Source organism: Serratia sp. T13T92 (assembly GCF_047530105.1).
GTDB classification, from domain to species: domain Bacteria; phylum Pseudomonadota; class Gammaproteobacteria; order Enterobacterales; family Enterobacteriaceae; genus Chania; species Chania fonticola.
Genome location: NZ_JBLJAK010000041.1, coordinates 1 through 42771, shown reverse-complemented (window position 1 = coordinate 42771; position 42771 = coordinate 1). Strand labels below are relative to the sequence as shown.

The 42771-nt window shown below is 55.9% G+C and carries 37 protein-coding genes and 1 pseudogene; 11 read left to right on the top strand and 27 right to left on the bottom strand.

Translation table 11 applies throughout. The features are described 5' to 3' along the window. Positions 1-462: 462 nt before the first annotated feature. The 4 genes from hemG to pepQ are packed head-to-tail and all read right to left on the bottom strand — an operon-like array spanning position 463 to position 4452. Complete coding sequence (gene hemG / locus ACMV5I_RS24205; RefSeq protein WP_021181453.1) at positions 463-996, bottom strand: menaquinone-dependent protoporphyrinogen IX dehydrogenase; 534 nt, start codon at positions 994-996, stop codon at positions 463-465. 23 nt (positions 997-1019) lie between these two features. Continuing rightward, positions 1020-2471 (bottom strand): Trk system potassium transporter TrkH, encoded by a 1452-nt coding sequence (gene trkH, locus ACMV5I_RS24200; RefSeq protein ID WP_021181454.1) that lies wholly within the window; start codon positions 2469-2471, stop codon positions 1020-1022. A 35-nt stretch (positions 2472-2506) separates the two neighbouring features. After that, on the bottom strand, positions 2507-3121 hold the full coding sequence (locus tag ACMV5I_RS24195; RefSeq protein WP_261262798.1) for an IMPACT family protein: 615 nt from the start codon (positions 3119-3121) through the stop codon (positions 2507-2509). Beyond that, positions 3121-4452 (bottom strand): Xaa-Pro dipeptidase, encoded by a 1332-nt coding sequence (gene pepQ, locus ACMV5I_RS24190; RefSeq protein WP_024531099.1) that lies wholly within the window; start codon positions 4450-4452, stop codon positions 3121-3123. The genes ACMV5I_RS24195 and pepQ overlap by 1 nt, the downstream gene beginning before the upstream one ends. Positions 4453-4772: 320 nt before the next feature. On the opposite strand from pepQ, the gene fadB reads away from it, so the two are divergent. Then, positions 4773-6965, top strand: a complete 2193-nt coding sequence (gene fadB, locus ACMV5I_RS24185; protein WP_414825473.1) for a fatty acid oxidation complex subunit alpha FadB — start codon at positions 4773-4775, stop codon at positions 6963-6965. A 10-nt stretch (positions 6966-6975) separates the two neighbouring features. After that, on the top strand, positions 6976-8139 hold the full coding sequence (fadA, locus tag ACMV5I_RS24180; RefSeq protein WP_414825472.1) for an acetyl-CoA C-acyltransferase FadA: 1164 nt from the start codon (positions 6976-6978) through the stop codon (positions 8137-8139). Between the two features lie 356 nt (positions 8140-8495). Here the strand turns inward: fadA and fre are convergent, their stop codons facing one another. The 3 genes from fre to pepE all read right to left on the bottom strand — a co-directional run bounded on the left by fre (position 8496) and on the right by pepE (position 11663). Continuing rightward, positions 8496-9197, bottom strand: a complete 702-nt coding sequence (gene fre, locus ACMV5I_RS24175; protein WP_024485471.1) for an NAD(P)H-flavin reductase — start codon at positions 9195-9197, stop codon at positions 8496-8498. Between the two features lie 29 nt (positions 9198-9226). Further along, positions 9227-10723 (bottom strand): 4-hydroxy-3-polyprenylbenzoate decarboxylase, encoded by a 1497-nt coding sequence (ubiD, locus tag ACMV5I_RS24170; RefSeq protein ID WP_121608050.1) that lies wholly within the window; start codon positions 10721-10723, stop codon positions 9227-9229. A 214-nt stretch (positions 10724-10937) separates the two neighbouring features. Then, positions 10938-11663, bottom strand: coding sequence for a dipeptidase PepE (gene pepE, locus ACMV5I_RS24165; RefSeq protein WP_024485470.1), 726 nt, complete (start codon positions 11661-11663; stop codon positions 10938-10940). Between the two features lie 232 nt (positions 11664-11895). Here pepE and rfaH point away from each other — a divergent pair, with 232 nt between their 5' ends. Continuing rightward, entirely contained in the window at positions 11896-12384 is a 489-nt protein-coding gene (gene rfaH, locus ACMV5I_RS24160; protein WP_414825471.1) for a transcription/translation regulatory transformer protein RfaH, read from the top strand. A gap of 42 nt (positions 12385-12426) precedes the next feature. Here the strand turns inward: rfaH and hemB are convergent, their stop codons facing one another. From hemB to udp, 14 genes are all read right to left on the bottom strand, one after another. After that, positions 12427-13449: a porphobilinogen synthase gene (hemB, locus tag ACMV5I_RS24155; RefSeq protein ID WP_024485468.1), complete on the bottom strand. Its 1023-nt coding sequence runs from the start codon at positions 13447-13449 to the stop codon at positions 12427-12429. 14 nt (positions 13450-13463) lie between these two features. Further along, positions 13464-14246: a 3'-5' ssDNA/RNA exonuclease TatD gene (gene tatD / locus ACMV5I_RS24150; RefSeq protein WP_121608052.1), complete on the bottom strand. Its 783-nt coding sequence runs from the start codon at positions 14244-14246 to the stop codon at positions 13464-13466. A gap of 52 nt (positions 14247-14298) precedes the next feature. Next, a complete protein-coding gene (tatC, locus tag ACMV5I_RS24145; protein WP_414825470.1) occupies positions 14299-15069 on the bottom strand; it encodes a Sec-independent protein translocase subunit TatC in 771 nt (256 codons plus the stop codon). A gap of 3 nt (positions 15070-15072) precedes the next feature. Beyond that, positions 15073-15645 carry a Sec-independent protein translocase protein TatB gene (gene tatB, locus ACMV5I_RS24140; protein ID WP_065685044.1) on the bottom strand — a complete coding sequence of 191 codons (573 nt, stop codon included), beginning with the start codon at positions 15643-15645 and terminating at the stop codon, positions 15073-15075. A 3-nt stretch (positions 15646-15648) separates the two neighbouring features. Continuing rightward, positions 15649-15915, bottom strand: a complete 267-nt coding sequence (tatA, locus tag ACMV5I_RS24135; RefSeq protein ID WP_024485464.1) for a Sec-independent protein translocase subunit TatA — start codon at positions 15913-15915, stop codon at positions 15649-15651. Positions 15916-16055: 140 nt separating this feature from the next. Further along, positions 16056-17687, bottom strand: coding sequence for a ubiquinone biosynthesis regulatory protein kinase UbiB (gene ubiB, locus ACMV5I_RS24130; RefSeq protein ID WP_024485463.1), 1632 nt, complete (start codon positions 17685-17687; stop codon positions 16056-16058). Continuing rightward, entirely contained in the window at positions 17684-18292 is a 609-nt protein-coding gene (gene ubiJ, locus ACMV5I_RS24125) for a ubiquinone biosynthesis protein UbiJ (protein WP_024485462.1), read from the bottom strand. The genes ubiB and ubiJ overlap by 4 nt, the downstream gene beginning before the upstream one ends. Positions 18293-18305: 13 nt before the next feature. Next, a complete protein-coding gene (gene ubiE, locus ACMV5I_RS24120) occupies positions 18306-19061 on the bottom strand; it encodes a bifunctional demethylmenaquinone methyltransferase/2-methoxy-6-polyprenyl-1,4-benzoquinol methylase UbiE (RefSeq protein WP_021181470.1) in 756 nt (251 codons plus the stop codon). Positions 19062-19139: 78 nt separating this feature from the next. Beyond that, the gene (gene rmuC / locus ACMV5I_RS24115) at positions 19140-20687 is read right to left on the bottom strand and encodes a DNA recombination protein RmuC (RefSeq protein WP_024485461.1); all 1548 of its coding nucleotides are present in this window, start codon (positions 20685-20687) and stop codon (positions 19140-19142) included. Positions 20688-20833: 146 nt separating this feature from the next. Continuing rightward, positions 20834-22147, bottom strand: a complete 1314-nt coding sequence (locus ACMV5I_RS24110) for an OprD family outer membrane porin (protein ID WP_414825469.1) — start codon at positions 22145-22147, stop codon at positions 20834-20836. 108 nt (positions 22148-22255) lie between these two features. Next, positions 22256-23038: a histidine phosphatase family protein gene (locus ACMV5I_RS24105; RefSeq protein WP_238393734.1), complete on the bottom strand. Its 783-nt coding sequence runs from the start codon at positions 23036-23038 to the stop codon at positions 22256-22258. A 291-nt stretch (positions 23039-23329) separates the two neighbouring features. Further along, a complete protein-coding gene (locus tag ACMV5I_RS24100; protein ID WP_024485458.1) occupies positions 23330-23860 on the bottom strand; it encodes a DedA family protein in 531 nt (176 codons plus the stop codon). An 86-nt stretch (positions 23861-23946) separates the two neighbouring features. Next, complete coding sequence (locus ACMV5I_RS24095) at positions 23947-24729, bottom strand: tyrosine-protein phosphatase (protein ID WP_202671684.1); 783 nt, start codon at positions 24727-24729, stop codon at positions 23947-23949. A gap of 159 nt (positions 24730-24888) precedes the next feature. After that, the gene (udp, locus tag ACMV5I_RS24090) at positions 24889-25650 is read right to left on the bottom strand and encodes a uridine phosphorylase (RefSeq protein ID WP_024485456.1); all 762 of its coding nucleotides are present in this window, start codon (positions 25648-25650) and stop codon (positions 24889-24891) included. Between the two features lie 302 nt (positions 25651-25952). Here udp and ACMV5I_RS24085 point away from each other — a divergent pair, with 302 nt between their 5' ends. Further along, the gene (locus ACMV5I_RS24085; RefSeq protein ID WP_024485455.1) at positions 25953-26780 is read left to right on the top strand and encodes a dienelactone hydrolase family protein; all 828 of its coding nucleotides are present in this window, start codon (positions 25953-25955) and stop codon (positions 26778-26780) included. A gap of 301 nt (positions 26781-27081) precedes the next feature. Here ACMV5I_RS24085 and fsa read toward each other — a convergent pair whose 3' ends face one another. After that, the gene (fsa, locus tag ACMV5I_RS24080) at positions 27082-27747 is read right to left on the bottom strand and encodes a fructose-6-phosphate aldolase (RefSeq protein ID WP_414825468.1); all 666 of its coding nucleotides are present in this window, start codon (positions 27745-27747) and stop codon (positions 27082-27084) included. A gap of 51 nt (positions 27748-27798) precedes the next feature. After that, complete coding sequence (ptsP, locus tag ACMV5I_RS24075) at positions 27799-30300, bottom strand: phosphoenolpyruvate--protein phosphotransferase (protein ID WP_414825467.1); 2502 nt, start codon at positions 30298-30300, stop codon at positions 27799-27801. 361 nt (positions 30301-30661) lie between these two features. Here ptsP and ACMV5I_RS24070 point away from each other — a divergent pair. The 5 genes and pseudogenes from ACMV5I_RS24070 (at position 30662) to ACMV5I_RS24050 (ending at position 35731) form a co-directional block, all read left to right on the top strand. After that, positions 30662-31742, top strand: a pseudogene (locus ACMV5I_RS24070) (PTS fructose transporter subunit EIIC). Between the two features lie 74 nt (positions 31743-31816). After that, positions 31817-32137, top strand: a complete 321-nt coding sequence (locus tag ACMV5I_RS24065; RefSeq protein WP_202671682.1) for a PTS fructose-like transporter subunit IIB — start codon at positions 31817-31819, stop codon at positions 32135-32137. A gap of 68 nt (positions 32138-32205) precedes the next feature. Further along, on the top strand, positions 32206-34503 hold the full coding sequence (locus tag ACMV5I_RS24060; protein ID WP_414825466.1) for a formate C-acetyltransferase: 2298 nt from the start codon (positions 32206-32208) through the stop codon (positions 34501-34503). Next, positions 34469-35365 carry a [formate-C-acetyltransferase]-activating enzyme gene (locus ACMV5I_RS24055; RefSeq protein WP_121608062.1) on the top strand — a complete coding sequence of 299 codons (897 nt, stop codon included), beginning with the start codon at positions 34469-34471 and terminating at the stop codon, positions 35363-35365. The genes ACMV5I_RS24060 and ACMV5I_RS24055 overlap by 35 nt, the downstream gene beginning before the upstream one ends. Before the next feature lie 21 nt (positions 35366-35386). Then, positions 35387-35731, top strand: coding sequence for a PTS fructose-like transporter subunit IIB (locus ACMV5I_RS24050; RefSeq protein ID WP_021807973.1), 345 nt, complete (start codon positions 35387-35389; stop codon positions 35729-35731). A gap of 196 nt (positions 35732-35927) precedes the next feature. Here ACMV5I_RS24050 and ACMV5I_RS24045 read toward each other — a convergent pair whose 3' ends face one another. Together ACMV5I_RS24045 and metE are read right to left on the bottom strand one after the other, a co-directional pair. Continuing rightward, entirely contained in the window at positions 35928-36815 is an 888-nt protein-coding gene (locus ACMV5I_RS24045) for an AraC family transcriptional regulator (RefSeq protein WP_202728074.1), read from the bottom strand. A 120-nt stretch (positions 36816-36935) separates the two neighbouring features. Beyond that, the gene (metE, locus tag ACMV5I_RS24040) at positions 36936-39212 is read right to left on the bottom strand and encodes a 5-methyltetrahydropteroyltriglutamate--homocysteine S-methyltransferase (RefSeq protein WP_414825465.1); all 2277 of its coding nucleotides are present in this window, start codon (positions 39210-39212) and stop codon (positions 36936-36938) included. 105 nt (positions 39213-39317) lie between these two features. Between metE and metR the strand changes: the two genes are divergently transcribed. Continuing rightward, positions 39318-40268: an HTH-type transcriptional regulator MetR gene (metR, locus tag ACMV5I_RS24035; protein WP_115160202.1), complete on the top strand. Its 951-nt coding sequence runs from the start codon at positions 39318-39320 to the stop codon at positions 40266-40268. Here the strand turns inward: metR and ACMV5I_RS24030 are convergent. Then, positions 40265-41128 carry a carboxylate/amino acid/amine transporter gene (locus tag ACMV5I_RS24030; protein WP_414825464.1) on the bottom strand — a complete coding sequence of 288 codons (864 nt, stop codon included), beginning with the start codon at positions 41126-41128 and terminating at the stop codon, positions 40265-40267. The two genes, metR and ACMV5I_RS24030, sit on opposite strands and share 4 nt — an antisense overlap. A gap of 157 nt (positions 41129-41285) precedes the next feature. On the opposite strand from ACMV5I_RS24030, the gene ACMV5I_RS24025 reads away from it, so the two are divergent. Next, positions 41286-41639: a hypothetical protein gene (locus ACMV5I_RS24025; RefSeq protein ID WP_414825463.1), complete on the top strand. Its 354-nt coding sequence runs from the start codon at positions 41286-41288 to the stop codon at positions 41637-41639. Here the strand turns inward: ACMV5I_RS24025 and ACMV5I_RS24020 are convergent. Beyond that, positions 41620-42576, bottom strand: coding sequence for an AEC family transporter (locus ACMV5I_RS24020; RefSeq protein ID WP_414825462.1), 957 nt, complete (start codon positions 42574-42576; stop codon positions 41620-41622). The two genes, ACMV5I_RS24025 and ACMV5I_RS24020, sit on opposite strands and share 20 nt — an antisense overlap. Between the last annotated feature and the right edge of the window lie 195 nt (positions 42577-42771).

The window sequence follows — 42771 nt, the reverse complement described above, 5'->3', positions numbered from 1 at the left end:
GATCAAACTCTTCAATTAAAAGCTTGATTTGCTTCAACTCGTGAAGCGATGCTCGAAAATTAACTTTCGTAATAATTCATTCGCATGAATTACTGCTTGGTCACTCTTCAAGACTTGATATTTTTTTGCTACCGAAGTAGCTGGATATCGTCTTGTGAGTGCCCACACAGATTGTCTGATAAATTGTTAAAGAGCGTTCGTTACCGGGATGTTTCTCGGTAACGCGGGAGGTGCATATTACGCTTTCCCGCTGAAGAGTCAACCTTTTTCTCTTACGAGACGCGGTGTTTTCACCGGGTTGCTTCTTCCTGGCTGGGCGACTTGTTCTCGTTAGAGGAGTCGTTGTTCCCGGTCAGTGGAGGCGCATTATAGGGAGTTCTCAGAAGGGCGCAACCCCTAAATTCAAAAAACTTTTCAAGCGCGGCTTTTTTCGGCAAAACGCTGCACAAGTCAGCATTTCTATCACTTTTCGTACTGGATGCGGCTGAATTCCTGGGAAAAACGGTCCACCTGCTGCCAATCTGTATATTCCACTTCTTTACTGGTATCCGTCTCTCCCCCGGTCATTTTCATAATAAAGCGGATCATGACGCGATCGAACCAGCGATAACGCGGATAACGTAGCGCACCGGCGAACACGGCGCACTGCTTCGGCTGCCAAGGTGATGACAGTAAGAACTTACGGGTGTAGGCATTGGTTTGCGGCGAACGCTTTTCCGGTTTGCGTGCCGTCAGGTTAACCGCGAAGAACGCACTAGGCATCTGATTCAGTTGATCAGCGTGGCGCTTCACAAATCGGTGTAATGCCGTATTGAAATGCCCGTAGCGTATCGAAGCCCCTATAAGTACCTGTTGGTACTGCCCAAGCTCGATATGCTCTGCCTGCTGCAGATCGATAACGTCGCAGTTCAGGGTATCCTGCAACTGGTTAGCTATATAAGCAGCAATAGAGTGTGTTTGTCCGTCACGGCTCGAATAGAGAATCAGTGCCTTCATGGCGTTACTCCTCGTAGATACATTTACTCACGCCAGAAAGTCGGTGTGAAGAGAACCAGCAGCGTAAACACTTCCAAACGGCCAAACAGCATGGTCAAGACCAGTACCCACTTTGCCGGTGGCGGCATGGTGGTAAAGTTATCGGCAACGACGCCGAGGCCCGGCCCCAGGTTATTAAGCGTAGCCGTTACCGCGGCAAAGGCCGAGAACTCGTCGACACCGGTGGCGATAATGGCCAGCATGCTGACGATAAATACCAATGCATAGGCGGAGAAGAATCCCCACACTGCTTCAAGAATACGCTCCGGCAACGCGCGGTTGCCTAACTTGATGGTGTAAACCGCATTTGGATGCACCAACCGCTTCAACTCACGCGATCCTTGCAGATACAGCAGCAGGATGCGGATCACTTTCAAGCCACCGCCGGTTGAGCCCGCGCAGCCACCGATAAAGGCTGAACAGAGCAGGAGCATTGGCAAGAACAGTGGCCATTTGGCGATGCTGTCGGTGGTAAACCCTGCAGTGGTTGCCATCGACACGACCTGGAAGAAAGCCTGATTAAGCGTTTCCATGCCGCTTCTATATATACCGTGCCACCACAGCACCACGGTACACACCGCCACCAGCGTGAACTGCACGGCGATAAACATGCGAAATTCCGGATCGCGCCAGTACACTTTCAAGCTGCGCCCGCTGAGCAAGGCAAAGTGCAAGCCGTAGTTACAACCGGAGATCAATAGGAACACAGCGATGATGGTGTTGATGGCCGGGCTGGCAAAGTAACCCACACTGGCATCATGCGTGGAAAAGCCCCCGATGGCGATAGTTGCAAAGCTATGGCCGATAGCATCGAATACCGACATTCCGGCGCCCCATAACGCCAGCGCGCAGGCAATAGTCAGCAGTACGTAAATCAGCCACAAGGTCTTGGCCGTTTCGGCAATACGCGGGCGCATTTTATTGTCTTTCAATGGGCCGGGCATTTCCGCACGGTATAGCTGCATGCCCCCGACGCCGAGGATAGGCAGTATGGCGACGGCCAGCACGATGATCCCCATCCCCCCCATCCATTGCAGCATCTGGCGATAGAATAAGATGGCTTTAGGCAAGGAGTCTAACCCGACCAGGGTGGTAGCTCCGGTAGTGGTTAAACCCGAGAAGGATTCGAAAAAGGCGTCTGTCAGGGAGAGATTGGGCCGTTCGGAAAACAGGAAAGGTAATGCCCCCACGCTGCCCAGTACGGTCCAGAACAACACCACAATCAGGAAGCCTTCACGTGGCTTTAATTCATGCTTCTGCTTGCGGTTTGGCCACCACAGCATCAAGCCAATGGTCACGGCTACAAAGAAGGTCTGGCTGAATGCCCGCCCCGCTCCGTCGCGGTATATCAATGCCACCAGGCCAGGAATAAACATTGTCCCGGAAAACAGGATAACCAGCAGGCCCACAATACGGGTTATGGCGCGAAAATGCATTTCAGCACGATCCTTAACAATTCAGTTGGTGGGAATTATTGCGATATAGGGACTAATTGCAAACTTCCGCGGCTGAGATCGCGTAATTTATTCCCGAATGCCTCGGTACCCGTGGCCGGTAGCGCCAAATGTAACACCACGGCAGCACCGTAATCCCCATGCACAATCCGCCCTTCACTAAGCTGTAGCAAATTCTCTACCATTGCCAGCTGAGCATAGTCGCACTGCAAAGTATATTCGAGCTGCGGCACTTTATAGCTGACAACCAACTGCTTAAGCGCCTGTTGTACGCCGCTGCCGTATGCCCGCACCAGGCCACCGGTACCCAGCTTGATCCCACCATAGTAGCGAACTACCACCGCGGTTATTTCACCGATCCCACTGCCCATGAGCTGGCTCAGGATGGGCTTGCCCGCCGTGCCGGAGGGTTCACCGTCATCGGAGAACCCCAGCTGCTGCGAATCATTCGGTGCCCCGGCAACAAAAGCCCAGCAATGGTGCCGGGCCGTTGGATGCTCGTCACGCACCTGCTGGATAAAGGCTTTGGCCGCCTCGGCCCCGCAGGTAGGTGCCAGCAGGGTGATGAAACGGCTTTTCTTTATCTCTTCACTGACGCTGATGACAGCGTCAGGAATGGGGTAAGGCTGCATCAGGCCAGGTTCAGATCGCGCGTCATATTCTCAATACGCTTTTCGTGGATCACGATATTGTCCTCAATGCGGATACCGCCGTAAGGTTTCAACGCGTCGATACGATCCCAGGCAAAGTGTTTACTGAACTCGCCACTACGCCAAGGTGCCAATAGGGACTCAATGAAATACAGGCCCGGCTCAATGGTTAGCACCATGCCTGGTTGCATGACACGAGTGCAGCGCAGGAAGGGATATTTTGCGGGTGCTGCCAGATGAGTACCATTTTCATCCTGCATAAACCCGGCGGCATCATGCACCTGCAAACCAAGCGGGTGGCCTAAGCCGTGCGGCAGGAACGGACAGGTGATGCCTTGTTCGACCATCGCTTCTTCGCTGATGCCCGTTACCAGCTTATGATTTTTCAACAGCTTGGCGATACGTTGATGCATCTGTACGTGGTAATCCGTATAGCGAACCCCGGCTTTCATGGTATCTATCAGCGCAAGCTGTTCACTGTTGAGATCTTTCACCAGATGGGCAAACGCATTGTCGCTCTGAGCCGCATAGGTGCGAGTCAGGTCGGCGGCGTAGCCGTTGTATTCCGCCCCTGCATCGATCAGGAAGCTGCGGGATTCGGCCGGAGGTTGATGATCCAGCTTGGTGTAATGCAGTACCGCCGCATGCTCATTCAGGGCCACGATATTATCGTAAGGCACGTCCGTATCACGATGGCCAGTGGCGGTCAGGTAGGCCAGGTTGATATCGAACTCGCTCATACCGGACTGGAAGGCTTCATGAGCGGCACGGTGCCCCATCACGGCCGTTTTCTGCGCTTCGCGCATGCAGGCCAGCTCATAGCCGGTTTTGATCGAGCGACGGAAATCGAGGAAATTCAATACCGCTTGCGGGTTGATGTGTTCGGCCGCAATGCCAAGAGAGAGGGCCCGTTGTTGTGCATAGCCGATATAGCCTACACGCTCGCGCTGTTGCGGCAGTTGGCTGGCGATATCATCGGCATTGGTCAGCGGCAACAGTTCAATGGATTTGGTCCAGAAGCTGTTGGGTAGCGGTTCAACGCTATGCCAGTAATCCACCGGGGAATAGAACCACAGCTTTGGTTTGTTAACGCCGTCCACCCACAACCAGCAGTTCGGCACCGACGTTACCGGCACCCACGCCTTGAAGTTGGCGTTCACTTTAAACGGGTAGCTATGGTCGTCCAGAAAGACCCGTTGCAGCTCGCCTGAGTGGATCAGCAATGCATCCAGATTGTTGCGCTCTAATACTTCACGAGCTCGTTGTTGCAGTGTTGCCAGGTGGTCGTTATACAAAGAAGCCAGCGTTTCCATCACAGTACCCTTATGCCCTCAGAACGGAATGTGCCATCTTAACACACAGATCCCACGCTCCAACCCCATCTCCTCTTGCATGAGGTGTGCTTCGCAAACCGCTGCAAACAGATTACATCCCCGGGTGATATGGCCGCTACCCGCCAAAGTTTCTCTCCCAGGGGGGAAAAATAACTTGATTTAGTATCAAGCAATTAGCCATTCCCCCTGTGATCCGGTTTGCAAATATGCAATCTATTATTTGCAATTTATTAACATAAAAACCACACTCCTCATCATCTGGTCATACCAGATCATCTGCGCTGATTCAGGAGATAGACATGCTCTACCAAGGCGAAACATTACAAGTACACTGGCTCGACAACGGCATCGCCGAGTTGGTGTTCAACGCACCAGGCCCGATCAACAAGCTGGATACCAGCACCGTTGCCAGCCTGGGTGCCGCACTCGAGGTGCTGGAACAGCAAACCGAGTTGAAAGGGCTGCTGCTGCGCTCTGCCAAATCCGCATTCATCGTGGGTGCCGACATCACCGAGTTCCTCTCGCTGTTTGCCGCACCGGCCGAAAAGCTGCATGAATGGCTGGTGTTTGCCAATACCATCTTTAACCGGCTGGAAGATTTGCCGGTGCCAACCCTCTCTGCCATTAACGGTTACGCGTTAGGCGGCGGCTGCGAATGCATCCTGGCGACCGATTTCCGTATCGCCTCTCCAGACGCACGCATCGGCCTGCCGGAAACCAAACTGGGTATCATGCCAGGATTCGGGGGTTCCGTACGTCTGCCACGCCTGCTGGGTAACGACAGCGCGCTGGAAATCATTGCCGCCGGGAAAGATATCGGCGCGAAAGACGCACTGAAAGTCGGCCTGGTCGATGCCGTAGTCGCACCGGAGAAACTGGTGGAAGCCGCGCTGAAAGTGCTGCAACAGGCGATCGACGGCCAACTCGACTGGCGTGCCTACCGTCAGCCGAAGCTGGAGCCACTGAAGCTGAGCCCAATCGAAGCGGCAATGAGCTTCACCACTGCCAAAGGCATGGTGATGCAAACCGCAGGTATTCATTACCCTGCGCCGATGACTGCGGTAAAAACCATCGAAGCCGCCGCCAAGCTTGGCCGTGACGAAGCGTTGAAACTGGAAACCGCCAGCTTTGTGCCTTTGGCCCGCTCTAACGAAGCGCGCGCCCTGGTGGGCATTTTCCTCAACGATCAGTTCGTGAAAAGCCAGGCGAAAAAACTGGCCAAGAACGTTGAAGCACCGAAACAGGCTGCCGTGCTGGGTGCCGGGATCATGGGGGGCGGCATCGCCTACCAATCCGCGCTGAAAGGCGTGCCGGTGATCATGAAGGACATCAGCGACAAATCCCTGACCCTCGGCATGAATGAAGCGGCCAAGCTGCTGAATAAACAGCTGGAGCGCGGCAAACTGGATGGCCTGAAGATGGCACAGGTGCTGTCAACCATCCAGCCAACGCTGGACTATGCCGGTATCGAACGCGCCCAACTGATTGTTGAGGCCGTAGTTGAAAACCCTAAGGTAAAAGCGGCGGTGTTGTCTGAAGTGGAAGCCCTGATCGGCGAAGATACCGTATTGGCCTCCAATACCTCAACCATCCCGATCAATCACCTGGCAAAATCGTTGAAGCGCCCGCAAAACTTCTGCGGTATGCATTTCTTCAATCCGGTGCACCGCATGCCGTTGGTTGAGATAATCCGTGGTGAACACACCAGCGACAGCACTATCGCCGCCGTGGTGGCCTACGCCACCCGCATGGGCAAAACGCCGATCGTGGTCAATGATTGCCCTGGGTTCTTCGTTAACCGCGTGCTGTTCCCGTATTTTGCCGGGTTCAGTCAGCTGCTGCGCGACGGCGCAGACTTCCGTCAGATCGACAAAGTGATGGAGAAACAGTTTGGCTGGCCGATGGGCCCGGCGTATCTGTTGGATGTGGTCGGTATTGATACCGCGCACCATGCCCAGGCGGTGATGGCCAACGGTTTCCCTGAACGCATGAGTAAAAATTACCGCGATGCGATCGACGTGATGTTCGATAACCAACGCTTCGGCCAGAAAAACCAGCTGGGCTTCTACCGCTACAGCCAGGATAGCAAAGGGAAGCCGCGTAAAGATAACGACGAGCAAACCGACACTCTGCTGGCAACCGTGAGCGCATCGGCACAGACCTTCAGCAGTGAAGAGATCATCGCCCGCATGATGATCCCGATGATCAACGAAGTGGTACGCTGCCTGGAAGAAGGCATTGTGGCCAGCCCGGCAGAAGCAGATATGGCATTGGTTTACGGCATCGGCTTCCCGCCGTTCCACGGTGGCGCATTCCGCTATCTGGATACGCTCGGCACCGCCAATTACGTCGAAATGGCCCAGCGTTACGCTAACCTGGGGGCGCTGTATCAAGTGCCAGCCGGTCTGCGTGCCAAGGCGGAACGTAATGAAAGCTACTACCCGGTGGCGACAGCGGCGCTGTCTGATATCTCCACTGGCCAACCGGCATGAGGTTATAAAGATGGAAAACGTAGTTATTGTTGATGCCGTACGTACGCCAATGGGCCGCTCAAAAGGCGGCGCTTTCCGCCAGGTTCGCGCGGAAGATCTTTCCGCTCATCTGATGCGTGCCGTGCTGAGCCGTAACCCGGCGCTGAATGCCGCTGAAATTGATGATATTTATTGGGGCTGCGTGCAGCAGACGCTGGAACAAGGCTTCAACATCGCCCGTAACGCCGCGCTGCTGGCCGAGATCCCACATCGTGTGCCAGCGGTAACGGTGAACCGCCTGTGTGGTTCTTCGATGCAGGCCTTGCACGACGCAGCCCGCGCAATCATGGTAGGTGACGCGCAGGTCAGCCTGATTGGCGGTGTGGAACATATGGGCCACGTCCCGATGAACCACGGCGTAGACTTCCATCCAGGCCTGAGCCGCACCGTGGCAAAAGCGGCCGGGATGATGGGCCTGACTGCAGAAATGCTGGCCAAAATGCATAATATCAGCCGCGAAATGCAGGATGAATTTGCAGCCCGCTCCCACCAACGTGCCCATGCCGCTACGTTGGCCGGCTATTTCAAGAACGAAATTATCCCCACCACTGGCCATGACGCCGACGGCGTACTGACTCGTTACGATTATGATGAAGTGATCCGCCCGGAAACCACCGTTGCCAGCCTGGCGGCATTGCGCCCGGCGTTTGACCCGGTCAACGGCACCGTCACCGCAGGTACCTCTTCCGCACTGTCTGACGGCGCTTCCGCCATGTTGATCATGAGCGAGTCCCGCGCCAAGTCGCTCGGCCTGAAGGCTCGTGCCCGTATTCGCTCAATGGCGGTCGTGGGATGCGATCCTTCGATCATGGGCTATGGTCCGGTGCCTGCCAGCAAACTCGCGCTTAAACGCGCCGGTCTGAGAGTGCAGGATATCGATCTGTTTGAATTGAATGAGGCCTTTGCCGCCCAGTCGCTGCCCTGCATTAAAGATCTGGGACTGCTGGAAAGCATGGACGATAAGATCAACCTAAACGGCGGTGCGATTGCCCTGGGCCACCCATTAGGCTGCTCCGGCTCTCGTATCTCCACCACCCTGCTGAATAATATGGAACGCCGTGACGTGCAGTTTGGTCTGGCCACCATGTGTATCGGCCTGGGTCAGGGGATTGCCACGGTATTTGAACGCGTTTAGCTGTGTCTGATTGGATGCCCCAAAAGGGCATCCCAAAGGTTTTGTTGCCGTACTTCCCGCCTGTCAGGGGCGGGTTTTTTTATGCCTGGAATTCGGCACCAATAAAAACGGGGCAGCACCTGGCCACCCCGCTTGTACTAATCGACATTTTATACCCTATGGATTTCAAGCTGCGGCTAGGCGACAAGCTTACTCATCCCCAGGAGCTTACTTTTGGGTAAGTGACTGGGGTGACAAATCTGTCAGGAACAGATTTGAACGCTGTATCCAGCGGCCCCGTAAGGAGTGAGGCCCATGGACGGGTCGAATAACTAAGCGCAGGTAACAACGCTGCAGCTTGAAAGACGACGGGTATATCAGATGAACGCGAAAGCATCGCCAAACATATGCGCTTCCAGCGCGCCACGCTCAGCACAGAAACGCTCACGGGCAATTTTCGCCATCTCGAAACGCCCTGCGATATAAATATCATGCTCCGCCAGCGAGCCAAAATCTTGTAACACGGCGCTCAGCACCGTGCCGCTGCGGCCACGCCAGTCCTCTTCCGGCTGTTCAACTACCGGGATGACCTTCAGATTTGGGTATTGCAGTGAAATCGCCTCCAGTTCGCTGAGATCATAAAGATGCTTCAGCTCACGGCCACCCCAGTAGATTGAGATATCGCGATTGGGTTGCTGTTCCAGCGCCGTCAGCAAAATCGAGCGCGCGTAAGAGAACCCGGTACCACCGGCAATCAACACCAGCGGGCGCTCGCCCTCTTCACGCAGCCAGGCTTCACCATGCGGAATATCCACGGTGATGGCCTGCTCTTTCAGCACCCGATCCATCACCGCCATGGCATACAGGTTCAGTTCAGAAGCGCCAATATGCAGCTCGATATAATCTTGCTGTGCTGGCGTCGAAGCCACAGAGAACGGGCGTTTATCACGCTCATCCATCACTACCATCAGGTATTGCCCTGCTTTGAACGAAAACGGTGCCTCTGGCACCAAACGTACCCGATAAACGGTATCGGTAATGGCCTCTACGGAGGTCACTTTACAGCTCAGGATTGTCATGCGTTCCTCTGTCGGGTCATCACTGGCGCTTAAAGCGTCGGTTCTCTGTCACTTAATATGGCGAGCTCATCCCAGATGTCATCGATGCGCGCACGCACCTTCTCATCCATCTTGATCGGACGGCCCCACTCTCGTTGGGTTTCTCCCGGCCATTTATTGGTGGCATCCAGGCCCATCTTCGATCCCAGCCCGGAAATCGGCGAGGCGAAGTCCAGATAATCAATCGGCGTATTCTCCACTAAAACGGTATCCCTTGCCGGATCCATTCGGGTGGTGATCGCCCAAATCACGTCATTCCAGTCACGCGCATTCACGTCGTCATCGCAAACGATGACAAACTTGGTATACATAAATTGGCGTAGGAAAGACCAGACCCCCATCATTACGCGTTTGGCGTGCCCTGCGTACTGTTTTTTGATGGTCACCACCGCCAGGCGATAGGAACACCCTTCCGGCGGCAGGTAGAAATCGACGATTTCCGGGAACTGTTTTTGCAGGATCGGCACGAACACTTCGTTCAGTGCCACTCCCATCACCGCTGGTTCATCCGGCGGGCGACCGGTATAGGTCGAGTGATAAATCGCGTTGCGCCGTTGGGTAATATGGGTCACGGTAAAGACGGGGAAGTGGTCGATCTCGTTATAGTAACCGGTGTGATCGCCATACGGGCCTTCCGGCGCCAGTTCCCCTTGCTCGATATAGCCTTCCAGCACAATTTCCGCGCTGGCGGGAACTTCGAGATCGCAGGACAGACATTTGACCACTTCGGTCTTGTTGCCGCGCAACAGCCCGGCAAAGGCATATTCAGACAGATTATCCGGCACCGGCGTCACCGCGCCCAAAATGGTGGCAGGATCGGCCCCCAGCGCAACGGCAACCGGGAAACGTTCACCAGGATGTTCCTGACACCACTCCTGATAATCCAGTGCGCCGCCACGATGCGAGAGCCAGCGCATAATCAGCTTGTTCTTGCCCAACACCTGCTGGCGATAGATCCCCAGATTCTGTCGTTCTTTATGCGGGCCACGGGTAACCGTCAGCCCCCAGGTGACCAGCGGTGCGGCATCTTCCGGCCAGCAGTGCATCACCGGAATACGGCCAAGATCGACATCTTCCCCTTGCCACACCTGTTCCTGGCACGGGGCAGAGCCCAGCACCTTGGTCGGCATATTCAGCACTTGCTTGAATTTGGGGACCTTGTCGAACAGATCGCGAAAGCCCTTCGGTGGCTCCGGCTCTTTGAGGAACGCCAACAGCTTGCCCACTTCGCGCAGCGCACTGACGTCTTCCTGCCCCATCCCCATCGCCACCCGCTTGGGCGTGCCGAACAGGTTACAGAGCACCGGCATATCGTAGCCTTTCGGGTTTTCGAACAGCAATGCCGGGCCGCCTGCTCGCAGCGTACGATCGGCAATTTCTGTCATTTCCAGATAGGGATCAATCGGCTGGCTGATGCGTTTTAGTTCCCCTCTCTTTTCCAGCAACGAGAGGAAATCGCGTAGGTCACGGTATTTCATGCAAGCCATTACACCATTGATTTATAGAAGATTTAAACGACGAACCCGGAAAATATCAAGGTGGTTCGACGTTTAATTAACTGGCTGATTTTAAGGCGTTTCACAGCAAAGAGATAGATTAACAAATTCTAGCCAATCTGCCCACATTAGCGCTACTGGTTTGGGTTGTCATCACAATGCTGAATCTCTAGGGGCGCCGCATGCTGCGCCCCCCTTCGGTTTATCAATGGCAGATGAACGGCACCAACGAGCGCAGCGCCAAAGTATCATGATATTCCTGTATCTCTACTCCGTGGCGGAACACTTTAAAACCCTGCTCCCTGGCGCTGAAGTAGCGCAGATCGTTGCCGCAGACGTGTAGCAGGCTGCCTTCACGCAGTGCGACAACCGACTCGCTTGGGTTCACCGCACAGAACTCTGCCAGGCGCTCATCACGGGTTTCCCCCATGTGGCCGCTGATATGGGCATCGATGTAATGTGGGTTGATCTGTACCGGGAACAGCCCCAGCGCAGGCAACACGACGCTGTTGCGCACCGGCATATCGTTGGTGGTACGGATGCTCGGCGTCGCCACGTTGCAGCCAGCGCTCCAACCCACATAAGGTACTTCGCGCTCACGCACCGCACGTTGGATTGGCACTATCAGGCCATTTTCATGCAGCATCTGGTTCAGCATCCAGGTATTGCCGCCGCTGACCAAAATACACTCGGCCTGTGCGATCGCCTCTGCCGGAGACTCGGCATGGTGGATGCTGGTAACCTTGATACCCAACGTCTGCGACAATTCCCCCGCACGCTGGTCATAATCACCGCGGATCATGGCATAAGGAATAAATACGGCTGACGTGATGTTACGGCGTTCAATCATGGCCAACAGCTGGCTCTTGGCATAACCGAGCAGCTCAGCTTCGCCGGAAAGCTTGCCGTTACTTAGCAAAAATAGCTCCATGTCTCTCCCTCAGTGCAAAAATGATTAAAGACGTCACATTGAGCATCAGGCCTCTGTGACAGTCGCAAATTTTGAACCTATGGTTATACCTGAACTGGGTAATCAAGTGTGTGACTTTACGCGGGCTACGGGGGATTGCAGTCACTAATGGCAACAGATGGATACTTGCGTCACTAGGTATCCGCGGTGGCTTTTGGTATGCTTAGCGGCTGACAGAAAGGCATGTGAAACTATGGAATCTTGGTATTTACTTTATTGTAAGCGCGGCCAGCTCTTACGGGCCCAGGAACACCTGGTGAGGCAAGCCGTCAACTGCCTGAGCCCAATTATTACGTTGGAGAAAATCGTGCGTGGCAAGCGTACCGCCGTTAGCGAACCGCTATTTCCCAACTACCTGTTTGTTGAATTCGATCCGGAACGTATTCACACCACTACGATCAGTGCAACCCGTGGTGTCAGCCACTTTGTGCGATTTGGAGCCTTACCGACCCAGATACCTTTACAGGTTATCGAAGAACTCCAGACACATAGCGAAGAACTCTATGTGGATCCAGAGACCCCGCAGCCGGGCGATACGGTGTTGATCACCGATGGCGTGTTCGAGGGCCTACATGCGATCTACACCGAACCTGACGGTGAAGCCCGCTCAATGCTGCTGCTGAATCTGATCAACAAGCAGATTAATCAGAGCATCGATAACCGGCAGTTCCAAAAACTTTAATGCAAACAGGCACCCAAAGGTGCCTGTTTTGTCTGCTACCGATTAACGGCGCATCGCATCATCATGCAGCCACTGGGCAACACGCTTGGCGAAGTAGGTCAGCACACCATCAGCCCCGGCACGCTTAAAGCACAGCAAGGATTCCATCACCGCCGGTTGCTCCTGCAGCCAGCCGTTCTGGATCGCCGCCATATGCATCGCATATTCGCCCGATACCTGATAGGCGAAGGTCGGCACCCCGAAGGTATCTTTGACACGACGCACCACGTCCAGATACGGCATCCCCGGCTTCACCATCACCATATCCGCGCCTTCCTGCAGATCCTGAGCAATCTCTTGCAGGGCTTCGTCGCCGTTGGCCGGATCCATCTGATAGGTTTTCTTGTTGCCGCCTTTCAGGTTACCGGTGGAGCCGAGCGCATCACGGAACGGGCCGTAATAGCATGAGGCATATTTGGCGGAATACGCCATGATCTGGGTATTCACCAGGCCTTGCAGCTCGAGTTGATCGCGGATAGCGCCGATGCGGCCATCCATCATATCGCTGGGAGCCACGATTTCGGCACCGGCTTCTGCATGAGATAGCGCCTGGCGAACCAGAATTTCTTTGCTGATGTCGTTGATCACGTAACCATGCTCGTCGATCACGCCGTCCTGCCCATGGGTCGTATACGGGTCGAGCGCTACATCGGTCAGGATCCCCAGCTCCGGCACGGCATCTTTCAACGCACGCACGGTACGCTGCACCAAACCATCCGGGTTGTAGGCTTCCTCGGCATGTAGCGACTTCAGGCCAGACTCAATCACCGGGAACAGAGAGATCACCGGTACGCCGAGCTTGGCAATGGCTTCTGCCTCTTTGATCAGCAGATCGATGCTCATGCGCGATACGCCAGGCATCGAGGAAACGGCTTCCTGGCGGTTGCTGCCTTCCATAACAAAGACCGGGTAGATCAGGTCATTGACCGTTACCTGATTCTCGGCGACCAAACGGCGGCTGAAGTCATGACGGCGCACACGGCGCATACGGCGACCAGGGAAGGTGCCCGGAAATGCATAGCTCATAATTTTCTCCTAACTCAGACCAGCCGGAATAACCGGCGGGCATTCTCATCAGTTTTCTGGCCCAGCCACGCGGGATCTTCTTCGCGCCAGGTCGCAACCTGCCGAATGATATGGGGCAGAAAACAGGGTTCGTTGCGGCGAGATGCAGGTTTCGGGTGTAAATCCCGGGGCAACAAATAGGGGGCATCGGTTTCCAGCAGCAGACGATCGGCTGGGATTTGGGGTAACAAGGCACGCAGTTCCAGACCCCGGCGCTCATCACAAACCCAACCGGTGATACCGATCGACAGCCCAAGCGCCAGGCAGTCTTGTAACTCTTCGGCGCTTCCGGTGAAGCAATGCACGACTGCGGCGGGCAGTTTATCCAACCAAGGGGTCAGCAGTGCAACAAAACGTGCGTGTGCGTCGCGACAATGCAGGAATACCGGCATATTGAGCTCGGCGGCCAATGCCAGTTGAGCGTTGAAAGCCAGTTCCTGCTGTGCCGGAGTGGAAAAATTGCGGTTAAAATCCAGCCCACATTCGCCAATGGCTGCCACGAAGGGCTGCGATGCCAACCGGTGAATGTGCTGTGCGACCTCATCGTTCCAACTGCTGGCATCATGCGGATGCACGCCAGCCGTAGACCAGCAATAGCCACTATGCGCACGGGCCAGGTGACTGGCCGCCTCGCTTTGCTGTGCGTTGGTGCCGGTGATCAGCATCCCCGTTACACCTGCGGTTTTGGCTCGCTCAACCACCTGTGTGGCATCTTTGGCAAATTGGGAGCTGGTAAGGTTGACGCCAATATCAAACATGGTTTTTCCAAAGCAAAAGCCGCCCGATGGGCGGCTTAGGGACAGACGAGTATCAGGAGGCTGGTGGCTCTTCGCCTTCCTCTTCTTCCTCTACCGGCTTGCGCCGCTTCCCGACATAGAAACGGGCGAAGAATACCCCGACCTCAAACAGCAGGTACATCGGGATCGCCAACAGGGTTTGCGAGAACACGTCTGGCGGCGTCAACAGCATGCCGACCACGAAAGCACCAACCAGCACATACGGGCGTTTCTTACGCAGGTCATCTGGCGTAGTAACACCGCTCCAGCACAGCAGAATAATGGCAACCGGCACTTCAAAAGCCACGCCGAACGCCATAAACAGCGCCATGACGAAACTCAGGTAGTTGCTGATATCGGTCGCAATCGTGACGCCGATGGGTGCAGTTTTGGCAAAAAAGCCAAAGGCCAGCGGGAACACGACAAAGTAGGCAAACGCCATCCCCAGATAGAACAACAGGCTGCTGGAGACCAGCAACGGCATCATCAGGCGGCGTTCATGCTGGTACAGCGCAGGAGCGATAAAGGCCCAGACCTGATAGAGAATGAAAGGCGCGGCAACGATCACCGAAACCATCATCGTCAACTTGATCGGAGCAAAGAAGGGTGAAGCCACGTCGGTGGCGATCATGCTCGCCCCAGCAGGCAACTGATCGATCAGCGGTGCAGAAACGACCTGATAAATATCGTTAGCGAAAAACACCAACACAATAAAGATCGCCAGCACGCTGATGATCGAATTCAACAGCCGCTTACGCAGTTCAATCAGATGACTGATAAGCGGTTGGGTATCTTCAACGGCCATGTTTTAACGTTCGCCACTAGGTTGTTGAGACGCAGGGGATTTATCCGCCACAGGCTCTGGGATGGCCTGCTTTGCAGGGATTTGCTGATCCACGACCGTTGCCTGAGCCACGGGGGGCACCACCGGCTCGCTTTGCACGGCTGGCGCAGGTTCGGTGGGCTGCGGTGTGGCAACAGGTGCCGAAGCGGTAGTCGCCGCTTCCGCCGGAGTCACGCCGTCGTGAATGGCTTCAGGATCGGTGACCACTGGATTGTGAATGGTATGCGGCGGTTCGTCCTTATCGACGTGATAAGAACGTTTCAGCGACTCAGCCGCCTCTTTCAGCTCATCCATTGAAGCTTTGAGTTCCGGCGTTAAATTCTGCAAGCCCGCTTTCTCCGCCTTCTTCAGGCTTTCCTGCAGTTCTTGCAGCTTCAATTCCTGCGTCAGCTCATTCTGCACCGAAGCCGCCAGAGAGCGCAGCGCTCGGATCCAGCCCGCAACGGTTCTGACCGCCACTGGTAACCGTTCTGGCCCAAGTACCACCAGGCCAATCACCAGTACCAGCAGCAGTTCACCAAACCCAATGTCAAACACGGTTTATACCTGCTCTTTGTTCTTCGACTCTTCCGCAGCTTTCACTTCCGGCTGCTTATCGGTGATAGGCTTGGCCGCAAAGTCTGCATCGTGGTTGGTTTTTTCAGTCGTATTGGTTGGCGCCGCGCTGTTGTCGTCGCCAATCGCTTTTTTGAAGCCCTTGATTGATGCACCGAGATCGGAACCCAGCGTACGCAGTTTGTTGGTACCAAACAGCAGCACCACGATCACCGCGATGATCAACAATTGCCAAATACTAATACCGCCCATTGTACTTACCTCTGGTTTAAAAAAGGGTCTATACCCGTTGTCTTTCAAGTTGCCGCATTATATACCCTTCATCTTTGTGTTGGATATGCCCCGTTTTTGCAGGGCTGCAGCGACAACGCTTAACCTGATGGTTAATTTATTCAGACGGTGCGTTTCCAACCGACGACCCAGGCCACTACGCCTGCGGCCATCATCCAGGCAGGGAACACCTCTACGCCTCCCAGCAGTAAAATCGTACCACTGACTAACAGTGTAGCGCCAACCCCGAACAAATACCGTGATTGACCTTGCCGAACGCGTTGCGCCTGCATCTGACCGGTCAATTTATCGACGCTTTGTTGCAACAGTTTATGCTGTTGCAGACTGTCATAAAACAATTCAGGTAGCTCCGGCAGTTTCTCGGCCCAAAACGGCGCTTTTTCTTTCAGCGCGCGGATCACCGCCGGAATGCCTACCTGATCCCGCAGCCAGCTTTCAAGGAACGGCTTCGCCGTGGTCCACAGATCCAGCTGCGGATAGAGCTGACGGCCAAGGCCCTCAACGTACAGCAGCGTCTTTTGCAGTAATACCAGCTGCGGCTGCACTTCCATATTGAAGCGGCGTGCGGTGTTGAACAGGTTCAACAGCACGTTGCCGAACGAAATTTCCGCCAGCGGTTTTTCAAAAATCGGCTCACAGACGGTACGGATGGCAAACTCGAAATCTTCCACGTTGGTATCACGCGGTACCCAGCCAGAATCAACGTGCAGCTCCGCCACCTTACGGTAGTCGCGGTTGAAGAAGGCGATAAAGTTTTCCGCCAGATAGCGCTTGTCGTCTTTGTTCAGGGAACCCACGATACCGCAGTCGATGCCGATATAACACGGATCTTCCGGGTGCTCATAGCTAACGAAAATGTTGCCTGGGTGCATGTCGGCATGGAAGAAGCTGTCACGGAACACCTGGGTAAAGAACACCTGGACGCCACGCTCGGCCAGCAGTTTCATATTGGTGTTCTGCTGTTCCAGAGCCGCAATATCCGACACCGGGATGCCGTAAATCCGCTCCATCACCAACACGCTCTCACGGCAGTAATCGGAGTAAACCTCTGGCACGTAGAGCATCGGGCTACCGTCAAAGTTACGGCGCAGTTGGATGGCGTTGGCCGCTTCACGCAGCAGGTTCAGCTCATCGAGCAGGGTTTTCTCATATTCACGCACCACTTCGCGCGGGCGCAGACGGCGACCGTCCGGCATCAGCTTGGGTACCCAGCCTGCCAGGCGATACATCAGGCGCACATCGGCTTTGATAATCGGCCCAATGTCTGGGCGGATCACCTTCAGCACCACCTCTTGGCCGGTCGTTTTCAACCGGGCGGTATGCACCTGGGCAATCGAAGCCGACGCCAGCGCCTGCTGGTCAAAGTCATCGAACCAGGTTTCCAGCGGGCCGCCCATCGCCAACTCGATATGCTTACGTGCCAGCGCACCATCGAACGGAGCCACTCTGTCCTGCAACAGCGTCAGTTGGTCGGCAATATGGGGTGGGAACAGATCGCGGCGGGTCGACATCATCTGGCCGAACTTGATCCACACCGGACCCAGCTCTTGCAGCGCCAGGCGCAGGCGTTCGCCCAACGGCTGGTTTTTATGGCGGTTCGGCATCCAGAACAGCAGGCGACGGCCAATGCGCAGCGGCAGCGTCAAGCGCATCTTGGGGATCAGTTCATCCAGTCCATAGCTCAGGAAAACGCGCACGATCAAATACAGGCGGCAAATTTCGCCAGGGGTCATCGCTTACCCTCCAACTTGTCCAGACGAGCAATCAGTGCGTCCACACTGCGAACGGTGGCATCAACCTCTTCGTTAAACCACACCACTTCAAGCGGGCCGGGAGCCATACGCCACTCTTCGGTCAGCGTTTCGGCCACGTAGCGTTGCTGGCTCTGCAAACCGGATTTCAGCAGGCCTAAACCTTTACCTACGATCTGACTAACCCCTTGCGCGGCGATGTCGCCCACATAAGGTGCCAGCCATTCCGCCGGATCCCACTCTGCCAGATCGAGCAAACCGACCAGCTGTTGCACCACCTGAATATCGCCTTCGACAATCAGCTCGCCGCTACGCATCAGCGGGGAAAGTTGCTGACGATCGCGCAATTTCAGCAGCACCGGTACGCGGGTTTGCACCGTACAGTCGGCACTATCTTCTGATTGGCCGAGCACATCCACGCGCTGTTCGCTGAACAGCAGAACCAACGGCGAAGAGAGCTCCTGTAGCTCGATACGTAACACTTTACCGGCCAGCCGTTGGCGGGCGGCTTTCATGCTGCGATCGCGAAACAGCAGGCTATTGAGCGAGGTTTCCAGCACGCCGGTCAGTAACGGGGTTAGCAGCATCGGCATTTCCATATCAGAACTTGAAGCCCCGGTGCAGCGCCACGATGCCGCCGGTCAGGTTGAAGTAGTTGACGTTCTCGAAACCGGCCGCAGCCATCATACCCTTCAGGGTCTCCTGATCGGGGTGCATGCGGATCGATTCTGCCAGATAGCGGTAGCTGTCCGGATCTTTCACCACCAGCTCACCAATTTTTGGCAGCACGTGGAAGGAATAGGCGTCGTAAGCCTTGCTCAGCGGCTCCAGCAGCGGCTTGGAAAATTCCAGCACCAGCAGGCGGCCACCCGGTTTCAGCACGCGGAACATCGAGCGCAGCGCTTTGTCTTTATCGGTGACGTTGCGCAGGCCAAAGGAGATGGTGATGCAGTCAAAATAATTATCTGGGAACGGCAGCGCTTCGGCGTTGGCCTGCACGTAGCTGATATTGCCAACAATGCCGTGGTCACGCAGCTTTTCGCGCCCCATCTTGAGCATGGAATCGTTGATATCCGCCAGCACCACCTGCCCCTGCTCACCCACCATGCGGGAGAACTTGGCAGCCAGATCGCCAGTACCACCGGCCAGATCCAGCACACGCTGGCCGCGGCGCACGCCGCTGCAATCGATGGTAAAACGCTTCCAGATACGATGGATACCAAACGACATCAGGTCGTTCATCACGTCATATTTTGCCGCTACCGAGTGAAAAACGTTAGCCACCATGGCCTGCTTCTCGTCTCTTGCTACGGTACGAAAGCCAAAATCGGTGGTTTCCTGCGCTTGATCTGCCATTGTCCTGCCTGCCATTCAGTCAATTTAGTGTCGTGGAGTGTACCAGAAAGCCGCGTAATACCCCACCTTGCAACGGCATCATCCGTGCGATGCGCGATGTGGTTCTTCGTTGCTATCGTCGTTCTCTTCCCCCGGTAGCGAGGCGATATCCTCGTCAGGCTCGGAGAGCAGCTCATCATCCTGTTGTTCCGATGCCTGCTGCGCCAAAAGCGGGTTGATGGGACGTTTAATTTCAACCCCAAGCGCGCGGAAGCCCTCAATGCGGCCGATAAGATTACCACGGCCTTCGCTCAGTTTATTCATCGCCTGGTGATAACTGCCCTGCGCCCTATCCAGGCTCTGCCCCAGGGCCGACATATCGTCTACGAACAGGCGCATCTTGTCATACAGCCGGGCGGCGCGATCGGCGATCCGCTGGGCGTTCTGGCTCTGGTGCTCATAGCGCCACAGGTTGGTAATGGTTCGCAGTGCCACCAGCAAGGTGGTTGGGCTGACCAGCATGATGTTATGTTGCAATGCCTCGCTAATCAGCTCCGGCTCACGATCGATGGCCAACAGGAAGGCCGGTTCCACCGGGATAAACATCAGCACATAATCCAGCGAACGCAGGCCAGGCAGCTGTTGATAATCCTTTCGGCCCAACACGCGAATGTGCCCGCGCAGCGAAGTGATATGTTCGGTCAACGCCGCTTCCCGTTCGAAGTCATCTTCACTGTTGAAATAACGCTCATAGGCCACCAGCGACATTTTGGCGTCGATCACCACGTCTTTACCCTGTGGCAAACGTACGATCACGTCTGGCTGCATACGGCTTTGGCTATCCAGCCGCACATTGACCTGCGTCTCATACTCATGTCCTTCGCGCAGACCAGAGGCTTCCAACACGCGGCTCAGCACCACTTCACCCCAGTTACCCTGCGTTTTGTTATCACCTTTTAGCGCTTTGGTCAGGTTGAGCGCCTCGCGAGCCATTTGCGCATTCAACTGTTGCAGATTACGGATTTCGTGCGTCAATGTATGGCGTTCGCGTGCTTCCTGGCCAAAGCTATCCTGCACCTGGCGGCGGAAACCGTCCAACTGCTCGCGTAACGGCAGCAACAGGCGATCCAGGCTTTGCTTATTTTGCTCATCCACCTTGCGGCCGCTGTTTTCGAAAATGCGGTTGGCCAGGTTCTCAAACTGGGTGGTCAAACGTTGTTCACTGCTGATCAACAGCCGCTGTTTCTCTTCTGCGGCCATCCGGGTCTCTTCCAGGCGGATCGTCACCTCACGCAGTTCGGCTTCCTGAGCGCTGTTGACTTCACGCTGTGCCCGTAGCTCCTGGTTCAGCAATTCACATTCATTGCGCCAATGGTTAAGCTGTTGCAGTCTCTCTTGCCCGGCGGCCAGTTGGCTGTGCAGGGTGCGCAGTTCCAGATCGTTTTGCCGTAGCAGTTGTTCGTGGCTTTGCAGCGTCTCTTGGCGGGAGGCCGTTTCAAGCTGTGCCTGCTGTAAAGACTGTTCCAGCAGACGCAGGTCGGTTTCATGTTGCGCACCGTGCTGCTGCGCACGCAGGCTGGCGATCAGCCACCCCAGTAGTAAACCTATCGCCACACCACCAATACCATAAATCAGACTGGTATCCACCCTGCCTCCTGTCATACATGCATGCGCTTGCGGCGCGTATTGCGCCCATTGCCTGTCACGTTAAAGGGAGCCTGTATGGATGTCCAGTCTGTTTTTATGTGGAAGTGAGCACGGTAACCAAGGCATTACCGTGCAGATAAGGCGGGTTAAAACAGTTTGAAGCGATATTCGGCGATAAACTCACCGGACAGTGAGTGGGAGAGCTGGGAATGCCCATCCACCAGTATCGGCGTTTTATTGCTGTTCTTATAAGACCAGCCCGGCCCGGCCATGGCGAATACCGTCAGGTTTTTCAGCTTGGGATGGGAGGGAGCCCAGCGGCCAAAGACGTTGATCTCACCGGTACGCACCGCGGCACCTTGATAGCTGAACTGGCCCACGTTGCCCGCCAGCCCGGCGGTAAACTCAGGCGTGATGCGGTATTCGGCCATGGTGGCCAGCATGGTTTCGCCATCGCGCATGTAGTCTTCACCGGCATAAGCCATGGAGGTAAAGGTACCGCGTGAGTTTTTGGACATATGTCGGGGATAGAAGCCAAGCTGACCGTCCCCCTTCGGTGCTCGCGTATGGGCGATGCCGACCTTGACGCTCCACAGCGGCTCCTGCCATTTGGCATCCAGCGCAAAATGGTTGGCGTTATGATCGAAGTTGCGCTTGCTCAGCGCCATCTGTTTGTACTCGTCCAGCGCCTGAGTGGTGTAAATCTGGCTGCCGAGGCTGAGTTTCTCATTGGCTTTGTACCCCACCCGCAAGATCTGGCGGCGTAAATAGTCCTGAGATTCCCCGTAGGCCAGTTGCCCATTGAATTGCTTATTCTCATAGCCCAGCTCAGCGCTGGCAAGATGGTTGATATAGCGGCCATCGTTGGTCTGCAAACGCAGGCTGTCTGGGGAGTTACGATCCATAGAACGTTCAACATACGCGCCGCGCAAAGAGAGCCCGGCACCGGACACGCCACCGGACCAACCCAGGTAAGTCGTAGGCGACAGGCGAGTGGAGGTGGAAATCACGCCGTAGTTACGCAATACCTGCCAGCCCGCCTGCGCATTCAGCGCCGCGCCGCCCACGTCGCCTTTCAGCTTGATATAGCGTTGGCCCACCTTGCTGTAGCCAGCAGCATTCTCTTTGCTGTTGCCGGGACCGTTGTTATATAGCACCCCACGAGTATTGAAGTAGTCACTGGCGCCCAGCTTTACCGCGCTATAGTAATCGAGATTAACGCCGATAAAGTCCGCCAGATAGCCGGACTGATAGCCCAGTGCCAGTCCTTGCCCCCAGGCGTTATGCACCTCTTTTGGGTTGGCGGCATCTTCCTTGAGGTACTTCCAGTAGTTTTTCAGCGACAGCTCAACATGGCTGTCGCTGAAAAAGGGCGAATTCAGGACGTCATCAACGCTGGCCTGGGCCACGGTGGAGAATAGCGAAATAGCGACCAGACAGCTTAAAGCAGAACGTTTCATTATTGTTATCCCCGAAAAAGGTATAGAAAATCCCTGCCGAGGCGATATGCTATCGCCTCAGATAATATCCCCGAGCCAAAAGGGTGTGTTATTTTTATTGGGTAATAATCAAGGTGCTTTATTTAGTAATGCTTTCCCTTTAGCGACATAAGTCATATCGCCAATATCGGTTACGGTATATTTTCCGTCTTTATAAGTCATCTTGACGACTGCCGCATTAGTCAGTGGCTTATTTTTGTTCGGGTTATCGGTCATATCAGAAATCATCATCTGCATCGATAGCCCGGAAGAGACCGCCAGGATGTTTTTATCCCCATTCTTTACGGCATTCTGCACCATGGTATGCAAGGCTTGTTGCATACGGGTTTTGACCTGCAGCGCGCTTTCCGCCTCTTGCTTATCATCGCTTTGCGTGATGGCATCCACCATCGGGATCAGGCTGATCTTGCCTTCGCCCATTTGCTTGAACATCTCGCCACCAGAGGCCAGGCCCAGCTTCTTGGCAGCAGCGTCGGCCATTTCTGCGTTAGCTCGCCCTTCAAAACCGCCGAAGAACATTTCGCGCAGGTCGGTCAGTTCCGTGACCTTGGCGTCTGACTTACCCATTTCCTTGAGGATCACCTGCATCGTTTCACGCTGGCGGCCAGCGTCGCTGGTGTAGAAGCTATCGAAAGGGATCCCCTTCAATCCGGCACCCAGATAGCGCGCGGTTTCGATCCCGGCCGGTGTCAGCGGTGAGTCAGCCCAGCCCTGCACGCGATCGTAGGTATTGAGCAGAGTTTTACCGTGGCGAGCAAAATAGATATCGACGCTGTCGCTTTGCGCGGCAGTTACGTTGAAGGCCGCAGCAGAGGAAACGGCAAGTACGGAGGCCAGTAACCAGGTTTTAATTTTCATTAATTTTTCCTTAGTGAACAAAATAACGTCTATAGGTTAATTTTTTTAATCATCGGCAGATCATTTGCCAAAATAAGGGCGAAAAAAAACCCAAACCCATGACATTGGTTCGTCAACGGGTTTGGGTTTTGCCTGTTTATTCACAGTAACAATCCACTTATTGGGAAAGTAACACTGTTAAAAAAATAAGGGAATTAAAAAGCGCCAGATAAGGATAAATTCGTGATCGAATTCTCACTGTGACGCTGAATAATTAAAATACGAGGTTATTGGCAAGGCGCCGGTTCATGCCATCCACTGGGTAAACCATTTGATACCAAAGGCGCCTGGTGCCAGGATGCCGAAGGCCCAGACCATTGCCGAGGCCACATTGGCAATCTGGAATGCGGTTTGTGGCATGGCGCAGATGCCCCCCACCAGCGGCACCACGGCGCGCAACGGTCCGAAGAAGCGCCCAAAGAAGATACCCAGCACGCCCCAGCGCTCAAAAAACGCATGACCACGCACCAACAGCTGTGGATTGCGTGACAGCGGCCACATATGAGCGACACGCCCCTGATAGTGATAACCGACCCAATAGGAGAGCCAGTCACCAAAGAAGGCACCAGCAGCGGCGGCAGCCCAAATCGGCCAGAAGGCAATGCCGCTCTCGCCAATCAACGCCCCCAGCCCCAGCAGAATAACCGTGGCAGGCAACAACAACGAGAGGAAGGCCAGCGACTCGCCAAACGCCAGGAAGAAGACGATCGGGATCGCCCAGGCTTCATGCTGGCGCACTGTTTCGCTAACCCAGTTAATCACGTCATTGAGGTTCATAGCCTGCTCCTTTTGAGAACGGATCCGGCCTCAAGGATACGCAGTACCCTACCTCACTGGCTAAACTCCGGTTAAACATGGCGCCGTTATTCCAGATAGAGCGCCTGCAACGTCTCGAGCTGGCTTTGCCCCAGCCCATATTCGGCCTCCAACCAACGGTTGGTGGAGCCATATTGCTCATGAATGCAACCCAACGCAGTCGCCAGGAACTCTTCACGTGCGCTGAGCACATAGGCAAACTGCGCCACCGAGGCGTCGTTCAGGCGGCTGGAGATCTGCTCCAGCATGTGTTCACGATAGCTCGCCAACGTAGTTTCCGTCAGCAGATAGTCTTCCATTACCGTAGCCTCATCCGCGCCCAGCGCCAGCAGCACCATTGCCGAACCAACGCCGGTACGGTCTTTGCCTACCGCACAGTGCTGCACAATCGCACCGCCTTCAGGCTGAGCCAGCAGTTGCGCCAGTTGGCGATAGGCGGCGTTATTGAACGGCAGGCGGCGGTACAGCTCCAGCATAAAGACCCGGGCATCAAACTTGGCCAGCGTTTCGTCGGTGAGTTTTTCAAGGTTGGCATTCACTTCGCTGCTGAGCGGATTGGCCGGCACGTGGTAATAGTCAGCTCCCGACCATAGCACGTCAGGTTTGGCCTGCACTTCGTCGAAGTCGCGGTAATCCAGCACCGAACGCATTGGCATCTGAGCCAGGTAGCTACAGTCGCTTTCACTCAAACGATCCAGAGCGCCGGAACGAAACAGCAGCCCGCGTTTAATACGGCGGCCATCGGCCACGCTGTTGCCGCCTAAATCGCGGAAGTTGATGCCACCGTCTAACGGCGCAAGTGAAGGATGGAGCAGGATCTGAGCGGTCATAAGACGTCCTTACATTGATTGTCTCGGGATATGCCGCCACATCAGCCAGCAATCGGTAAACACCAACAACAGAAGGCCAGCAGCATGACGCAGAGGGGGATAACCGTAACAGAAGGGGAAACGGGCCGTCAAACGGCCCGCTTTTAACGAGGATTTGGATTACAGCAGACGGCGAGCTGCCTCGACGACGATTTGCACCGCCTGGCTTTCGGTCTTCTTCATGGTTTCCGCATTCGGGATCTCTTGCTGGGTGCGGTTAACGATCACACCGGCAACCATTCCCGCACGCAGGCCCTGGCTGGCGCACATGGTCAGCAGGGTGGCGGATTCCATTTCATAGTTCATCACGCCCATTGACTGCCACTCTTCCATCGAGCCCTTAAAGCGGCTGACTACACGGCCGGAATAGGTGTCGTAACGCTCCTGGCCTGGGTAGAAGGTATCGGAAGAGGCGGTTACGCCGATATGCGTGGTAGCACCGCAGGCCTTGGCGGCTTCAACCAGCGCAGTGGTACAGGCAAAGTCCGCCACTGCCGGGAATTCCATTGGGGCAAAGTGCAAGCTGGCACCGTCGAGGCGCACAGCTGCAGTTGTCACCAGCACGTCGCCCACGTTGATATTGGCCTGAATGGCACCGGTCGTGCCGATACGCAGGAAGGTACGGATGCCCAGCTGAGCCAACTCTTCAACGGCAATAGAGGTAGACGGGCCACCGATACCGGTTGAGCACACGATCACTGCCTTGCCATCCAGCTCTGCACGCCAAGAGGTAAATTCGCGATGGGAAGCCAGGTGAACCGGGTTTTCCATCAGCTTGGCAATTTTCTCAACACGCTGCGGATCGCCAGGGACGATGGCCAATGTAGCGCCTTGCAGATCGTTTTTAGTGAGACCGAGGTGGAAAACGTCAGACTGAGACATGGGAGACTCCTCATGGATACGGTTTTTGGGAGGAACAAACAGAGATTCTACTGACAATCGTCATTAAATTTCGTGATGATCATCACTTTGAATAAAGAAACAGAAATTCATCTACATTATTTTTGTGATTTAAATCACATAAAAAACCCTAGCACGCTTAATCTCCACTCAGTTTATACCAATTTGCTACCTGAGCAGCCATTGCTATCCTGCGCGAAAATTCGCCATGCGGTGCTAATAAGCGCTAATCTGCCTATAGTTAACTGCCGCGCTTTTTCTCTAACGCATGGAGCCTGCAATCAATGAAAACAGAACAACAAATGACGTTAAAACAGGCCAAAGGGGGATTTACCCCGGCCGTCGCACCGTTGGCCACCTCAACCATTCTGACCGACGATCAGGATATTCATGTGGGGGAAACCACCATCCCTTCGCAGGGGGACGATCTGCCAGCCTATATCGCCAAACCGGCCCATCACCAAGGGCCGTTCCCAATTGTGCTGGTGGTGCAGGAAATCTTTGGCGTGCATGAACATATTCAGGATCTGTGCCGCCGCCTGGCGAAGCAGGGTTATCTGGCCATCGCTCCAGAACTCTATTTCCGCCAGGGCGATGCCAGAGAGTACAGCGAAATCAGCGAGCTGATGCAAAAGTTGGTCAGCAAGGTACCAGACAGCCAAGTATTGGCGGATCTGGATCACGCTGCGCACTGGGCAACGCGCCACGGCGGCGACGCCAGCAGGTTGGCGATCACCGGTTTCTGCTGGGGCGGCCGCATCACCTGGTTATATGCGGCGCATAATCCGCAGCTGAAAGCCGCAGTGGCCTGGTACGGCAAGCTAGTGGGGGAGAAAACCTTGAATTCGCCGAAGCATCCGGTTGATATCGCCACCGATCTTTCGGCGCCGGTGCTTGGGCTATACGGTGGCCAGGATGGCAGCATTCCGCAGGAAACGGTGGAAACCATGCGCAAGGCGATCCGTGCGGCCAATGCCGATGCGGAAATCGTGGTGTATCCAGAAGCGGGCCACGCTTTCCACGCTGATTACCGGCCAAGCTATAACGCGGAGGCTTCCGCCGACGGTTGGCAGCGCATGTTGGCCTGGTTCAGCCAGCATGGTGTGAAATAGATGGGCGCAGCATGCAGCGCCCCTACATGCCAAGTTGGGTGAGGAATATCAGCAGTTTCAGGGGCAGCAAGTGCCCCTGATGCTTGTCACCAATCTCCCCTCACCCCAACCCTCTCCCAATGTACAACCTGAGGATATCATGGGCTTTTGTGTAGGGAGAGGGAGCCAGTTCGGTGCTGCGTTCAGGTACAAGAGTTAATCTGTGGCAGGATTGATGTCGAGGACGAATACCCTAATCAAATAGAGGCACTTTCGGTCCCCTCTCCCTGTGGGAGAGGGTTAGGGTGAGGGGCGTCTTATCTTAGCTCAGTGACAAAGTGCCAAACGCACCGTGCCAATCGTGCTCGAACTTTTCTACCGCCGCCTGCACCGCCGGGGCGCTGATAAACTGCTCTGCGACATCAACCGGTAAGGTAATAGCTTCACAACCTGCCAACAAGCACTCCAGCGCCTGACGCGGAGTCTTGAAGCTGGCAGCCAGTACCTTGGCCTGCGGAGCGTGCAGTTCTAACAAGTGCTGTAACTCCTGTACGGTAGTAATGCCATTGCCACCCTGGGCATCCACGCGGTTGACGTAAGGTGCCACATACTTCGCCCCTGCCAAGGCAGAAAGCAGCCCCTGTGCTGCCCCATACACTGCCGTCCCCAGCGTTGGAACAGCCAAGCCTTGCAGGATTTTGATCGCGGCCAGCCCTTCACTCGTCACCGGTACTTTCACCACCACGCCAGGAACGCGCTGGTGAAGCATGACCGCCTCTTCAACCATCTGCTCGGCCGTGGTCGCCATCACCTGGGCAAACAATTTTCCTTCGCCACCGATGATATCGCGCAAAGCGGGCAGCACTTCCCATAGCGACGTGCGTGATGCCGCCACAATGCTCGGGTTAGTTGTTACCCCTTGCAACGGCAACACACGTGCCAGACGTTTCACCGCATTGATGTCGGCAGTATCCAGATAGAGTTCCATAATTGCTCCTCAAGGCTAAAAATGAAGGGCGCCGCAGCGCCCAAAAATGGATTACAGTTCAAGCTCTTGTTTCAGCAACGCTTCTACCTGTTGGGCAGACACTGCGTTCACCAGTGCGTCACGGAAACCTTCATGCATGATGCGCCGCGCCAGCTTGGAGAAAATACGCATATGCTGGTCCCCGGCGGCATGTTTATTAAGTGTCAGCATAATCACGAACTGCGCCTCTTCATCGCCCCAGACGACCGGCTGCGCCAGCTTGGCCACGCTGATGGTGGACTGTTCAATATGTTCAGATTTGGTATGCGGAATGGCAAAACCGAAGCCCAGCCCGGTGGAGAATACCGCCTCACGCGCCCACAAATCGGCGGCAAGATTACGTGGGTAACGGCAACGCCCGGCCAGCAGCAGGTTATCCGCCATCCCTTTGATAACCTCTTCTTTGCTGCGCCAATCGGCCCCCAGGGCAATGCATTCCGGCGTGATCAGCGGCGCATCACTTTGCTCCATGCGGAACTGGGCCAACAGGTGCTCCACTTCCAGCGACGTACGGCAGGCCATGGCCCGGTTGAGCAGTAAACGGCATTCGCGGCTATCCAACTTGGCCAGGCGGGTTTTGGTGGCGGCAATGGAAGGCGCGCTCATGCTGATTTCATCCAGCCCCATCCCTACCAGCAACGGCAGCACCGAACCTTTCGCCCCCAGCTCTCCACACAGGCCGATCCATTTACCGTGGCGGTGCACTTCCCGCACTGCATGATCCAACCCACGCAGGAACGCCGGGTTCAGGCTGTTGTAGTGTTTGATGACCTTGGCATTATCACGATCCACCGCCAGCAGGTACTGCGTCAGATCGTTGCTGCCGATACTAAAGAAGTCGATCTCCTCACAGCACTGGTCGATGATAAACAGCACCGAAGGCACTTCGAGCATGATGCCGAGCGGGATTTTTTCGTCGAACGGGATCTGCCCGGCACGCAGCGATTGCTTCACTTCGGCCAGTTGATCTTTCACCCACAGGATCTCTTCCATCGAGGAGATCATCGGGATCATGATCTTCAGCGGACCGTGTGCCGAAGCGCGCAGGATCGAGCGCAACTGGGTACGAAATAGCGGCAGAAACTCCTGATAGATACGCACCGCCCGGTAACCGAGGAACGGGTTGTTTTCGGCCGGGATATTTAGATAATCCACCGGCTTGTCACCGCCGATATCCATGGTACGCACGATGATCGTCTTGCCTGCTGCGGCTTCCACCGCCTGGCAGTAAATGTTGTAAAGCTCATCTTCGGAAGGTGCTGTCATGCGATCCATATACAGCATTTCGGTACGGAACAAACCCACTGCCTCTGCACCGTTGCTGAAAGCCGCCTCTGCTTCTACCGCGTGGGCGATATTGGCGGCAACTTCCATCCGCACGCCGTCAGCCGTACGCCCCGGTTGATCGAGATAGGCGCTTTGCTGGCTGCGGATCTGCTCGCTCAGCCACTGCTCCTGCTGATAGTAACGACGAACCGGCTCGCTGAGATCGCAGGCCACCAGCCCAAGATCGCCGTCGATCTGCACCGATTGATTCAAATACGGCAACATTGAGGCGGCATCGACGCCAACCAGGGTGGGAATGTTAAAGGAGCGCGCCAGGATCACCGTATGCGAGGTACTACCGCCGCTGCCCAGCAGCAGGCCTTTCAAATAACGCTTGTCCAGCTCCAGGAATTGGCTCGGGGTCAGCTCATCGGTGATGCAAATGCTGTCTACACTTAGCGCCTGCTGCGCCGGGAAGCACTGCTCGCCATAAATTTGCTGTAATAGCTGGAAGCTGACGTCACGAATATCCAGTTCGCGCTCGCGCAGATAGGCACTGGCAGACTGTGCCAGCTGCTGGCTGAAGTGGGCTGCGGTGGCCACAATGGCGGCGGCACAGCTTTCCCCTGCCAGCACGCCATCTAGCAGGTGTTGGCGGAATGCACCATCACGTAGCAATGAGCGATGGGCTTCCAGCACCGCCGTGGTGGTGCCGTTACCGCCCATCAGTTGCAGATCCAGCGCCTTGCCAAAGCGCGTCAACCCTTCGGCCAACTGCTGCTGCTCCTGTTCAACAGACTGCGTAGACGGCAACGTCAGGGCGTTTAAATCCACCCGCGCCAGATGCACCAGTTTGCCATTGGCGGTGCCTTGGTTGACGGAGCGAGCGCGTACCAGCGTTGGGTTCAGGTTTGCCAGAGACTGCGGGATAGGTTCCTGCTCTGCCTGGTCATTCACCTGTGGCAGCGCTTCGTCGCAATGCGGGAATTCATGTTGGATAAACTGGCTCAGGCGCTCAAACGCCGCCTGCTCATCTTCCCCTTCGATGGTGATGCGGCATTCATCACCCAGCAAAGTATCGGTACCAATCAGTGACAACACGCTTTTGCCGTCGCCACGCAGGCCGCTACGCGAGTTGTGCCATTCAAAGCGGGAACGGAAACCGTTGCACAGAGTTTCGATATGGCTGGCTGGGCGGGCATGCACCCCGTTGGGCAGCACGCAGGTAAACGTCACTATTTTCGCCATCACTCTTTCCTCATACCACAAGCAGCGGTGAACAACACCGGTTTGCCACAAGGATAAAAGCGCAGCGCGGCCCAGGGCTATCGGATAAAAATGTCAAACACTGGACAAATGTATCCTGACGGCATAAATGCGATGCCGCTCACAAAGCCCGTTTCCACAAGCCCGGTTTATTCTGTCGCACACTTTGAGTTAGATCGCACTTTTCTCCTGACAATACAAAAATCCAGTAAATGGCAATTTTATCCACTGTTGATAGTACCGCCAGATGCCTATTGTGATAGCCAACAACCTTTATCCATCAGGGGTCATTCCCCGGTGGTTTTATCTCAGAAGCACGCTGGTTGCGGCCAGGGAGTGAACGATGAAAGAGCTACTCAATATTCTAAGAAACACACGCCAGCACTTGATGACCGGCGTCTCCCATATGATCCCGTTTGTGGTCGCCGGCGGCATTTTGCTGGCCATCTCCGTGATGCTGTATGGCAAAGGGGCGGTACCCGACGCGGCGACCGATCCGAACCTGAAAAAACTGTTCGATATCGGCGTGGCCGGATTGACGTTGATGGTGCCTTTCCTGGCGGCCTATATCGGCTACTCCATCTCGGATCGCTCCGCGCTGGCTCCTTCTGCGATTGATTGGTGCCTGGGTGGGCGCATCCTTCGGGGCTGGTTTCTTCGGGGCGATCATCGCTGGCCTGCTGGGCGGCATTATTGTGTTCTATCTCAAGAAGATCCCGGTACCGAAGATCCTGCGCTCGGTGATGCCGATCTTCGTGATCCCAATCATCGGCACCCTGCTTACCGCAGGCATCATGATGTGGGGCCTGGGTGAACCGGTTGGTGCGCTGACCAACGGCCTGACCCACTGGCTGCAAGGTATGCAGCAGGGCAGCATCGTAGTGCTGGCCATCATCATGGGCCTGATGTTGGCGTTTGACATGGGCGGCCCGGTTAACAAGGTGGCCTACGCCTTTATGCTGATCTGCGTCGCTCAGGGCGTGTACTCGGTGGTCGCCATCGCGGCCGTTGCCATCGCCACCCCGCCGCTCGGCCTGGGATTCGCCACGCTGATTGGCCGCAAATACTACACCCCAGAAGAGCGCGAAGCGGGTAAAGCTGCACTGCTGATGGGCTGCGTCGGCGTTACCGAAGGGGCTATCCCGTTCGCCGCTGCCGATCCGCTGCGCGTGATCCCTTCCATCATGATTGGTTCTGCCTGCGCCGCCGTGACCGCTGCGTTGGTGGGTGCACAGTGCTACGCCGGTTGGGGTGGTCTGATTGTGCTGCCAGTAGTTGAAGGCAAGCTGGGCTACGTAGCCGCGCTGCTGGTGGGCATGGTGGTCACCGCCCTGCTGGTTAACCTGCTGAAAAGCTTTGCCGCCAAGAAACAGGCTACTAAAGTCGCCCAGGACGATCTGGACTTGGATTTCGAAATTAACTGAATAAATACGCCTGCAAGCTGCCACTAATCACAGTGCAGCTTGCAAGACACGCATACCATTTTGAGGAGTTTTCCATGACTATGATTATCGCTGTAACCGCTTGCCCATCTGGCGTTGCCCATACCTACATGGCTGCCGAAGCCATCGAACGTTCCGCCAAAGCCCAAGGCTGGCAGTGCAAGGTGGAAACCCAGGGCTCCATCGGCCTGGAAAACGAACTGACGGCCGAAGACGTGGCCGCCGCCGACGTGGTGATCCTGACCAAGGATATCGGCATCAAGTTTGAAGAACGTTTTAAAGGGAAAACCGTGGTGCGCGTGGCTATCAGCGACGCGGTAAAACGTGCCGATACCATCATGGAGAAAATTGCCGCCCACTTAGCGCAAAAGGCCTAACCGCACAGCCAGCCCGGCACACCGTGCCGGGTTTCCCCGCCCCCATTACCGCACAAAAGGAAAATGTGATGCTCTCCCGGATCGAACGTCTAAAAGCCGCCTTGTTCTCCGCCCCGCGCGAAATTTCACTCGAACGCGCACTACTCTATACCGCCAGCCACCGGCAGACCGAGGGAGAACCGACCATCATCCGCCGTGCCAAGGCAACCGCCTATATTCTCGATCACGTAGCGATCACCCTGCGGGAGGATGAGCTGATTGCCGGTAACCGTACGGTGAAGCCGCGTGCCGGGATCGTGTCGCCAGAGATGGACCCTTACTGGTTGCTGAAAGAGCTGGATGCTTTCCCTACTCGTCCACAGGATCGCTTTGCCATTTCCGAAGCGGACAAACAGGTGTACCGCGAACAGCTTTACCCCTACTGGGAAAAACGTTCGATGAAGGATTTCATCAACGGCCAGATGTCAGAGGAGGTTAAAACCGCCACCCAGACCCAGATTTTCAGCGTCAACCAGACGGACAAGGGCCAGGGGCATATCATCATCGATTACCCGCGCCTGCTGAATAACGGCCTGGATAATCTGCTAACCGAACTGCAAAGCCATGCCGAGCAGCAGCCAGACAACGCGTTCTACGCCGCAGCATTGTTGCTGTTACAAGCCTCACAGCGCCATATCCTGCGCTATACCAGCCTGGCACGCCAAATGGCGGAGCAATGCAGCGATGAGACTCGCCGCGCCGAGCTGCTGCGCATCGCCGAGATCTCAAGCCACAACGCCCACCACAAGCCGCAGGATTTCTACCAGGCGTGCCAGCTGTTCTGGTATATGAACATCATTTTGCAGTATGAATCCAACGCCAGCTCACTGTCGCTGGGCCGCTTCGATCAGTACATGCTGCCGTTTTATCAAGCCTCCCTCAATCAGGGGCAGGATCCGGCCTTCCTGAAGGAGTTGCTGGAAAGCCTGTGGGTGAAATGCAACGACATCGTGCTACTGCGCTCCACCTCCAGCGCACGTTATTTCGCGGGTTTCCCTACCGGCTACACCATCTTGCTGGGCGGCTTGACGGAAACCGGCCGCAGCGCGGTAAACGTGCTGTCGTTCCTGTGCCTGGATGCGTACCAGAATATCCGCCTGCCACAGCCGAACCTGGGCGTGCGGGTCAATGAGTTTATCGATCGGCCATTCCTGCTGAAAACCGCCGAAACCATCCGCCTCGGCACCGGTATTCCGCAAATCTTTAACGATGAAGTGGTGGTGCCAGCATTCCTGAACCGTGGTGTCTCACTGGAAGATGCGCGCGATTATGCGGTGGTGGGCTGTGTTGAGCTGTCGATCCCAGGGCGTACCTACGGCCTGCACGACATTGCCATGTTCAACCTGCTGAAAGTGATGGAGCTGACGCTGCTGGATAACGAAGGCAACGCTAGCCTCACCTATCCGCAATTGCTGGATCAAATTCGCGAAAAAATTCGCCATTACGTTCGGCTGATGGCCGAAGGCAGCAACATCTGCGATATCGGCCACCGCGACTGGGCACCGGTGCCGCTGCTGTCTTCCTTTATCGATGACTGCCTGCAACACGGCAAAGACATCACCGAAGGCGGCGCACGCTACAACTTCTCAGGGGTACAAGGCATCGGCATCGCCAACCTGAGCGATTCGCTGTTTGCCCTGAAAGGCCTGGTGTTCGATCAACAGCGCCTGAGCTTTGATGAACTGCTGGCCACGCTGAAGGCCAACTTCGCCACGCCGGAAGGGGAAAAGATCCGCGCACGGCTGATTAACCGCTTTGACAAATACGGCAATGATATCGACGAAGTTGACCTGATCAGCGCCGATCTGCTGCGATTTTACTGCAAAGAGGTGGAACAGTACCGTAACCCGCGTGGCGGCCAATTTACCCCCGGCTCTTATACCGTTTCTGCCCACGTGCCATTGGGTGCGGTGGTGGGTGCTACGCCAGACGGGCGCTATGCGGGGGAACAGTTGGCGGACGGCGGGCTATCACCAATGCTCGGCCAGGATGGCCAGGGGCCGACGGCAGTGCTGAAATCGGTGAGCAAGCTGGATAACTACCTGCTCTCCAACGGTACGCTGCTAAACGTGAAGTTCACCCCAAGCACGCTGGAAGGTCAGCAGGGGCTGAACAAGCTGGCTGATTTCCTCGGGGCCTTTACCAAGCTCAAGCTACAGCACGTGCAGTTCAACGTGGTGAATGCCGAAACGCTGAAGGAAGCGCAGGCCAGGCCACAGGACTTCGCCGGGCTGGTGGTGCGTGTTGCCGGCTATAGCGCATTCTTCGTGGAGCTGTCGAAGGAGATCCAGGATGACATCATCCGCCGTACAGCGCATCAACTGTAACCTGATCACGCCCGGGTTTTCCCGGGCAACACCCGCAGAGCCGCAGGCCCGGATCTTCAATATTCAGCGTTATTCGCTGAACGACGGCCACGGCATCCGCACCGTGGTGTTTTTCAAAGGCTGCCCACATAGCTGCCCTTGGTGTGCCAACCCGGAGTCGATGTCCGGTAAGATCCACCGCGTACGCCGCGAGGCCAAATGCCTGCGCTGCCAACCCTGCCTGAACGATGCACAGGAGTGCCCAAGCGGGGCGATGGAATTGATCGGGCAAAACATCACGCTCGATGCGCTGCTTCAGCAAATCCTGAAAGATGAGGTGTTTTATCGCACCTCCGGCGGCGGGGTAACGCTTTCCGGGGGCGAAGTGCTGATGCAGGCCGAGTTTGCCACCCAGCTGTTGCAGCGCTTGCGGGCGTTGGGCATCAATACCGCCGTCGAAACGGCCGGAGATGCCTCACAGGCCCAAGTGCTGGCCCTGGCAGAACACTGCGATCAGATCCTGTTCGATCTGAAAATCATGGATGCCGATTCCGCCAAACATCAGTTGAACATCAACCTGCCACGGGTACTGGCAAACTTTACTGCGCTGGTGCAGCGCGGAGTTAACCTGATCCCGCGTCTGCCGTTAATACCCGGCTACACTTTGAGCACGGAGAACATGGCACAGGTGCTGGTATTCCTGGCACCTTTTGGGCTACAAGAGATCCACCTATTGCCTTTTCATCAGTATGGCGAGGCGAAATATACCCTGCTGGGGCGCGAATATGCCATGCGCGGCGTAGCAGCCCCAACAGAGCAGCAAATCGCTCCCTTGCAGGCGATGGCGCAACAGGCGGGTTACCGGGTGATCATTGGCGGGTGAACAGAAGATAGAGAGGCAGGTATGACGATAAAACTCGTAGCGGTAACGGCCTGTATCAGCGGGGTCGCCCATACCTACATGGCTGCCGAGCGGCTGGAAAAACTGTGCGCGCAAGAGAAATGGCCGGTCAAAGTAGAAACCCAGGGTGCTCTGGGGATTGAAAACTCGCTGACGGCGGACGATCTGGCGCAAGCCGACGTGGTGCTGTTGATCAGCGACATCCTGCTGGCGGAAAGCGAGCGTTTTGAGCACCACCGCTGCGTGCAGATCGGCATCAACACCTTTCTGCGTACGCCGGAGAAGGCGCTCAGTGCGGTACGCAAGGCCGCCGCATCACCCCAGGAAACGCATATCCGCGTGGTTTAACTGCTGTGCCAGCCCCCCTCACCCTAACCCTCTCCCCAAGGAGAGGGAACCGATCGAGAGTGCTTGAAATTGCAGTGACTCACCTTGGATGGAAAGGGACGATCGAGTATCTCTGAAATTTTAGTGACTCACCTTGGATGAAGGGACGATCGCGTTTGCTGCTATGGCCTCTTTACTTGCAAAAGAGCAAGGGCCATCAGCTCCCTCTCCCTGTGGGAGAGGGTTGGGGTGAGGGGCACAGCTCACTGTGGTATTGGCCGCGATACTCCGACGGGGAACGCTCGGTGTTCTTGCGAAACAGGCGGCAGAAATAGTTGCTGTCGACAAATCCGCAGGCGTGCGCCACCTCTTTCACCTTCATGTCATAGCGTTTGAGCAGGTGCTTCGCCTGCTCCAGCCGCACGTGATTGAGATATTCGTTAAACCCAACACCACCGGCCTTCTGGAACAGATGAGAAAGGTAATTGGGCGAGATATAAAACGCCTGGGCCACCGACTCACGGGTGAGCGGCTCGCGATAATGTTCCTCCAGGTGGCCCCGCACCGCATCAAACAACGCTTGGCTGCGCGAGGCGGTTCTCACCGAGGTGCCAAACAGATCGAGCGCATGGCTCAGCAAGCCCTTTACCAGGAAACGTGCGGTGGGCTGATCGCTCTGATGCCAGGAGAGTTCGTTAAGCGCCTGCAACATGAATGACCCCACGCGCGGGCCACGGCGCGCCACGTTATCCTTACCCAGCGGCAGCGTATTTTCCCCGTCCCAACCCAGCAGGCTATAGCCCAGTTGCTGCTTGCCAAACAACAGGCTGAGCGTGGTCGTCGGTTGCTGCCAGTGCGGGCTGTTCCAGCCTTGCGCCGGAACAAACAGCACATCCCCCGGCAGCAAAATTTGTCGTTGCCGCGTTCCCTGGCTGCCTTCCCACTCCATTTCCTGTTCCCCGTCTACCACCAGTTCAAGGCGTGGAAAACCTACCTGATAAGCCAGCTCCGGTGCCGGATGTTGGTTACCGGCAAAATAAACCTGCCGGATCCCCTGCCCATCATCGAGCAGCGGAGCCAACACGGCCACCAGCGGGTGTTTCATCGGGAATAATCCTTCAAACCAAGTGAACAACGAGACTTGATAATAACCAATAGCGGCGAGGAAAACGCGGGAGTAGAACAAGAAAAGGGCGCCGAAGCGCCCTTGGTAAACGAGTTTGGATCAGACAACCTGGTCGCGCAGGCGCTGAGCCGCTAACACCATGTTGGCCAACGATTGGCGGGTTTCTGGCCAGCCACGGGTTTTCAGGCCGCAGTCCGGGTTCACCCACAGGCGTTCTGCCGGGATATTCTGTGCCGCTTTACGCAGCAGCGCTTCAATCCATTCTACGCTTGGCACGTTCGGCGAGTGGATGTCGTAAACGCCCGGCCCAATTTCATTTGGATAGTCGAACTCTTTGAACGCTTCCAGCAGATCCATATCGGAACGTGAGGTTTCGATGGTGATCACGTCAGCATCCAGCGCCGCGATAGAATCCATGATGTCGTTGAACTCGCAATAACACATGTGGGTGTGGATCTGGGTATCGTCCTGCGCCACGGCGGCGTTCAGTTTGAAGGCATCCACCGCCCAGTCGAGGTACGCAGCCCAATCGGACTGGCGCAGCGGCAGGCCTTCGCGCAGTGCAGGCTCGTCGATCTGGATGATGCCGATACCGGCCTTCTCCAAGTCTTCCACTTCGTCACGCAGTGCCAACGCAATCTGCTTGGCGATCACTTCGCGGGTCACATCTTCACGCGGGAAGGACCAGCAAAGAATGGTCACCGGGCCGGTCAACATGCCTTTTACCGGCTTGTCGGTCAGCGACTGGGCAAACTTGGCCCACTCTACGGTGATGGCTTCCGGGCGGCTGATATCGCCAATAATCACCGGTGGTTTCACGCAGCGGGAGCCGTAGCTCTGTACCCAACCGTTTTGGGTAAACACGAAGCCGTCCAGGTTTTCGCCGAAGTATTCCACCATGTCGTTGCGCTCGGCTTCGCCGTGCACCAGCACGTCCAGCCCCAGGCGTTCCTGTTCAGCAATGGCCTGCTTGATATGTTCGCCGATGCTGGTGCGGTAGTTGCTCCCATCCAGGCGGCCCTGCTTGAAGTCCAGGCGCAGGCCGCGAATTTCGGTGGTCTGCGGGAAGGATCCGATGGTGGTCGTTGGCCAGGCAGGCAGGTTGAAGCGATCGCGCTGAGCCTGGGCACGTTGTTCATAAGGGCGCTGACGTTCGCTGTCTTTGGCAGTGATGGCCGCCAGGCGTTGCTCAACCTGCGCATTATGCACACGGCTGGATTGGCGACGGGCGCGGATTGGTGCGCTGTAGGCATCCAGTTTGGCTTGTTTATCTGCCCCTGGCGCATTCAGAGCTGAGCTCAACAACGCCAGCTCGGCACATTTTTGCAGCGCAAAGGCGAACCAGCTTTTCACTTCTTCGTCCAGGCGGCTTTCCACGCTCAGATCGATCGGGCTGTGCAGCAGCGAGCACGAGGTGCCAATCCACAGTGGGCGGCTCCCTACCAGCGGTTGCAAGCGTTCAAACCAGCTGCTCACATCGGCACGCCAGACGTTACGGCCATTGATCACCCCCAGCGACAGCACCCACTCTTTCGGCAATGCGTTGTTCAGGACAGCGGCATCATCTTTGCCTGCGACCAGATCCACATGCAGGCCCTGCACTGGCAGTTCGCGGATGGTGTCGAGGTTATGGCCAATGCTATCGAAATAGGTGGTCAGCAGTAGTTTGACCTGGCCTTGCAGCGCGGCGTAAGCCGGTTTAAAGGCCTCCAACCACACTTTAGGCAATTCCAGCACCAGCGCAGGTTCGTCGATCTGTACCCACTCGATGCCGCGTTTGGCCAGCTCCGCCAGCACTTGCTGGTAGACCGGCAGGATATCGTTCAGCAGCGACAGGCGATCGAACTGCTCACCCTTCACCTTGCCCAGCCACAGATAGGTTACCGGGCCCAACAGCACCGGCTTGATTTTGTGGCCCAGCGCCAACGCTTCGTCAACTTCATCCAGCAGTTGGGTCCAGCCCAGTTTGAACTGCTGGCCTTTAGTAAACTCAGGCACCATGTAGTGATAGTTGGTGTTAAACCATTTGGTCATTTCCGCCGCCGCCGCAGGTTCACCGGTCGGTGCGCGGCCACGGCCAATACGGAACAGGGTATCGAGATCGATCGAGCCATCTTTATTTTGGTGACGCGCCGGGACGTTGCCCAGCTGCAGGCTGGTGGTCAGCACGTGGTCGTACCAGGCGAAATCGCCAACCGGCACCAAATCCACCCCGGCCTGCTGTTGTTGTTGCCAGTGGCGAGCGCGCAGCTCGCGGCCAACCGCCAACAGCTCTTCCTGTGTTGAATTACCTGCCCAGTAACTTTCCTGCGCTTTTTTCAGTTCACGACGCAGACCAACGCGTGGAAAACCCAGTGTGTGATTTAGAATTGTCATCGTCATATTTCCCATTTAGCCGTCCAGATGTTTACACATCCATAATCCGCAGGTACTGTATGATCCACAAGCGCAATATTTTCACTGTCACTGTGAAGGACTCTCATGATCGAACTGAAACACTTACGGACCCTACAGGCTCTGCGTAATACCGGCTCCCTGGCCGCCGCTGCCGCACAGCTTCATCAGACACAGTCTGCCCTTTCGCATCAGTTCAGCGATCTGGAACAGCGTCTGGGCTTTAAGCTGTTTGTTCGTAAAAGCCAGCCGCTGCGCTTTACCGCTCAGGGGGAGATCCTGCTACAGCTGGCAGAACAGGTATTGCCGCAGATCCAACAGGCGCTGCAGGCCTGCCACGAACCGCATCAAACCACGCTGCGCATCGCCATCGAATGCCACAGCTGTATTCAGTGGCTGACGCCGGCGTTGGACAACTTCCGCTCCTATTTCCCGCAGGTGGTGATGGATTTCAAATCCGGCGTGACGTTCGATCCGCAACCGGCCTTGCAGCAAGGAGAACTGGATCTGGTGCTGACCTCAGACATCCTGCCGCGCAGTGGGCTGCATTATTCGCCGATGTTCGACTTTGAAGTCCGGCTGATCCTGGCCCCCGATCACCCGTTGGCCAATAAGCCGCACATTGAACCGGCAGACCTGAGCGATGAAGTGCTGATGATCTACCCGGTGCAGCGCCAACGGCTGGATATCTGGCGTCATTTCCTGCAACCGGCAGGCGTCAGCCCGGCGCTGAAAAACGTCGATAACACGCTGTTATTGATTCAAATGGTGTCAGCCCGGATGGGGATCGCCGCGTTACCGCACTGGGTGGTGGAGAGTTTTGAGCGCCAGGGGCTGGTCGTCACCAAGACGCTCGGGGATGGCCTGTGGAGCCGCTTGTATGCCGCTACCCGCGACGGTGAGCAGCGCCAAACGGTCACCGAAGCCTTTATCCGCTCGGCACGTCAGCACGCCTGCGAGCATCTGCCGTTCGTGCGTGATGCCGCCCGGCCGATAGGCAGCCTGCCAGACACTAAATCCTTAGCGTCTTTAAGCTAGCGACCAGCCGCTTTCGGTGCGACCCAGCGGCGATGTACCCATAGCGAGGCGACAATCACCGAGCCACCGACAATAAAGCTGGCCCAGTGCGGCTGCTGATGCCAAACAGCAAAATTAACCAGCAGGCCCGCGGGCACATGCATATTGTTCATGATGCCCAACGTACCAGCATCCACCTGTGTCGCCCCGTAGTTCCACATAAAGTAGCCCAATCCGGAAGCCACCACGCCCAGCCAAACCAAAATGCCCCATTGCAGGTTGGTGGTTGGCAGTTGGTTCGGATTACCCCACAGGAACCAGGCGACCACCGCTACCGCCGCCGCGCCCAGATAGAACCAGGAAAATGCCGTATGCTGCGGCAACGGATGCACTTCCATCAGGCGTTTGTAACCCACCATGCCGATGGCGAAGCTGATATTCGCCGCCTGCACCAGCAGCAACCCCCACCAGAAGTGATCGCTCAATTGGTGGTAGCGGATAATCGCCGCCCCCAGCACGGCCAGCAACGCGCTGAACAGATAGCCCCAACGCAGACGGCGGCCGCTGATCAGATCGTAAATCAGCGTGATATACAGCGGCGTCAGCACCGTAAACAGCAGGAATTCCGACACGGTCAGATAGATAAAGGCACGGAAGCTGATCAGATACATGATGCCAAGCTGGAAGGCACCCACCAGCATATACAGCAGGATCACTTTCAGCTTGATATTGCGCCAGCGCAGGAACGGCAAAAACACCAGCGCCGCCAGCCCAACGCGCATCAGCACCGAGAACCAACTGTCGACATTGCCAGCCAGGTATTCGCCGATCAGGCTAAAAGAAAATGCCCATAAAATGGTGGTAATAACCAGAAGCAGCACGACAAGTTCACCCTAAAAGATCCGAAAGGGCGATTGTAGCGGAAGCAGAACAACAATGTGGCGCAAAGGAGGTTTACATGTGAGTATAAAATAAACTATCGAGCAATTTTGCCTGACTACGTTAGGCTTAAAACTGTGAGACAAACGGAGGTAGAATATGAGACGTCAACTTATTATGGCCACCCTGCTGTGGCTGCCTTGCCTGGCTACGGCGGAAAACGGCGTCACTACGCTTAGCCAGCAACAGCAGTTTCTTAACCAGCGCGACCAGCAGGCACAGCAAAAGCGCATGCTGGACAATCAGCAGATGGAGCAGCGCCAGCAGCAGGGTTATCCGCTCAAGGCCAACCAGCCCAAAATGCTGCCCTATAACGGCAATAACAACCCGATGCAGCCGCAGATGACCACTGGCAAGATGCTGCAAAACGGCAATCAGCCGGTTAATCCCTTTAACCAGACTGCTCCGGTAATACCACAGGCGCCGCTCCCGGCTACACCCTTACCCCCATAATGGTGAGGATTAACGGGGTGGTGATCGCCGCCAGCGCAGTGGACATCACCAGACTGGTGGCCGCCGGGCCAGTCAGCACATTAAATTGGCGTGACATCAGGTAGACGTTTACCCCCACGGCCATTGACCCCAGCAGTACCACCACGCGGGTCTCCATCGGGGGTAAATCCATTGACCAAGCCAGCAGCCAGACCACCATCGGCTGGACGATCAGCTTGAGGAAGCAGATGGCGCTGCTCAGTTGCCAGCCTTCGCTGATACGGTATTCCGCCAGCCCCATGCCGAGCACCACCAGCGACAGCGGAGCCGCCACCTGGCCCAGCATGCTGACCGGTTGATCGACAAACACCGGCAGCGGCAGGCCGGTCAGGCTGAACAACGTGCCAGACAGGATGCCGATAATCAGCGGGTTGGTCAGCACGCTGCGCGCCGTTTTGATAAAGCCTTGCAGCGTGGGGGAGCCATTCCGTGCCCATTCGATGGAGATGGTCACCAGCGTCCACAAAATCAGGCCGTTAAATACCAGCACCAGAGCCACCGATGGGATGGCCTCCTCTCCCAGCATCACCGTGGCGATCGGCAGGCCAAGCATGACGTTATTGGAGAAAATGCCGCCCAGAGCAAATACCGAACCCGAAACACCGTCCAGCTTGAAGATCCGCCGTGCGGCAATGCGGCCGATGACGAAGACGATCAGGCAACTGCCGAAGAAGGCGATCAGCAGGCGGGCATCCACCGCAGAACGCTGTGAGAAATCGCACATCATGCGAAACAGCATCGCGGGCAAGGCGAGGGAAAACACGAAACGGGTCAGGCCATCGGTGATGGTCGCTGGCCACTTTCCCCAGCGGATAAGGCCATATCCCAGCACGATTAGCACAAATAACGGCAAAGACAGCACTATCTGGTGCCACAGCGAAACAATAAAGGCAGGCATCGTATCCCTTCCGATGGCGCGGCGGCAACGGGCTGACGTCGCTATGTTCTGGTTTAGTCAAAGTGAATGGCCCCTCACCCTAACCCTCTCCCACAGGGCTGAGGAATCCCCAGAAAAAAATGAAAGGCACGATGAAGTGTGATCTACTGGTTGCGCTAACAAAACAGAAGAGACCTCATCGTGCCTTTACAAACA

Bases quoted from the DNA above. Each gene is read 5' to 3' on its own strand.
- hemB (WP_024485468.1), bottom strand. From the start codon at position 13,449: ATGAGCTATGCATTTCCGGGCACCTTCCCTGGTCGCCGTATGCGCCGT.
- ubiE (WP_021181470.1), bottom strand. From the start codon at position 19,061: ATGGCAGATCAAGCGCAGGAAACCACCGATTTTGGCTTTCGTACCGTA.
- trkH (WP_021181454.1), bottom strand. From the start codon at position 2,471: ATGCATTTTCGCGCCATAACCCGTATTGTGGGCCTGCTGGTTATCCTG.
- ACMV5I_RS24050 (WP_021807973.1), top strand. From the start codon at position 35,387: ATGACGATAAAACTCGTAGCGGTAACGGCCTGTATCAGCGGGGTCGCC.
- hemG (WP_021181453.1), bottom strand. From the start codon at position 996: ATGAAGGCACTGATTCTCTATTCGAGCCGTGACGGACAAACACACTCT.
- metR (WP_115160202.1), top strand. From the start codon at position 39,318: ATGATCGAACTGAAACACTTACGGACCCTACAGGCTCTGCGTAATACC.
- ptsP (WP_414825467.1), bottom strand. From the start codon at position 30,300: ATGGCGAAAATAGTGACGTTTACCTGCGTGCTGCCCAACGGGGTGCAT.
- ACMV5I_RS24095 (WP_202671684.1), bottom strand. From the start codon at position 24,729: ATGACCGCTCAGATCCTGCTCCATCCTTCACTTGCGCCGTTAGACGGT.
- ACMV5I_RS24100 (WP_024485458.1), bottom strand. From the start codon at position 23,860: ATGAACCTCAATGACGTGATTAACTGGGTTAGCGAAACAGTGCGCCAG.
- pepQ (WP_024531099.1), bottom strand. From the start codon at position 4,452: ATGGAAACGCTGGCTTCTTTGTATAACGACCACCTGGCAACACTGCAA.
- ubiJ (WP_024485462.1), bottom strand. From the start codon at position 18,292: ATGCTGCTAACCCCGTTACTGACCGGCGTGCTGGAAACCTCGCTCAAT.
- udp (WP_024485456.1), bottom strand. From the start codon at position 25,650: ATGTCTCAGTCTGACGTTTTCCACCTCGGTCTCACTAAAAACGATCTG.
- ACMV5I_RS24065 (WP_202671682.1), top strand. From the start codon at position 31,817: ATGACTATGATTATCGCTGTAACCGCTTGCCCATCTGGCGTTGCCCAT.
- fadA (WP_414825472.1), top strand. From the start codon at position 6,976: ATGGAAAACGTAGTTATTGTTGATGCCGTACGTACGCCAATGGGCCGC.
- tatC (WP_414825470.1), bottom strand. From the start codon at position 15,069: ATGGCCGTTGAAGATACCCAACCGCTTATCAGTCATCTGATTGAACTG.
- fre (WP_024485471.1), bottom strand. From the start codon at position 9,197: ATGACAATCCTGAGCTGTAAAGTGACCTCCGTAGAGGCCATTACCGAT.
- ubiB (WP_024485463.1), bottom strand. From the start codon at position 17,687: ATGACCCCTGGCGAAATTTGCCGCCTGTATTTGATCGTGCGCGTTTTC.
- rfaH (WP_414825471.1), top strand. From the start codon at position 11,896: ATGGAATCTTGGTATTTACTTTATTGTAAGCGCGGCCAGCTCTTACGG.
- ACMV5I_RS24195 (WP_261262798.1), bottom strand. From the start codon at position 3,121: ATGCAGCCTTACCCCATTCCTGACGCTGTCATCAGCGTCAGTGAAGAG.
- ACMV5I_RS24085 (WP_024485455.1), top strand. From the start codon at position 25,953: ATGAAAACAGAACAACAAATGACGTTAAAACAGGCCAAAGGGGGATTT.
- ACMV5I_RS24055 (WP_121608062.1), top strand. From the start codon at position 34,469: ATGACATCATCCGCCGTACAGCGCATCAACTGTAACCTGATCACGCCC.
- metE (WP_414825465.1), bottom strand. From the start codon at position 39,212: ATGACAATTCTAAATCACACACTGGGTTTTCCACGCGTTGGTCTGCGT.
- ACMV5I_RS24110 (WP_414825469.1), bottom strand. From the start codon at position 22,147: ATGAAACGTTCTGCTTTAAGCTGTCTGGTCGCTATTTCGCTATTCTCC.
- tatA (WP_024485464.1), bottom strand. From the start codon at position 15,915: ATGGGCGGTATTAGTATTTGGCAATTGTTGATCATCGCGGTGATCGTG.
- pepE (WP_024485470.1), bottom strand. From the start codon at position 11,663: ATGGAGCTATTTTTGCTAAGTAACGGCAAGCTTTCCGGCGAAGCTGAG.
- fsa (WP_414825468.1), bottom strand. From the start codon at position 27,747: ATGGAACTCTATCTGGATACTGCCGACATCAATGCGGTGAAACGTCTG.
- ACMV5I_RS24060 (WP_414825466.1), top strand. From the start codon at position 32,206: ATGCTCTCCCGGATCGAACGTCTAAAAGCCGCCTTGTTCTCCGCCCCG.
- tatD (WP_121608052.1), bottom strand. From the start codon at position 14,246: ATGTTTGATATTGGCGTCAACCTTACCAGCTCCCAATTTGCCAAAGAT.
- ACMV5I_RS24045 (WP_202728074.1), bottom strand. From the start codon at position 36,815: ATGAAACACCCGCTGGTGGCCGTGTTGGCTCCGCTGCTCGATGATGGG.
- ACMV5I_RS24025 (WP_414825463.1), top strand. From the start codon at position 41,286: ATGAGACGTCAACTTATTATGGCCACCCTGCTGTGGCTGCCTTGCCTG.
- fadB (WP_414825473.1), top strand. From the start codon at position 4,773: ATGCTCTACCAAGGCGAAACATTACAAGTACACTGGCTCGACAACGGC.
- ubiD (WP_121608050.1), bottom strand. From the start codon at position 10,723: ATGGCTTGCATGAAATACCGTGACCTACGCGATTTCCTCTCGTTGCTG.
- ACMV5I_RS24020 (WP_414825462.1), bottom strand. From the start codon at position 42,576: ATGCCTGCCTTTATTGTTTCGCTGTGGCACCAGATAGTGCTGTCTTTG.